Annotated in this window: 40 protein-coding genes and 11 pseudogenes (1 of these 51 running past the window's edge); 26 read left to right on the top strand and 25 right to left on the bottom strand. The window is 69.9% G+C overall.

Annotation, left to right across the window (positions count from 1 at the left end):
- From ACZ5VD_RS37950 to ACZ5VD_RS37940, 3 genes and pseudogenes are all read left to right on the top strand, one after another.
- Positions 1 to 957, top strand: the 3' portion of a protein-coding gene (locus ACZ5VD_RS37950) for an amidohydrolase family protein (RefSeq protein WP_468685018.1). 180 nt of this gene lie to the left of the window's left edge; the window shows 957 of its 1,137 coding nt (coding positions 181–1,137); the start codon falls outside the window, past its left edge; its stop codon occupies positions 955 to 957.
- Positions 958 to 1,261: 304 nt separating this feature from the next.
- Positions 1,262 to 1,360: pseudogene (locus ACZ5VD_RS37945) on the top strand (IS5/IS1182 family transposase); the annotation flags it as partial.
- A 52-nt stretch (positions 1,361 to 1,412) separates the two neighbouring features.
- Positions 1,413 to 2,267: a hypothetical protein gene (locus ACZ5VD_RS37940; RefSeq protein ID WP_468685016.1), complete on the top strand. Its 855-nt coding sequence runs from the start codon at positions 1,413 to 1,415 to the stop codon at positions 2,265 to 2,267.
- Positions 2,268 to 2,415: 148 nt separating this feature from the next.
- Here ACZ5VD_RS37940 and ACZ5VD_RS37935 read toward each other — a convergent pair.
- Positions 2,416 to 2,652: pseudogene (locus ACZ5VD_RS37935) on the bottom strand (helix-turn-helix domain-containing protein); the annotation flags it as partial.
- A 270-nt stretch (positions 2,653 to 2,922) separates the two neighbouring features.
- Complete coding sequence (locus ACZ5VD_RS37930; RefSeq protein WP_468554884.1) at positions 2,923 to 3,864, bottom strand: LysR family transcriptional regulator; 942 nt, start codon at positions 3,862 to 3,864, stop codon at positions 2,923 to 2,925.
- A gap of 283 nt (positions 3,865 to 4,147) precedes the next feature.
- Here ACZ5VD_RS37930 and ACZ5VD_RS37925 point away from each other — a divergent pair, with 283 nt between their 5' ends.
- Both ACZ5VD_RS37925 and ACZ5VD_RS37920 read left to right on the top strand, forming a co-directional pair.
- Positions 4,148 to 4,270: a hypothetical protein gene (locus ACZ5VD_RS37925; RefSeq protein WP_468554883.1), complete on the top strand. Its 123-nt coding sequence runs from the start codon at positions 4,148 to 4,150 to the stop codon at positions 4,268 to 4,270.
- A 461-nt stretch (positions 4,271 to 4,731) separates the two neighbouring features.
- Complete coding sequence (locus tag ACZ5VD_RS37920; protein ID WP_468685015.1) at positions 4,732 to 5,439, top strand: hypothetical protein; 708 nt, start codon at positions 4,732 to 4,734, stop codon at positions 5,437 to 5,439.
- A 22-nt stretch (positions 5,440 to 5,461) separates the two neighbouring features.
- Here the strand turns inward: ACZ5VD_RS37920 and ACZ5VD_RS37915 are convergent.
- Positions 5,462 to 6,040, bottom strand: a pseudogene (locus ACZ5VD_RS37915) (transposase); the annotation flags it as partial.
- Between ACZ5VD_RS37915 and ACZ5VD_RS37910 the strand changes: the two are divergent.
- Genes ACZ5VD_RS37910 through ACZ5VD_RS37900 form a run of 3 tightly spaced genes read left to right on the top strand, consistent with a single transcriptional unit; the run spans position 5,964 to position 8,026 of the window.
- The gene (locus ACZ5VD_RS37910) at positions 5,964 to 6,473 is read left to right on the top strand and encodes a hypothetical protein (protein ID WP_468554970.1); all 510 of its coding nucleotides are present in this window, start codon (positions 5,964 to 5,966) and stop codon (positions 6,471 to 6,473) included. The pseudogene ACZ5VD_RS37915 and the gene ACZ5VD_RS37910 sit on opposite strands and share 77 nt — an antisense overlap.
- Positions 6,436 to 6,843: a DUF6545 domain-containing protein gene (locus ACZ5VD_RS37905; RefSeq protein ID WP_468685014.1), complete on the top strand. Its 408-nt coding sequence runs from the start codon at positions 6,436 to 6,438 to the stop codon at positions 6,841 to 6,843. Before ACZ5VD_RS37910 ends, ACZ5VD_RS37905 begins: the two co-directional genes overlap by 38 nt.
- 4 nt (positions 6,844 to 6,847) lie before the next feature.
- The gene (locus ACZ5VD_RS37900) at positions 6,848 to 8,026 is read left to right on the top strand and encodes a cytochrome P450 family protein (RefSeq protein WP_468554964.1); all 1,179 of its coding nucleotides are present in this window, start codon (positions 6,848 to 6,850) and stop codon (positions 8,024 to 8,026) included.
- A 58-nt stretch (positions 8,027 to 8,084) separates the two neighbouring features.
- Here the strand turns inward: ACZ5VD_RS37900 and ACZ5VD_RS37895 are convergent, their stop codons facing one another.
- The 3 genes from ACZ5VD_RS37895 to ACZ5VD_RS37885 form a co-directional block, all read right to left on the bottom strand.
- On the bottom strand, positions 8,085 to 8,846 hold the full coding sequence (locus ACZ5VD_RS37895) for a transposase family protein (protein ID WP_468554963.1): 762 nt from the start codon (positions 8,844 to 8,846) through the stop codon (positions 8,085 to 8,087).
- Positions 8,847 to 8,895: 49 nt separating this feature from the next.
- Positions 8,896 to 10,572, bottom strand: coding sequence for a RecQ family ATP-dependent DNA helicase (locus tag ACZ5VD_RS37890; RefSeq protein ID WP_468554968.1), 1,677 nt, complete (start codon positions 10,570 to 10,572; stop codon positions 8,896 to 8,898).
- A gap of 570 nt (positions 10,573 to 11,142) precedes the next feature.
- Entirely contained in the window at positions 11,143 to 11,325 is a 183-nt protein-coding gene (locus ACZ5VD_RS37885) for a hypothetical protein (protein WP_468554962.1), read from the bottom strand.
- A 58-nt stretch (positions 11,326 to 11,383) separates the two neighbouring features.
- On the opposite strand from ACZ5VD_RS37885, the pseudogene ACZ5VD_RS37880 reads away from it, so the two are divergent.
- A pseudogene (locus ACZ5VD_RS37880) lies at positions 11,384 to 11,633 on the top strand (transposase); the annotation flags it as partial.
- A gap of 347 nt (positions 11,634 to 11,980) precedes the next feature.
- Here the strand turns inward: ACZ5VD_RS37880 and ACZ5VD_RS37875 are convergent.
- A pseudogene (locus tag ACZ5VD_RS37875) lies at positions 11,981 to 12,576 on the bottom strand (transposase); the annotation flags it as partial.
- Positions 12,577 to 12,868: 292 nt separating this feature from the next.
- Between ACZ5VD_RS37875 and ACZ5VD_RS37870 the strand changes: the two are divergent.
- The gene (locus ACZ5VD_RS37870) at positions 12,869 to 13,402 is read left to right on the top strand and encodes a hypothetical protein (RefSeq protein WP_468554961.1); all 534 of its coding nucleotides are present in this window, start codon (positions 12,869 to 12,871) and stop codon (positions 13,400 to 13,402) included.
- Between the two features lie 68 nt (positions 13,403 to 13,470).
- Here ACZ5VD_RS37870 and ACZ5VD_RS37865 read toward each other — a convergent pair whose 3' ends face one another.
- The gene (locus tag ACZ5VD_RS37865; RefSeq protein WP_468685012.1) at positions 13,471 to 14,985 is read right to left on the bottom strand and encodes a helix-turn-helix domain-containing protein; all 1,515 of its coding nucleotides are present in this window, start codon (positions 14,983 to 14,985) and stop codon (positions 13,471 to 13,473) included.
- 194 nt (positions 14,986 to 15,179) lie between these two features.
- Here ACZ5VD_RS37865 and ACZ5VD_RS37860 point away from each other — a divergent pair, with 194 nt between their 5' ends.
- Together ACZ5VD_RS37860 and ACZ5VD_RS37855 are read left to right on the top strand one after the other, a co-directional pair.
- Positions 15,180 to 18,059: an ATP-binding protein gene (locus ACZ5VD_RS37860; RefSeq protein WP_468554959.1), complete on the top strand. Its 2,880-nt coding sequence runs from the start codon at positions 15,180 to 15,182 to the stop codon at positions 18,057 to 18,059.
- 274 nt (positions 18,060 to 18,333) lie between these two features.
- Positions 18,334 to 18,849 (top strand): transposase family protein, encoded by a 516-nt coding sequence (locus ACZ5VD_RS37855; RefSeq protein WP_468554958.1) that lies wholly within the window; start codon positions 18,334 to 18,336, stop codon positions 18,847 to 18,849.
- Between the two features lie 82 nt (positions 18,850 to 18,931).
- Here ACZ5VD_RS37855 and ACZ5VD_RS37850 read toward each other — a convergent pair whose 3' ends face one another.
- Together ACZ5VD_RS37850 and ACZ5VD_RS37845 are read right to left on the bottom strand one after the other, a co-directional pair.
- Positions 18,932 to 21,754, bottom strand: coding sequence for a cation-translocating P-type ATPase (locus tag ACZ5VD_RS37850; protein WP_468554957.1), 2,823 nt, complete (start codon positions 21,752 to 21,754; stop codon positions 18,932 to 18,934).
- A 147-nt stretch (positions 21,755 to 21,901) separates the two neighbouring features.
- On the bottom strand, positions 21,902 to 22,360 hold the full coding sequence (locus ACZ5VD_RS37845) for a universal stress protein (protein WP_468554956.1): 459 nt from the start codon (positions 22,358 to 22,360) through the stop codon (positions 21,902 to 21,904).
- A gap of 361 nt (positions 22,361 to 22,721) precedes the next feature.
- Here ACZ5VD_RS37845 and ACZ5VD_RS37840 point away from each other — a divergent pair, with 361 nt between their 5' ends.
- Positions 22,722 to 23,576, top strand: a complete 855-nt coding sequence (locus tag ACZ5VD_RS37840) for a slipin family protein (protein ID WP_468554955.1) — start codon at positions 22,722 to 22,724, stop codon at positions 23,574 to 23,576.
- 427 nt (positions 23,577 to 24,003) lie between these two features.
- On the opposite strand, the gene ACZ5VD_RS37835 is transcribed toward ACZ5VD_RS37840, so the two are convergent.
- A complete protein-coding gene (locus tag ACZ5VD_RS37835; protein ID WP_468685010.1) occupies positions 24,004 to 26,703 on the bottom strand; it encodes a bifunctional acetate--CoA ligase family protein/GNAT family N-acetyltransferase in 2,700 nt (899 codons plus the stop codon).
- Between the two features lie 332 nt (positions 26,704 to 27,035).
- Here ACZ5VD_RS37835 and pflB point away from each other — a divergent pair, with 332 nt between their 5' ends.
- From pflB to pspAB, 6 genes and pseudogenes are all read left to right on the top strand, one after another.
- Positions 27,036 to 29,297: a formate C-acetyltransferase gene (pflB, locus tag ACZ5VD_RS37830; protein ID WP_468685008.1), complete on the top strand. Its 2,262-nt coding sequence runs from the start codon at positions 27,036 to 27,038 to the stop codon at positions 29,295 to 29,297.
- Positions 29,294 to 30,028: a pyruvate formate-lyase-activating protein gene (pflA, locus tag ACZ5VD_RS37825; protein WP_468685006.1), complete on the top strand. Its 735-nt coding sequence runs from the start codon at positions 29,294 to 29,296 to the stop codon at positions 30,026 to 30,028. The genes pflB and pflA overlap by 4 nt, the downstream gene beginning before the upstream one ends.
- 199 nt (positions 30,029 to 30,227) lie before the next feature.
- A complete protein-coding gene (gap, locus tag ACZ5VD_RS37820) occupies positions 30,228 to 31,244 on the top strand; it encodes a type I glyceraldehyde-3-phosphate dehydrogenase (protein ID WP_468685005.1) in 1,017 nt (338 codons plus the stop codon).
- Positions 31,245 to 31,288: 44 nt separating this feature from the next.
- The gene (ppdK, locus tag ACZ5VD_RS37815; protein WP_468554950.1) at positions 31,289 to 33,940 is read left to right on the top strand and encodes a pyruvate, phosphate dikinase; all 2,652 of its coding nucleotides are present in this window, start codon (positions 31,289 to 31,291) and stop codon (positions 33,938 to 33,940) included.
- Positions 33,941 to 33,946: 6 nt separating this feature from the next.
- Positions 33,947 to 34,348 (top strand): annotated as a pseudogene (locus ACZ5VD_RS37810) (M48 family metalloprotease); the annotation flags it as partial.
- A 20-nt stretch (positions 34,349 to 34,368) separates the two neighbouring features.
- Positions 34,369 to 34,521: pseudogene (gene pspAB, locus ACZ5VD_RS37805) on the top strand (PspA-associated protein PspAB); the annotation flags it as partial.
- Positions 34,522 to 34,539: 18 nt separating this feature from the next.
- Here pspAB and ACZ5VD_RS37800 read toward each other — a convergent pair.
- From ACZ5VD_RS37800 to ACZ5VD_RS37780, 5 genes and pseudogenes are all read right to left on the bottom strand, one after another.
- Positions 34,540 to 34,710, bottom strand: a complete 171-nt coding sequence (locus ACZ5VD_RS37800) for a hypothetical protein (RefSeq protein ID WP_468554969.1) — start codon at positions 34,708 to 34,710, stop codon at positions 34,540 to 34,542.
- A gap of 175 nt (positions 34,711 to 34,885) precedes the next feature.
- Positions 34,886 to 35,243, bottom strand: a pseudogene (locus tag ACZ5VD_RS37795) (universal stress protein); the annotation flags it as partial.
- A gap of 51 nt (positions 35,244 to 35,294) precedes the next feature.
- Positions 35,295 to 37,709, bottom strand: a complete 2,415-nt coding sequence (locus ACZ5VD_RS37790) for a glycoside hydrolase family 65 protein (protein WP_468685035.1) — start codon at positions 37,707 to 37,709, stop codon at positions 35,295 to 35,297.
- On the bottom strand, positions 37,709 to 38,479 hold the full coding sequence (locus ACZ5VD_RS37785; protein ID WP_468685003.1) for an HAD family hydrolase: 771 nt from the start codon (positions 38,477 to 38,479) through the stop codon (positions 37,709 to 37,711). Before ACZ5VD_RS37785 ends, ACZ5VD_RS37790 begins: the two co-directional genes overlap by 1 nt.
- A 151-nt stretch (positions 38,480 to 38,630) precedes the next feature.
- On the bottom strand, positions 38,631 to 39,275 hold the full coding sequence (locus tag ACZ5VD_RS37780) for a hypothetical protein (protein WP_468685002.1): 645 nt from the start codon (positions 39,273 to 39,275) through the stop codon (positions 38,631 to 38,633).
- Positions 39,276 to 39,568: 293 nt separating this feature from the next.
- Between ACZ5VD_RS37780 and ACZ5VD_RS37775 the strand changes: the two are divergent.
- Positions 39,569 to 40,072, top strand: a pseudogene (locus ACZ5VD_RS37775) (LuxR C-terminal-related transcriptional regulator); the annotation flags it as partial.
- Between the two features lie 54 nt (positions 40,073 to 40,126).
- Here ACZ5VD_RS37775 and ACZ5VD_RS37770 read toward each other — a convergent pair.
- The gene (locus ACZ5VD_RS37770) at positions 40,127 to 40,306 is read right to left on the bottom strand and encodes a hypothetical protein (RefSeq protein ID WP_468685000.1); all 180 of its coding nucleotides are present in this window, start codon (positions 40,304 to 40,306) and stop codon (positions 40,127 to 40,129) included.
- A 206-nt stretch (positions 40,307 to 40,512) separates the two neighbouring features.
- On the opposite strand from ACZ5VD_RS37770, the gene ACZ5VD_RS37765 reads away from it, so the two are divergent.
- Complete coding sequence (locus tag ACZ5VD_RS37765) at positions 40,513 to 41,391, top strand: universal stress protein (RefSeq protein ID WP_468684998.1); 879 nt, start codon at positions 40,513 to 40,515, stop codon at positions 41,389 to 41,391.
- Between the two features lie 2 nt (positions 41,392 to 41,393).
- Complete coding sequence (locus tag ACZ5VD_RS37760) at positions 41,394 to 44,126, top strand: cation-translocating P-type ATPase (protein ID WP_468684997.1); 2,733 nt, start codon at positions 41,394 to 41,396, stop codon at positions 44,124 to 44,126.
- An 884-nt stretch (positions 44,127 to 45,010) separates the two neighbouring features.
- Here the strand turns inward: ACZ5VD_RS37760 and ACZ5VD_RS37755 are convergent.
- Positions 45,011 to 46,603, bottom strand: coding sequence for an ABC-F family ATP-binding cassette domain-containing protein (locus ACZ5VD_RS37755; protein ID WP_468685034.1), 1,593 nt, complete (start codon positions 46,601 to 46,603; stop codon positions 45,011 to 45,013).
- Between the two features lie 1,160 nt (positions 46,604 to 47,763).
- Between ACZ5VD_RS37755 and ACZ5VD_RS37750 the strand changes: the two are divergent.
- Together ACZ5VD_RS37750 and ACZ5VD_RS37745 are read left to right on the top strand one after the other, a co-directional pair.
- A pseudogene (locus tag ACZ5VD_RS37750) lies at positions 47,764 to 48,984 on the top strand (glycosyltransferase); the annotation flags it as partial.
- 18 nt (positions 48,985 to 49,002) lie between these two features.
- Positions 49,003 to 49,947 carry a GNAT family N-acetyltransferase gene (locus ACZ5VD_RS37745; protein WP_468685032.1) on the top strand — a complete coding sequence of 315 codons (945 nt, stop codon included), beginning with the start codon at positions 49,003 to 49,005 and terminating at the stop codon, positions 49,945 to 49,947.
- A gap of 181 nt (positions 49,948 to 50,128) precedes the next feature.
- Here ACZ5VD_RS37745 and ACZ5VD_RS37740 read toward each other — a convergent pair whose 3' ends face one another.
- Together ACZ5VD_RS37740 and ACZ5VD_RS37735 are read right to left on the bottom strand one after the other, a co-directional pair.
- Positions 50,129 to 50,536 carry an ISAs1 family transposase gene (locus ACZ5VD_RS37740; RefSeq protein ID WP_468684995.1) on the bottom strand — a complete coding sequence of 136 codons (408 nt, stop codon included), beginning with the start codon at positions 50,534 to 50,536 and terminating at the stop codon, positions 50,129 to 50,131.
- Between the two features lie 493 nt (positions 50,537 to 51,029).
- The gene (locus ACZ5VD_RS37735) at positions 51,030 to 52,487 is read right to left on the bottom strand and encodes a serine hydrolase domain-containing protein (protein ID WP_468684993.1); all 1,458 of its coding nucleotides are present in this window, start codon (positions 52,485 to 52,487) and stop codon (positions 51,030 to 51,032) included.
- Positions 52,488 to 52,558: 71 nt separating this feature from the next.
- Between ACZ5VD_RS37735 and ACZ5VD_RS37730 the strand changes: the two are divergent.
- Both ACZ5VD_RS37730 and ACZ5VD_RS37725 read left to right on the top strand, forming a co-directional pair.
- Positions 52,559 to 53,080, top strand: a pseudogene (locus tag ACZ5VD_RS37730) (TetR/AcrR family transcriptional regulator); the annotation flags it as partial.
- A gap of 76 nt (positions 53,081 to 53,156) precedes the next feature.
- Positions 53,157 to 53,345 (top strand): hypothetical protein, encoded by a 189-nt coding sequence (locus ACZ5VD_RS37725; RefSeq protein WP_468685040.1) that lies wholly within the window; start codon positions 53,157 to 53,159, stop codon positions 53,343 to 53,345.
- A 6-nt stretch (positions 53,346 to 53,351) separates the two neighbouring features.
- On the opposite strand, the gene ACZ5VD_RS37720 is transcribed toward ACZ5VD_RS37725, so the two are convergent.
- From ACZ5VD_RS37720 to ACZ5VD_RS37700, 5 genes are all read right to left on the bottom strand, one after another.
- Complete coding sequence (locus ACZ5VD_RS37720; protein ID WP_468685039.1) at positions 53,352 to 53,672, bottom strand: hypothetical protein; 321 nt, start codon at positions 53,670 to 53,672, stop codon at positions 53,352 to 53,354.
- A gap of 487 nt (positions 53,673 to 54,159) precedes the next feature.
- Entirely contained in the window at positions 54,160 to 55,128 is a 969-nt protein-coding gene (locus tag ACZ5VD_RS37715) for a CU044_5270 family protein (RefSeq protein ID WP_468684991.1), read from the bottom strand.
- Entirely contained in the window at positions 55,125 to 55,721 is a 597-nt protein-coding gene (locus tag ACZ5VD_RS37710; RefSeq protein WP_468555130.1) for an RNA polymerase sigma factor, read from the bottom strand. The genes ACZ5VD_RS37715 and ACZ5VD_RS37710 overlap by 4 nt, the downstream gene beginning before the upstream one ends.
- A gap of 410 nt (positions 55,722 to 56,131) precedes the next feature.
- Positions 56,132 to 57,010, bottom strand: coding sequence for an ATP/GTP-binding protein (locus tag ACZ5VD_RS37705; RefSeq protein ID WP_468684989.1), 879 nt, complete (start codon positions 57,008 to 57,010; stop codon positions 56,132 to 56,134).
- On the bottom strand, positions 57,004 to 57,438 hold the full coding sequence (locus ACZ5VD_RS37700) for a secreted protein/lipoprotein (RefSeq protein ID WP_468684987.1): 435 nt from the start codon (positions 57,436 to 57,438) through the stop codon (positions 57,004 to 57,006). The genes ACZ5VD_RS37705 and ACZ5VD_RS37700 overlap by 7 nt, the downstream gene beginning before the upstream one ends.
- Positions 57,439 to 57,671: the final 233 nt, after the last annotated feature.

Genomic DNA, 57,671 nt, shown 5'->3' with positions numbered 1-57,671 from the left:
ACTCCCTCGTTGTTGAAGCTGAACTCCATCAATCAGGATCACATAGCGTTCCTTGAGGAAATTGGTCTTTCGGATCTAGGCCAACGCCGCATCGGCGATATGGATGCGGGGGGACTCAACGTTCAAATCCTCTCTGCTCATACACCCTCCGTGCAAAATGTCCCTGGGCGAAAGGGTATCGACCTTGCCCATCGTCTTAACCGGCAACTTGTAGACGGGCCAATCGCCAAATATCCGGGCCGCTTCAAGGCTTTCGCCACCTTACCCTTGCAGAGCCCGGAGGCGGCGGCGGACGAACTGGAACGCTCGGTTCGGGAAGATGGCTTCTTGGGCACACTGACCAACGGACACATCGCGAAGAAGTATCTCGATCATCCCGATTTCGAGCCTGTGCTGGCACGTGCCGTTGCTCTCGATGTGCCGATCTACCTGCATCCCGGCTATCCAGCTGACGAGGTCTTCAAGATCTACTACAGCACCACACGATCTGAATACACGGAAGAGTACCAAGACTACATTTTCAGTGGGTCTGGATATGGCTGGCACCAGGAGGTGCTGACCCAATGCATTCGGATGATCACGTACGGGGTTTTCGACAGATTCCCCCAACTGAAAATCATCATCGGCCACATGGGCGAAGGCCTTCCCTTCTACTACGAGCGGATCGTCAATGACATGGGCGAGCCGACCAAAGACTCGCTCGACAAGCCCATCGGGCAATACTTCCAGGACAACTTCTGGGTCACAACCAGCGCATTCCCCCAGACCGAACTGCTCGATCTCCTGCTGAAGTACATAAGCGTGGATCGAGTGATGTTCGCAACCGACTACCCGTTCGCGGACATGAAGGAGCAGACCGACTGGTTCCGCGGAGTCGATTTGCCACGCGAAGACAAGGAAAAGATTGCGTTCCGAAATGCGGAGAAACTGTTCAGAATGAAAGTGCCCGTGAAGTGATACGCCAGCGTCGGCCATCACGCGCTACCTTCCTGCGCCGCCCACTCCAGACCGAGGCCGGCCAACTGCGCACGGCGCTCCGGACTCAACCTCCCGGCTCTTTCCGGGTGTTGTCCAAAAAAGGCCCCGAGTTTGAGCAACTCCCCGTTCACGCGTTCCACGTGCTTGCGTGCCGGGCACAAATGGCTGCGATGTGCCGGGGTGGTGTCGGTGGGTGGGTGTCAGTGAGCGTTTTCAGAGTGGCCACCGATGGGGTGACAGCGGCGAGGGCGCAACGCACGAGGTACCCGTGCCGTTGAGCATGGCACTGTTGAAGTCCTGGCGGATCTTTTGAAGGTCCCGGATCAGTCCCAGCCGCATGACGTCCATCGCCAAGGCCGTCCTCACCCTGGAGAGGCAGCGCCGAAAACGCTCATCGAAGATCAACTTCTGGCGCAGCACATTAGAATCCCGCCATGGCGGAACCCTCAAGTCCACAACAGGGCAGTGTCGGCAGCGTGTTCACCGCCAGGCTGAGACGACCGTACACACGCGGGCGAAGACGGCTCGTCATCGGCACGGGAGCCGCTCTGGCCGCGGTTGCCACGACGCTCGCCCTCTGTTCCGGGCCCGAACCCGGTGACCACGCACCGACCGTGGTGTGCTCCGACACCGACAACACCAGCCTGACCGCCGACGTGGACGCGGACGGGCAGCTGGACGAGATACACGACCCCGACCGCTCGGGAAAGGGTTCCGTCCTCTTCAGCCGGGCCGATGACCGTATCGAGGTCGGTGTCGGCGAGGCTCTCGGCGTATGGCAGAAGGCCCGTGGCCTGCTGACGTCGGACCTGGAGACCAGGGGCACGTTCGGCGACTTCGACGGCGACGGCTATCTCGATCTGGCGTTGTTCCGCAGCCAAGAGGACATCGGGGACAGCCCCCGCTCCAACCTGCTCGTGCATGAGGTGCGCTACGGACCGCTCGCCCGGGACCTAAGTGGCAGCCGGAGCGGCACCATCCGCGTTGAGGTCTCGTTTTTCGTCGCCGCGGTGCGTGCGACCGACGAGGATCAGGACGGGCGCGCCGAGCTGCACGTGTTCCAGTCTGCCGGCGACGGAGGATACGCGGAGTACATCGGCCGTCACAAGGACGGCGGCGTGACCCTGAGCAAAGCCGACACCGGCTACTACGGCAAGGGTGACTGGGATGAGCTCCAGCCGGGGTGGAGCGACTTCGGTACCTGCGTGTACACCAGCCCCGAGAGCACGCCGTCGGTCCGGAGAGAGCCTTCGGATGTCACGCCCGCATCAAGAGCGAGGCGAGGGTGACGGGTACGACGCAGAGCCCCTTCTTGAGGCGAAGCCGCTGGTGGCGGCAGACGAGTCGGGCTGTACGCCGGGGTCTGCTCCGCTCAGGGAGTGATCACCCTCTGACCTGCACGTTTTGGGCATCAGGCGGCTGTTGCAACCCCAGGGACAGCAGGACGTACTCCGGTCCGTGCTCGCGCAGGACCTTGAGCAGACCGGGCGCCCGGGTGGCCAGGAGATCGATCACCGCAGCGGTGTAGGCGTGGGCGGTGCCGACCGAGATGCCGAAGCCGGCGGAGATCTGGGCCAGGGTGTCGTGCTTGCGCAGGTACACCAGACCGACGAGCGCGCATTGGTGCGGCGGGAGCTGGCAACGGCGGTCACCCTCGCGGGTGACGATGAGCATGGTGACCCACTCGACCAGCGCATGGGGCAGGTCGAGTGCGGCAGGATAGGAGAGACCAACGAGGCACCTGCGCTGATGAGTTGAGAATTCGAACACCTCCCTCAACGGCACGGGTGCCTCGTGCGTTGCGCCCTCGCCGCTGTCACCCCATCGGTGGCCACTCTGAAAACGCTCAGTGACGGCATATCAGGTCAGGGTGTTTGTGTTGGTCGGGTGTTCATGAAGGGCAGTGTCACTGCTGTGGAGCGGTATCGGTGGCGGGTGTGGCTGTCATGGGGTGGTAGACCCGGTGGCTTCGCTGTAACCCCGGCTTGTGGCTTCTTGGGCAGCGTGCCGGATGGCTCTGATAGTGGATTCGGCACGTCTTCGCCGCAGCCAGGCGAGAGCGGATGTGGAGGGGGTGAGATCGACCACGTCGATGTATCTGATGCCGGCGCGTGGAAAGTACTCACGGGCCGCCTTCGGCAGGAAGCACATTGCCTCTCCGGAGGCCACCGTGTGCAGCAACGATTCCATGTCGGTGACTACCGGCCCATAGCGGACGCGACTGCCGTCGGGGCGGGGATCGACCGCCCAGAAGTCCCACCACAGCCGCGGAACCTGCTCAGGCATGTCGACCACCGGAACGCCGGAGAGCTGAGCCAGGGTGAGCCGGGGCAGGATCGCCAGGGGATGCCCGGTGGAGAGGCAGGCCACGCGTGGCTCGGTGGCTAGGTGGTGCAGTTCGATGTCGTCCGTCACCGGAGGACGGACGAAAACCACGTCGGCCTCCTGCTGTGCCAGCGCGGCCAGGTGGTCGCCGAACGCGAGGTTGACCAGCCGCACGGTTGTCCCCGGGTGGCGGTCTTGCAGGAGGCTGAGTACGGCACGGGTGTGCGTCATGGATGCCTCGGCTCCCATGGTTCCCACGACGAGTCGTCCGGAGACCTGTCGCAACTGCGCGTCGGCTACGCGCCGCAGCCGGTCGACCGCCGCGACCGCCGCGCGGGCTTCGGGGAGCAGGACTTGCCCTGCCTCGGTGAGCGTGATCCGGCTCGTGCGCTCCACCACGCGTACCCCCAAGCGTTTCTCCAGCTCCCTGATCTGCTGACTCAGCGCCGGCTGAGTGATGAACAAGCGCGCGGCAGCACGCCCGAAGTGGAGTTCCTCGCTCAGTGTGAGAAAGAGCCGAAGCTGATGAACGCTCGGTTCCTTCGATACAGATACCCCCACAAGGAAGCCCTCCTCTCACTCTCCAACCTGCTGTGATAATGAGCATGTTATCGATGACCAGGCATCCTGTACCCCTGGTCCGATGACACTCCTGTGCTGACCATGTGATAGTCAACGGCGTCACTGATCAGCCTGACGGTCCACCAGCTCGGAGCAGGGCTGGTGACCGGTACCTCCGGCAACGCCCGGGGACTGTCACCGGCTGGTGGCACGGGCGCTTCTAACAAAGGGCCCTCGCCAGCCGAAGCGCTGAACAACATTCCCCCTCAACAAGGAGAAGCAGATGCGCAAAGCCGTACTCGGCCTCTTCGTGGCACTGGCCGCAGTGCTCGCGGTAGCACCCTTCGCCAGCGCCGACCAGACCCAGACCGTCGCCTGCTGCGGCGGCGGGCCGGGCGCCCCGTAACGGGGCCCTCGCCAGCGGAAGTGCTGGATCAAGTCTCCCTCTCTCAAAGAGAAGCAAATGCGCAAAGCCCTCCTCGGATGTTGGAGTAGTAGCGGATCGCCTTGACGGGCAAACCGGTCATTTCGGCAGGCTCGCCAATGCTCCATGTGTTCTGAGTCGCAGCCTCTTGAACCTCCAGCGCAGGGGAGCTCCTAACGTACGAGACACCGATGAACGGGAGGTGAGCGAGGAACTGACGGGCCTACTCGGGCCCCCAAGACGAGTCCGTCCGGCGTCCGCGGACATACTGCTGCGGGACTGCTGCGGGACGCGCATACAGCCCTGCGAGCAGACGCGACCCCGTCGTGCCACGCCGAGGACCAACCGCCTACGCGGGCTGCAAGCACCGGAAGGCACCCGCCCCACACGTGATTACCGCCTTGTCGGGGTCGGCAACCCGGCAGAAGACGAGAGGAACAACCATGCGAACAGCAAGACCTGTTTCCGTTCTCATCGCCGTCACCGCGGTCGTGGCGCTTACCGCCACTGCTGCGCCAGCTGCCAGCAGCCCGCAGACGCCCACCAGCAGGGACATGGCCAGGACCTCGGCAGCAGCGGTGCCTGTGACCCAGCACGCGGCGAACGCGCCGCGATCGACAGCGGGAGTCCTCGGTGTCGGCAAGTCGGTCCACCCCGGGGTCGACACGGGCATGTATTCCGGTCCCGGCCTGAGCACTGGGCGGATCGGGACCGCGTGGGCCGGCGACAATGTCGCCGGCATCTGCCACGTCCAGGACAATCAGGGGGCGTGGATGGTGCTGGGCATCGAGCGCCCGGGACGCAACGGGGTTCAGTGGGCCAACACCGTCGGCTACATCTGGGACAACGACATACGCGAGCCCACCGGCGACCTCCCGAACTGCGGCGGTTACGGCCGATCGGTCCACCCCAGGGTCGACACCGGCATGTATTCCGGTCCCGGCCTGAGCACTCCGCGGATCGGGACCGCATGGACCGGAGACGATGTTGCCGGGCTCTGCAAAATCAACGACAGCAGCGGCAGGCGGATGGTGCTGGGCATCGAGCGCCCGGGACGCAACGGGGTTCAGTGGGCCAACACCGTCGGCTACATCTGGGACAACGACATACGCGAGCCCACCGGCGACCTCCAGGACTGCGGCGTCTCGTAAGAGGTCGTTTTCCCCCGTTGTTTCATCCCGGGATACAAATGTGCTCCGGTGATGTCGGGTCACGCCAGGAGACGGTGTTCTCGCCGGTGAGGCGGCGGACCATGAGGTCGGTCATGGCGAGGTGGATCATGGCTTCGGAACGGTGCGGGTGGGTTTCGTAGTCGCGTGCCAGGCGCCGGTGGAGCATCAACCAGCCGTAGGTCCGCTCGACCGCCCACCGTTTCGGAATCGGGGTGAATCCCCTGCTCTCAGGAGCGCGTTGGGTGATTTCGAGGTCGATGCCGAGAGCGGCGGCATGCTCGACGAAGTGCTTGCGGTAGCCGCAGTCGACCCAGACCTTGCGCAGGGTGGGGTGATCGGCTGCGGTCTGCTCCAGGAGGGTGCGGCCGGCGGTGGAGTCCTGGACGCTGGCCGCGGTGACGAGCACGGCGAGCAGCATGCCGAGGGTGTCGGTGATGATGTTGCGCTTGCGGCCCACGATCTTCTTGCCCGCGTCGATGCCCTGCGTCCTGGCGGTGACGGAGGTGGAGGTCTTCACGCTCTGGGAGTCGATCACGCAGGCCGAGGGGTGGCGGGTCTTGTTCTCCTGCTGGCGCACCAACTCGCTCTTCATCTCCTACCTGGGCTTCGCCATCGTCGACTTCCTGCGGCAAGCCCTGCGGCAGTCGAAGTCGACCCGCAGAAACAGCGTTCGGATTGGCCTGCAGCTATCAGCCACCGGCTGCGTGTTCGCGCTGGTCTACGCGGCGTACAAGGTCACGGTCCTCTTCTCTCTCGGTCTGGGCCTTCAGCTCGTACCCGACCACGCGCGGTGCTCCTCTCTGGTCTCCGGACCGTGCGTCTTCAGCGTGAATTCCCCGGCGATCGTGGTCCTGCTGATCTGCCTCGGCCTCACGCTGCCCGCAGTGGTCTATCCGATCGGTCAAGCCCGTCGCCATCGCTGGGACGTGCGGTCCTTCGACGTGCTCGGCCCTCTGTGGCAGGCTGTCGGCCGTGATGCCGGAGATCGTCCTGCCGGCCGCAGACCTCGATGAGGACACAGCGAGCGACTCCGACTTCCTCCTCCAGCGGCGTGTCATCGAGATCAGCGACGGCATACTCGCCCTGCGCCCGTACCGCTCCCGCAGCTTGCACGAAACCGTCCAGCGGGCTGTCGACGCCGGGACAGAACAGGGCGCCGCGATCGTCGAAGCTACGGCCGTCAAGGCGGCACTGACCGCTTTGCAGACCGGCCATCCCGCCGCCGAGGTCGCCGTGCCCTCGGCGACAGACACCGCTTCCCGTGCGAGAGACCTCCGTGCGGAGACGCACCGGCTTCTCCTAATCGCCGACGCCGACGCCTACGCGCACCACGAGACTGTGCGTGTCGCCGGCGGCGGTCAACCGGAAGCAGCTGGAGCCTGACAGCATGAACGACCCCACCGAGGAACCTCGATTTCTGCACGACCCCTACCCGGCCTACGCGGTCATGCGGTCCGCGTGCCCGGTGCAAACCGTTCCCACCGGCTCAGGTGGACACAGCAGTTACCTGGTCACCGGGTACGCGGAGGCCCGGCAGGCACTCGGCGACCCACGGCTCTCGAAGAACACGGCTGCCTTCTTCGCCGGCAAGGAGTCGCGACGCCGCTTGCACCCTGCGGTGGCGCACAACATGCTGGCCAGCGATCCACCTCAGCACACCCGCCTGCGCAGACTGGTGACCAGGGCGTTCACGACGGCCGCCGTCGCAGAGCTGCGCCCATTCATTGCCCAGGCCACCGACGCGCTGTTGGATCAGTGGCCTGTCGGCGGGCAGGTGGACCTCATCGCTGCTCTGGCGGTACCGCTGCCGGTCATCGTTATCTGCGAGTTGCTGGGGGTACCGCAGGCCGACCGGCCCGATGTCCAGCGCTGGTCCGGAGAGCTGTTCGCCGCCGGGAAGCCCAGCCTCATCGACGCGGCCTCGCACGCCATGGCCGAGTACGTGACCAGCCTCATCGCTTCCAAGCGACTACAGCCCGGTGACTCACTCCTCGACCGCCTGATCTCCGCACGCGACGGAAGCGACCACCTCAGCGAGGAGGAGCTGATCTCCCTGGCGGTGCTGCTGCTCATCGCCGGGCACGAGACCACCACCAACTTTCTCGGCAACGCCATTCTGGCCCTGCTCCAACACCCTGCCGAGCTGGAGCGCCTGCGCAGCAACCCCGAGAACGTCCCATCCGCGCTGGACGAGCTGCTTCGTTTCGACTCACCCGTCAGCACGGCCACCTTTCGGTACGCCACGGAAGCCGTCACGCTCGGCGGCACCGAGATCCCTGCCGGAGTCCCTGTACTGGTCGCTCTTGGAGCGGCCAACCGCGATCCGGAGCGGTTCCCGTCGCCGGACCAGCTCGACCCGGATCGGGATGCCGCCGGCCATCTCAGCTTCGGCCACGGCATCCACCGCTGCGTTGGTGCTCCGCTGGCCAAGGCCGAAGCCGACATCGCCCTACGTGCGATTCTGAGCCGCTGCCCCGGCCTCCGGCTTGCGGTCCCACCTGATCAATTGCGGTGGCGGCATACTCGCCTGGTGCGTGGGCTGACCGCGCTTCCCATTCTTACCTAAAGGGTGTTGCACAAGGCCGTGTTCGTGCAGGCCAGAGTGTGTGAGCACAGTCTTCTGGTCATGATGCGAGGGCGAGGTTGTGCATGTGGGCGACGGCTTGGACCGCGTGATGGAGGCCGTCGCCGTGCTGTCGGCAGTCGCGGAGGATCTTGTAGTTCTTCAGGCGGCCGATGACGTGTTCGACGCGGGCGCGGACCTTGCGGTGGGCGGCGTTGTCGTCCTCCTCGCCCGGGAGCAGAGCCCGTCCGGGCCGTTTGCGGTGCGGTACCGCCATGCCGCAGTTGAGGTAGGCGCCGTCGCCGAGCACTGTCACGCCCTCACAGTGTCGGCTCAGCCCGGACGCACGCCAGGCGTGGGCGTCCGCCGTCGTGCCCGGCACCGGTCGTGCTGCCGCGATCACCAGCCGCGTGTCCGCGTCCACGACGGCCTGCACGTTCGCCGAGAACCGGTAGTTGCGGCTGGATGCGGCCACCGACCGGTCGCGGAGCGGGATCAGCGTGCCGTCCACGATCCACATGCGTTCCGGGGCCTCGGCCGGGCGGGAGACGGGCTCGATCGCGAGCAGCGGTCCCAGTCGTTGGATGACCCGGCACACGGTGGAGGAGGAGACACCGAACAGCGGGCCCGGCTGCCGCATCGTCAGATTGGTGCGGTAGTACACCGCGACCACCAGCACCCGCTCGGCCAGCGGCAGCGACCATGGCCGGTCCCGCAGGGTGCCGTTGCCGCCCCGCTCCCGCACCACTTTCAACAGACGCGCGAACTGCGTCACGCGCAGCCCGGTGAATGTCTCCACCCACACCCGTTCGGCCCTCAACACCCCTGCCGTACACCGGAGATGCCCAGTTCACGGCCTTGTGCAACACCCTTTAAGTAGTGGCTGTGAGCAGGTTCTTCTCCAGGATCACTGGCAGTGACAGGGTTCGGTAGCCGACCGAGGTGAACAGGACGGTGATCCGGTTCTCCTCCTCGCTGAGGACCTCGCCGTCCCCCCACTGTGGGTGGTGGACCGTGGTGCCGGGCGTAAACGGGTGGTCGTGGCGTGTGGGTGAGGCGGTCTGGGGGCGGGACAGTCCGGGGGCGGCGCTGTCTGCGGCTTCGGCGCCGGTGGGCCGCTGTTCGCATCGGTCGCAGTTGCCGCAGGGGGAGTTGAGGCGCTCGCCGAAGTAGCCGAGCAGGAAACGCCGTCGGCAGCCGGTGGTCTCGGCCAGGCCGCGCATCATGTCAACCCGGGAGCGTTCCATGCTCTCGTGTGCGAGGCCCAACTCCACTGCCCGCGTGGCGGTTTCCTCCGCATCGGCCCCGGGGACCGGGGCCACCTTTCCGTGTTCCGTGGTGAGGGCTCCGGCACTCTCCAGGAGGTTGAGGACGGCGGTCAGCCGGCCGGCTGACAGGCCGGTCTCCTCCTGGAGTTCCGTGGGTGTCACCGGGGTCGCACGCTCTCGTACGAGGCGGGAGACGTCGGCGATGGTGTCCGCGTCCGGGCGGCCGGTGGAGAAGAACTTCTGCAGGCCCAGGTCCTCGACGCGGTAGTGCAGGATGGCCCGGGACGGCTCGCCGTCCCTGCCCGCCCGGCCTATCTCCTGGTAGTAGGCGTCGAGGGACCCGGGCACGGAGGCGTGCAGCACGAACCGTACGTCGGGCTTGTCGATGCCCATGCCGAATGCCGAGGTGGCTACCACCACGTCCAGCTCGCCGCCGAGGAAGTGGTCGTGGACCGCGCTGCGGTCGGCCGACCGGCTGCCCGCGTGGTAGGCGGCGGCGCTCAGGCCGAGTTCGCTCAGCTCGGCGGCGTACGCATCGGCGTCCTTGCGGGTGGCGACGTAGACGATGCCCGGCTTGGGCTCGGCCGCAGCTCGCTCTACCACGGCGCGCCGCTTGGCCGCGTTGTCCAGGAAGTGGGTGACCTCCAGGCGGATGTTGGGCCGGTCGAACCCGGCCACCACTTCGTGGGCCTTGTGCATGCCGAGCTGTTCGACGATGTCGGCTCGTACCGGTGCGGCGGCGCTGGCGGTGAGGGCGAGGATGGGAGGGCGCCCGATGCTCTCGGCGGCCTGCCGGAGCCTGAGGTAGTCCGGCCGGAAGTCGTGGCCCCAGGAGGACACGCACTGCGCCTCGTCCACGACGAAGAGAGATGGCCTCAGCGCGGCCAGTCGCTCCAGCACGTCCTGCTTGGCGAGCTGTTCTGGGGCGAGGAAGAGAAACCGGGCCGTCTGGTCGCTCACGCTCTCCCATGCCTGCTCGTTCTGCGCCCTGGACATCGACGAGTTGACGGCGACGGCTCTCTGGCCGCTGCTTCGCAGCAGTCCGGCGATCTGGTCCCGCTGGAGAGCGATCAACGGTGACACGACGAGCGTCGGACCGGGGAGCAGCATGCCCGGCACCTGGTACACCGCCGATTTGCCCGAGCCGGTCGGCATCACGACCATGGCGTCCCTGCGGCGCATGACCGCTTTCATCGCGGTGAGCTGGCCGGGACGCAACTCGTCCCATCCGAAGGCCACCCGCGCGGCTCTGCGGAGACGGCGGGCGGCGAACAGGCTGATCGGCAAAGGGACTCCCGAAGCGGTTGCGCGCGACCGGGGCGGAACCGGACGGGCGGTGGTGGGTCTAGTGCCCGCCCCGGCCCGAAGCAGTCCGGTCGCCAGGCGCGGACTGCGACGGCACGGTCGCGGTAGGCCCGCGAGCGTCACGACTGCCTTGAGGGGCTTTTGCCTCGACCGTGTTGCCGGGCACGGCCAGCACGTCCTTGCCCATCTGCGCGACGCAAGGAGGCCCGTCTGCGGCTTGCGGAGACCGCCCGGGAACGGCTTGTCGCCCTGGCGCGGGGCTGGTAGGAGAGGCGGGGCTCGTGCGAGAGGGGCGCGGTCGAGGAGTTGCGGCGCAGGACGGGCGCGCCGGGCCCGGCGGTGTGTGAGGGTGGCAGGTATCCCTCGCACACTGTGCCGCACGGGTTCTAGCTGCAGGTCCGGAGGCCAGCGTGTACAGGTGTGTTTCGTCCCGGGGTGCTGCTCGCGGTGATGTATTGGTCGAGTGAGGGTGTGAGGTCCCGCGAGATCTTGGACGATCTGGTTCCACGGGATGCTGGACGTCACCGGTGCATATTGGACAGGCTGTCACTTCTTTGTGCGGGCGACCGCTTTGAAGCGAGTGATCGGTTTGTCGCTGGTCCGGGCGTGCGTGGACAGTTCGACGTCGCTGTCCAGGACGCGGAAGACGGTGTCCTCGATGAGGACGGCGACGGTCTTCTCAAAGTGGCTGCGGCCGATTCGTAGCCGCTGGCCACCGACCATCACCACGCCGTCGGCGGGGACCCTCCGCTGGGCGCGCAGTCCCTGGGCGGATGGTGGGAGGGCGGTGGTGCGCGGGCTGCCGGCGGTCCTGCCGCGGAAGGACTGCTGGACGGACGATCGCCGAGTGGGTGGGGGAGGCGAGTCCTGATGGCATGCAGCATCTGCTGGGCCGGGCCAAGTGGGATGCCGATGCGGTACGCGATGACGTACGGGAGTGCGTGGTGGAGCATCTGCACGGCCCAGATGCGGTCCTGGTCGTCGACGAGACCGGGGACGTGAAGAAGGGCACGCACACCGTCGGGGTGCGGCGCCAGTAGACCGGCACCGTCGGGGTCCGTATTTCAATGAGTGCTCGGCAGAGGGGTGTTGGTGGGAGTCCGAGACATGACCCCGTGTCTGTCGGGCCGCGTTGCCGCTCGTGCTCTGCGGAGGCCGTCACGCCAGCCTTCACCGCCTTGGTCCGAGCCTTGGCCCGAGGCATCCGCCGCCAGTGCCTGGAGTGGCAGGCCGCCTTGCAGAACACCGCCGCCGGCTTCGCCGTCGGCATCAACGGCCCACCGCACTCCCGACACAACCTCGGCCCGCCCCCGTCGACCGAGACGACGACCAGACGCAGTCTGGGCACTGCATCCTTGCCCACAGCACCACCCTAGCTTGATCTTTAACCAGTGCGGCGTGGTCGTGGGGTAGTTGACTTCTTCGTCCGCTGTTTCGCAGGTTGTGTCCTGCGGGGTGTGTGCACGTCGTGGCGGGGAGTGGGCCGGGTGTTCTCTTGGCCCGGCGGCCGTCCGGGCCCGGACGGGGAGGTTTCGGTGCTTGGGCTGGGCAGACCGCTTGTGGGCGGATGCGCCGGAAGTCGCGGCGGACTCGGGCGGGGGTGAGCCTGTCCGGGGAACTGGGTTTCTCCCAAGGGCGGCGCCGGTCGGCTGTGAGTGGGCGGGCGAGCCGAAGCGGGGTGTAGGCAGCGAGGATCAGCCAGGTCCATCGGTCGGCTGCCTCGGGAGTGCGGATCTTCGGGGAGGTCCAGCCCAGGGTCTGCTTGAACAGGCGGAAGGTGTGCTCGATGTCGAAGCGTCGCAGGTATGTCTGCCAGAGACGGTCGGCGTCCGCCGGGGTGGCATCGGTGTCTGACCACCACAACCAGACCGGCTTCGGTGTTGCTCCGCTGGGCAGGTGGTCGATGTCCAGGCGGATCACCGTTCCCTCGACGATCGGGAGGGTGCCGTCGGCGGCTGCCCAGGAGGAGCGGTCTGTCAGCGCCCGGCACCGGTGACACCACCCCCAGATCATGATCAACAGGGGGGAGCAGTCATGCCGGGCCCGGAGGCCGGGAACCCCATTGCGGGGCCGAGGAAGACGGCATTGGGGGGGCGGTACTACTTCCGCAGGGGTCTTTCGTGCCGTGCGTGTGTCGACTGTCTCGCAGTGTCGGGCAGGAGGTTGTCCACACCAATCGGCAGGGGATAGCTGGACAATTGCTCGGATGTGAGGATTTGCCGTAAGCCGCCGAACACGGCGGAACGGCAAGTGAAAAGAGAGTCCGATCAGCATGAAGAAACTCGTTGTCAAGAGCAGGCGTGCGTTCGCCGTGGGCTTCGTCGCCTCCACGCTCGCCCTGGGAATAGGTGTCGCCGCCCCGGGTGTCGCCTCCGCGCAGCCGGCGCCGGTCTCGGGTAGTTCCCAGCACACCCAGAATCCGCCGAGCAACATGGATTTGGGCATCGACTTCTGGGAGAATATGGGATGGCCGAACTGGCGCAACCTCGGTGACCGGGAGTGGATCGAGGCGGCCCACTGGACTGACAGCAACGGGGTTACCCACTCCGACTTCATCTTCACCGGCGGCCGGTTCTTCGACCGCGACCAGGGCCTCATCAACTTCATGAACAGCCCGGCGGCCCCCAGCACCAGCCATGGGTACACAGGGACCTTCCAGGAGTACAACACGACCATCTACGACCGTCAGCGGGACGACCAGGTTCCCCGGCGTGACGCCAACCGGATCGTCAGGGCGATCGGTACCGGCGACCTGTTCTGGACCGACGACCACTACTCGACGTTCCACTACGCGGGACGGAGCTAGCACGTCCGAAGGGGGTGTGACCGCCGCACGGCGGTCACACCCCCTTCAGCTGCGTCTACGCGTTGTGGTCACGCGGCGTGGCGGTGCCCCTGAGCGTGGCGGGAAGCGGTGAGGAACTCGCGTTCCAGACCGGTCAGCTCGTCGGGTTCCTGACAGCTGAGGAAAAGGCTTTCCGCGATGGCGAGGCGCTTGCCGCGATAGAGGTCGCACTCGTCGTGACCGAGCTCCTGCCAGGCTCCCGCCGCCTCGGTCAGATACCGGTGGTGCAGCAGGCGCTCGCGGTCCTCCTCCAGCCACCGACGCAGCCTGGGAGACTCGCTGATCACGGCGTCGTGGGTGAGCTCCGCGGAGTTCTCGCCGAGTGTGACGAGCCGGGCGCCGACCAGCGTGTTCAGCACCGGCCGCGTCTCCCGGTCCTCGAACGCGCGCAGCTCGGACGGCCGCACCGGCCGGCGCACGTAGGAGCGGTTCTCGTCGGGGGCGACAAAACGGCGCAGCACCCTGCGCGCGGTGAGCCGCTGCCGGGCGCACAGCCGGTCGAGCACTTCCTCCGCGGTGGTGGCGAGGGCGCCCCGCACCCCGCCCGTCTCCTCGTAGTCGGCCAGGGTGAGCACCCGGCCGCGTCGGCGGCACCAGACGCGCAGTAACGCGTTCGAGAGCATGGGCAGCATGGTGGGCTGCCCGAGGAAGTCGTCGATCAGCCGGGCCGTGAGATCACGTTCCACGGCGAGCCCGGCCGCCGCCGCCGGGCGGACGATCGCCTCGCGCAGCTCGGCCGACGTCATCCCCGGCATCCGCACGGTGCAGTCGGTCAGTGCGTCGAGCCAGGGTGTCCGACGCGGGCACCACCACAGGAAGTCCGGCCTGACGTTGAGGACCACCCTCAGCCGCGATTCCGGTCGCCGCGCGGCCACCAGCAGCTCGACGAACCGCAGCCGCTCGTCCAGGTCCGGCACCGGCGTGCCCAGCTCGTGGGACTCGTCGACGACGATCCAGCGTTCCGGGTCGTCGGCGCCGGGCGACAGCAGCTGCTCGTACGTGGTCGCCGGCCGTGGTCCCGGCGTGATCAGGTGGACGGTGACCGGGTGTCCGGCGCACCGCGCGGCATCTCGCAGGACCGGCAGCAGGCCGGCGCGCAGCAGCGAGGACTTCCCGCTGCCCGACGGTCCGGACAGCGCGGCGAACCGCTTCGTGCGTATGAGGTCGAGCAGGCTGTCCACCACACGGTCGCGCCCGAAGAACAGGTGCCGCTGCTCACTCTCGAACCGCTCCAGCCCCCGGTAGGGCGACAGGGCGACGTCGTCGTCCCGGAACGCGGCCGACTCCTCGGCGGCCCGCGACCACCGTTGCTGCCATTCGTCCGGATTCCCGCCACAGGCCCGGGCGAAGGCCACGACCACGGCCAGGGACGGCAGCCGGTCGCCCGCGGCGGCCTGGGCCAGCGCGGTGGGGGAGTAGTGGGCACGGCACGCCATCGAACGGTAGGTGGGGCTGCCGGCGTCGCTCCGCAGCGCACGCAGTTCGCTCGCGAAGCGCTGAACGGGACCTTCGCCGGGATCCAGCGGTTTCTCGGGACGACCCATCTTTCCTTCCCTGCCTGGGCACGCGCCCTGCACGGGGATGCGCCTCGGCCGGGACGCACGTTGCCCGGGGGCGCATGTCCGACGCTGCCGGTACCGGCCGGACGGAACAATGGGGGCCGCTTAGAGTGGGTATGTACGGCCGCCAGGATGGGTATTGGCGCACGGCAGCAGTGTCCGTGGAGGACGGTGACGGGATGGCCGGGACGGCTGACCAGTGTGGTGCTGCGGGCTTCGGACGAGGTTTCGCGTTCGTCGGACGCCGCCACGAACTCGATCGGCTGCTCAACGCCGTTCGGCGGCCACCAGCTGTGGTGATGGTGGAGGGCGACGCCGGCATGGGGAAGTCCCGGCTGGTGAAGGAGGCCACCGCGATCCTGCGGTCGGAGGGCTGGCGGGTGGTCACCGGTTTCTGTCACCCGCTGCGCGAGCCCCTGCCCTACGGGCCGGTGGTGGACGCGCTCGGCAAGGTCGGTCCGTGGCTGCCGGACACCGGTCTTCCGCCCACGGCCGGCGCGCTGGCTCCGCTGCTGCCGGACCTGGCCGACCGCCTGCCACCGGCACCGCCCGAACCGGGTGACCCGCGTGCGGCACGCCACCAGTTGATCCGGGCCGTGCGCACGGTGCTCGCCTCGATCGGGCGGGTGGTGATGGTGGTCGAAGACCTCCACTGGGCCGACGACGCGACCCGCGAGCTGCTTCTGCTGCTCGCCCGGGACCTGCCCGAGCACTTCGCGCTGGTGGTGACCTATCGGGCCGAGGACCTGCCGCCCGGGACCCCCGTCCTGGGCGCGGCCTACCGGCCTCCGCCGGGTGCGGACGGCACCGTGATCCGGCTGTCGCCGCTCACCGGGACGGACATCGCCGACCTGGCCGGCATCGCGCTCGGCGCACAGGCCACGCCCGAGCTGTGCGCGGTGCTCCACCGCCGCAGTGAGGGCCTGCCGCTGGTCGCCGAGGAAGACCTGCTCACGCTCCGGGACCAGGCCCGCCGCGATGTCGGGGAGCTGGAGCGGGCCGCGGTGCCCAGCGGTCTGCGGGAAGCGGTCACCGAGCGTCTGACATCGCTGTCACAGGCCGGGGCGGCGGTGGTGGTCGCGGCGGCCGTACTGGCGGTGCCCGCCACCGAGGCGCTGCTCGCCCAGGTCGCGGGACTGGACGGCGACACGGCCGCGGAAGCGCTGATCGAGGCGCTGCGGGCGGCGGTGCTGCGCGAGACCGACACCGGCCGGTACGCCTTCCGCCACGTGCTGGCCCAGCAGGTCGCCTACCGGCAGATCCTCGGGCCGCGCCGGGTCCGCCTGCACCGGCGTGCCATCGACGAACTCCAGACGCACGACCCGCTGCCGCTGGTGCAGATCGCGCACCACACGCTCGCCGCCGGCGACCGGCAGGGCTGGCTCGATCGCACCGAGCAGGCCGCCGAACAGGCCGTCGCACTGGGCGACACCGGCACCGCGGGCACGCTCCTGCAACAGATCCTGGCCCAGTCCGGGGCGGACACCGAGCGACGTTCCCGGGCCGCGCTCGCGCTCGCCCGGATCGTCAACTTCGGCATCGACTACGCGGCGACCGTCCGCGAGCTGCGCGCCGTACTGGCCGATCCGCGGCTGCCTGCGGCCACCCGGGGTGAGATCCGCATGGAACTCGGTCTGACCATGCTCAACATCGACCGCGACCCTGCCGGCTTCCGCGAGCTCGAACACGCCATCGACGAGCTGGCCACCCTCCCGCACAAGGCGGTGAAGGCGATGATCGCGCTGGCCCTGCACGACCTGGACGGCGCCGCCGTGAACGGGTGGAAATGGCTCGGCCGGGCCGAGCAGGCCGTGGCGGACGGTACCGACGAGGCGAGCCGGGCGGCGGTCAGGAACGTCCGACTGCTGTTGATGGCCAGGGACGGTGATCCCGCCGTCTGGCCCTTGGTGGACCGGCTGCCGCGGCGCGGCGCTGACGGCGTGGTGCTGAGACAGGCCATTTTCGCCCTGTACAACCTCACCATCGCGGCCATCCAGCTCGGCCACGACCGGCGGGCCCGCGCCCTGCTGCTCGAGGTGAGAGACCTGGCCGACGGCGTGGACGGTCGGCCGTTCGAGTGCCTCGTCCGCTCCCAGGAGCTGCGCGTCGACCATTTGGTCTGCCGCTGGGCCGGCCTGGACGGCGAGTACGCCGCCCTGGAACGCGCTCACCCCGATATGAGACAGGTCGAGGTCGACCGACTGCTTTACCAGGGACACCGGGCCCTCGCCCAGGGCCGGCACTCCCGGGCCCTCGACCACTTCATCGCCGCCGCGGAGCACGGAGGCACCTCGGCGGACAGCACCATGGGGATCGCCGCCGCCCTCACGGCTGTCCGGCTCGCCCAGCACGACCCGCGGGCGGCCTGGGCGGCCGCCGAACCGGCGTTGTCGACGTTGCGTGGACTCGGTTCCTGGACACGGACCTTCGGCCTGCTTCCCGTCGCGGTCGAGGCCGCGCTGGGCTGCGGGCATCACACGGCGGCCGAACAACTCGTGACGGAGGCCGAGTCCGGTGTCCGCGACCGGGACGCGCCGGCTTCCCTGGCAGAACTGGCACTGGCCCGGGGGCTGCTGCTGCTCCGCGCCACCGGACCGACGGCGACCACCGAGCGGGTGAAAGCCGCCAAGCACTTCGCCGAGTCGCAGCGGAGGTGGCAGGAGATCGGCCGCCCCTACGAGGTGGCCAAGGCCGCCGAACACCGTGGCGACGCCCTGACATACGCCGAACCGGAGGACGCGGCCGGACACCTGGCCGAGGCCCTGCGGGGCTACACCGACCTGGGTGCGACCGGTGACGCCGCGCGCTGCCAGCACCGCCTGCGTGAACTCGGCGTGGCGCCGGTGGGGCGCCGTGGCCGGCGCGGCTACGGGAGCGAGCTGTCGCCCCGGGAAGTGGAGGTCGCCGAGTTGCTGTCCGGCGGCGCCACCAACCAGGACATCGCCGAGACCCTGTTCCTGTCCCCGCGCACCGTCGAGAAACACGTGGCCCGGGTGCTGACCAAGCTCGGCAGGTCAAGGAAGGACGTCCACACCGCCCCGCCGGACTCCCACGTCTGACGCTTGGAGGGGGGCTTGTTGGTGTGCAGACGTGCGTGCGGTGTGCGTGTCCGAGATGCTTGGCGCATCAGTGACGTACTGCCCGGAGTGATGCCGACCCGAGGCTGACGGCCGACCTCATACGGATGCCGACGACGACGGCCGGGGTGGGCCGCCCGTCAGCCCTGACCTTGCCGGAAACCTCATCCGGCCTGGTCACGCAGCAGGCTGGTACTCGTGAAGGAGGCCGCCGAGTCGGTCGCTTATGTAGGTCGAGGCGGGCGACTATGTCGCGGTGCCAACGCAGCACGGTGTCGGGCCGCACCAGAAGCCGCATCCGACGCAGCACCTCGGGCGGCAGACCCTGGAGCAGCGCCGCCAGGCCCCCCAACAGCACGACACCGGCCGCCTGCGCGCCCACCTCCAGCGCGTACCCGACCCGCGTTCGCGTCGCGGGCGGTGGTATCCCCTGGTCGGCCTGCTGCTGATCTGCGCCTGCGCAGTCGTCTCCGGCGCCCGGACCATCACCGAAATCACCGAGTGGGGACAGCGCGCCAGCAACGGGGTACGGGAAGAACTCGGCATCCGCCGCCACCTGCCCGCACGTCGCCGCGCCCCGTCAAAGGCCACCCTCACCCGCCTCCTGGCCGCCCTCGACGGCAGGACCTCCAATCGACCTGTACGGTGCCGACGGCCGGGTCTGAGCGCGCCCGCGAGCCGAAGCGACAAAGAAACAAAAGGTGACGGCCGTGCCGTCGGTGTCGTGTCGGAGGCCGGTCCGCTGCCCGAGGAGGAGTTCCCGCGACAGTGACCCCGGCCTCCGGCACGCGGCGCCGGCACGTGTCCGACCTGGCGAGGGCCGACGCGAGTCAGACCTTCACTGGTGCCGTTGCTCACCCTGCCTGTTCTGCCGTACGCCCCTCTGTGAGAAGTGAGGTCACGGACGTGTCGGGCGTCGCGTCCTTGCTTGCGTCGCGATGGCGGCGGGCCCGGCGGAGGACTTCGTCGGCTCCCCAGACGATGAGCGGGAACGGGGCGACGATCGCGAGCTGAGCGGGGCTGAGGGCTGCTGTGCCGAAGATGTGCTGGAGGGGCGGCGCGTAGACGACTGCCGTGGTGAAGGCCAGCTCGAAGGCGATGCCCCACAGGAGCAGGCGGTTGGTCCAGATGCCGACGGTGAACAGGGAGGCGCGGTCGGTGCGGGCGGCGAACGCGGTGCCGATCTGGCAGGCGACGATGCCGACGAACGTGATGGTCGTCGCTTCCAGATATGCCTGGTGCAGAGGGGTGCCGCTGCCTGTGGGGTCTCCTGGGCTCCAGCCGGCGTGCCAGAGGGTGTAGAGGAAGCCGCCCATGACCAGGGCCGCCGAGATGGTGCCCAGGAACGCCCATGCGCGGAAGAGGAGGGCCCGGTTGATGACTCCCGTCTTGCGTGATCGAGGCGGGCAAGACATGAGTCCGGGCTCGGCGGGCTCGCGTCCCAGTGCGAGCGCGGGCAGCGTTTCGGTGCCGAGGTCGATCGCCAGGATCTGCAGGACGGTCAGCGGCAGCGGGATGTGACCGCCGGAGAGTGCGAAGACGAGGAAGGGGACGACCTCGGGCACCGCGTGGGCGAAGATGTAGAGCACGAACTTGCGGACGTTGTCGAAGACGCGTCGCCCCGCGTCGACCGCGGAGACGATGGTGGCGAAGTTGTCGTCGGTGAGCACCATCGTGGCTGCCTCGCGGGCCACGTCCGTTCCCGATCTGCCCATGGCGACACCGATGTCGGCGTGGCGCAGGGCGGGAGCGTCGTTGACGCCGTCCCCGGTCATCGCCACCACCTCGCCCCGCGCCCGCAGGGCTTCGCAGATACGCAGTTTGGCCTCTGGTGAGGTGCGGGCGAAGACGATCTCCTGGCGTCGCGAGAGCAGCTCGTCGAGGTCCTTGTCGCTCATCCGGTCCAGTACGTCGCCTGCGAGGACCGGGCTGCCGACGTGGCCGATGCCGACCTGGCGGGCTATTTCCGCTGCGGTGAGTCCGTAGTCGCCGGTGATGACGTGGATACGGATTCCGGCCAGGTGCGCGTCCCTGACGGCTTCGGCGACGCCGTCACGTGCGGGGTCCGCCATGGCGACCAGGCCGATCAGGGCGAGGTCGGATTCCGCTGCCGACCGCTCTGCCGGCGCCTGCTGCCCGTCGTCCAGGACATGGTGGGCGATGGCGAGCACCCGTAGTCCGGAAGCCGCGTAGCCGTCGATGGTGGTGCTCAGCGCTGCACGCACGGCGGCGTCGAGCTCGACGCTCTTTCCCTGCGGGTCAAGGAGGTGGGTGCAGTAGGGCAGGACGGCTTCGGGGGCGCCGTTGGTGTGGACCGTGGTGGCGCCCGCTTCGTCGTTCACGGTGGACATGCGCTTCAGGTGGGCGTCGAAGGGGAAGATCGTGCGGCGGTCGGCCTTGCGCCGGGAGGGCTCGACGGCGACGCCGAGGTCCTCGGCGAGGCGGAGCATCGCGAGTTCGGTGGGATCGCCGCTGCCCTGAGGCTGTGCCGGTGTGGGTGCCTCCGCGGTGGTGCAGGCGGCGGCGCTCGCCGCGAGGAGCGCCGCCCGCGGCTCGTGAACGGCCCGGTCCGCGTCCATCTCTCCGCCCGCCAGCCACAGCCGGGTGACCCGCATCCTGTTCTCGGTGAGGGTGCCGGTCTTGTCCGTGCAGATCACGGTCGTCGATCCCAGGGTCTCGACTCCCGAGAGGCGTTTGACGACGGCTCCGCCGGCCGCGAGTTCCCGTACTCCCGCGGCGAGGGCCAGGGTGATGGTCGGCAGCAGCCCTTCGGGGACGTTGGCGACGATCAGTCCGATGGAGAAGCCGATGGCCGCGCTCCAGCCCAGCCCTGCGGCGACTCCGATGGGAAGGAAGGCCGCGCCGATCGCGACGGCGACGACGGCGATGATCCAGGTGGCCCGCCGCACCTGCGTCTCCAGGGGGCTGCGTTCCGTATGCACGCGCTGGGACAACGCGGCGATGCGGCCCAGCTCGGTGTGCATGCCCGTCCGGGTCACTACCGCTTCTGCCTCGCCGCCGATGCAGGTGGTGCCGCTGAAGACGAGTTCGTGTGCCTCCAGCAGGGAGCCGGTCTCGTCGGACGGATCGGGGGAGCGGGTCACGGGAAGCGATTCGCCGGTCAGTGAGGACAGGTCCAGCGTGAGAGTGCCCTCGATGATCCGTGCGTCGGCGCAGACCCGGTCGCCCTCGGAGACGACGAGGATGTCGCCGGGTACGAGGTCCTTGGCCGCGATCTCGCACCGCACCTCGTCGCGTACGACCCTGGCGGTGGGTGGCAGGAACGCGGCCAGTGCCTCCACGGCCCGCTCGGCCTGCATCTCCTGGACGAAGGCGAATCCGGCGTTCAGGAGGATCACGGCCACAACGGCGACCGAGAGTGCCGGTGTTCCTCCGGCCCATGCCAGGACGGCGGCGAGGGCCAGCAGGATGGCCAGGGGCTGGGTGAACTGGGAGAGCAGTTCGCCCGGCCAGCGCCTGCCGCCGGACCGGGTCAGCACGTTCGGGCCGTAGACCAGTTGCCTGCGGGAAGCCTCCCGGCTGGTGAGGCCCGAGGGGGAGGTGCGCAGGTCACGGAAGAGTTCCGCCGGCTGCCGCCGCTCGTCGGCCTCCTCCGCATTGTCGGGCTCACCGGGCGGGTGGGCTTCTCGCTCATCGGTGTGCGATGACCGGGTCATGAAGGGCCCTTCCCGGAAGGAACATGCGGGGGATGGTGCGGAGACGCCTTGAAGTCGTTGCCTGTCAGGGCCAACGCGCCACGAGCGGTGGGTTGTTGTCCTGGTCTTCGTCCTGGTCCTCGGCCGGCGGACTTCGCGCCGCGCGGGTCACGGTTGGGGGACGACGACGACCGGGCAGGGTGCGTGCTGCACGCAGTGCTGGCTGACCGAGCCGAGGAGGATGCCGGTGAAGGTGCCGTGGCCCCGGCTGCCCAGGACCAGAAGCTGCGCGTTGCGGCCCGCGTCCATCAGTACCTCCACGGGATGGCCCTCGGCCACGCGGATCGCCACCTCGGCCGGGTCGTCCAGCTGGTCGCGCACCGTGGCCACGGTTTCCTCCACGGCTCGTTCGGCGGCCTTGGCGAACTCGCCTCCGTCGGGCATCGACGGGACCCAGCCGTAGCTGTAGCCGTACACCTCCGGGTTCTGCCAGGCGGCGACCGCCTCAACGGCGCTGCCGGTCGACCTGGCCTGCGCCAGTGCCCACCTCAGTGCTGTCTGTGAGCAGGGCGAGCCGTCGACCCCCACAACGATCGGCCAGGGCTTCTCATCGGTGTGCTGGGACATGGGGCGCTCTCCTGCCGGTCGGTTCCGAACAGAGCCGGCGTGCGCGACGGGCAGCGCGGGCTCGCCCCCGGATTTCGATGGAGGTACGGATGCGTACGCGCCGGCCGTCACCGGGACACCGGACGGACAGCTTCACGCTACGCACCCTCGCCGCACCCGTGGCCGGCCAACCGGCCCCACCTCCAGGGCCGCATGGCCCTCCCCGTACGGCCCACCCGCATCCAGGCCGAGGCGAACACGATCGGGGACCGGTTGGCCTCTGGCTGCGCCGCAGGCAGCCAGCCACGCTCGGAGCTCGGCATGAACTGCGGAGCCCGGCCGGGCCCGCCACCGCAGGCCATTCGCTCTGAGGAGCAGCACCATGGAACTACTCGTTTTCCTGATCGTCATAGTGGCCCTGTCGGTCGTCGTGACGATCGCCATGGCCATCAAGGTCGTCAAGCAGTACGAGCAAGGGGTGCTGTTCAGGTTCGGGCGGCTCGTCGGATCACGGGAACCGGGGCTGCGGTTCATCATTCCGTTCGTCGATGTCCTGCACCGGGTCTCACTGCGGATCGTCACGATGCCCATCCAGTCTCAGGGCATCATCACGCGCGACAACGTGAGTGTCGACGTGTCGGCGGTCGCCTACTTCCGCGTCGTGGACGCCGTGAAGTCGGTCATCGCGATCGAGAACGTGCACGCGGCGATCAACCAGATCGCCCAGACCACCCTGCGCAAGGTCGTCGGCCAGCACACCCTCGACGAGACGCTCTCGGAGACCGACCGCATCAACCTGGACATCCGCGAGATCCTCGACGTCGCCACCGTCGAGTGGGGCGTCGAGGTCACCCTGGTCGAGCTCAAGGACATCCAGCTGCCCGACAGCATGAAGCGGGCGATGGCCCGTCAGGCCGAGGCGGAGCGCGAGAAGCGGGCGAAGATCATCAACGCCGAGGGCGAGTCGCTGGCCGCAGCGGCCCTCGGAGACGCGTCGGACATCATGATGAACCACCCCCTCGCACTCCAACTCCGCAACCTCCAGAGCCTGGTGGAGATCGGCGTGGACAAGAACACCACCGTGGTCTTCCCCGCCCCGCTGATGAGCACCATCGGCGAACTCGGCTCCTTCCTCGCCCGCGAGACGGCGGCAGCTGGCTCCGCGACACCGCCGCCCGCCGACGGCGTGACGGCCAGCCCGGACCCGGAACTGAACGGGGCAACCGCGGCCGTCTGATCATCCGCGTCACCGTGGTGGTGGGACCTTGTGCCTGGGCTGAATGGGGCTACGCTGGTGATCAGACGTCCTGGACCCCGGCGCTTACTGCCAGTTGATATGAATGCACCAGGGTGGTCTGCCTCTGCACGGTCGCCCGGTGTTTCCCCCCGCGGCTGCGGGCTCGATCCCCAACTCTTCTGCCGTACGGCCACATTCGGGGAAATCCTCGCGCGAGGACACGCACGTCCTGCCCCGCTCGCCGACGTCGTGCCGACCGCTTCCGGACGGAGCGCCATGCCTAACTCCCAGGTGCTGCCAGCCCATTGGCACGGCACTGATGGCCGAGCCCTGTTCACCGGGGCAGGCGAACCCGGCCGCGGTCCGGTGCCGCGTACGGGGCCTCCCGGGAAGCCCTGGTCGGCGAACCCGGGCCCCGGGACCGGCGTCAGCGGAGCCGACGCAGGTACGGATCGTCGGTGGGGTGGGGCAGCAGGCGGATGCGGACGTCGAGGGTGGTGATGCCGTCGGGCCGGGCCAGGACCGGGTTGAGGTCGGCCTCGGTGAGCTGCGGCAGGTCGGTCGCCATCGCCGACAGACGCAGCAGCAACTGCTCCAGGCCTTTCAGGTCGACCGGTCCGGCGCCGCGGTGACCGAAGAGCAGCGGGGCGCAGCGGGGTGCGGTGATCAGGTCGTGGACGTCGCGGTCGGTGAGTGGGGCGAGGCGGGCGGCGTGGTCGGCGAGGAGTTCGGTGGCGGTGCCGCCGTGGCCGAACAGGACCAGCGGTCCGAAGACCTCGTCCCGGACGACACCGGCGAACAGTTCGGTGCCGCGCCCCGCGACGGGCTGGACGAGGACGCCGGTCATGACCTCGCCGAAGCGGGCGGCGAGGTCGCGGTAGGCCTCCCGGACCTGGGCTTCGCCGTCGAGGTCGAGCAGGACCGCGGCCTGGTCGCTCTTGTGCAGCAGCCCGGGCCAGTACGCCTTGAGGGCGATCCGGCCGCCGGGCCCGATGAGGCGCGCTGCCGCGTCGACGGCTTCCTGTTCGTTGCCGGCGATGGCCTGCGGAAGGTGCGGGATTCCGTAGTGGTCGAGGAGGGCGGCGCACTCGTGCGGGTCCAGCCAGCCGCCTTCGGGATGCCCCGCGAGGAACCCCTCGGCGACCGCTCGCGCCCCTTCGGTGTCCGTTCCGGTCAACTCCGCTACGGTGCCGGGCGGTTGGGCGAGCCAGCGGGCCCGTTCGGCGGCGTGGGCCAGGGCGCGGGCGGCGTCCTGCGGGTCGGCGTACGCGGGCACGGCGCCGTTGTCGGTGTGCAGCAGGCGTACGGACTCCGCCTGGTCCAGCAGGACGGCGGCGACGGTTCGACGGTGTTGCCCGGGTCCGGTGGTGGGGTGGGTGAGTGCCTGTACGGGGCGGTCGCCGGTCGCGTCGGCCAGTGCGGTGGGCACGAGGGCGACCAGGACCGCGTCGACGGCGCCGTGGGCGGTGAGCAGGTCCAGGCAGTCGGTCAGGGCCTGTTCGCCGACCGCCTCGGTGGCGTCGACGGGGTTGGCCGCGCCGGCGCCCGCGGGCAGTGCTTCGAGGAGCGCGGTGACCAGGTCGGCGGGGAGTTCCGGGACGGTGAGCCCTGCGTCGGCGCAGGCGTCGGCGGCCAGCAGGCCCGCGCCGCGAGCGTTGGTCAGCACGGCGACCCGGGACCCGGCGGGCAGCGGCTGGGAGTGCAACAGGGCGGCGGTGTCGAGGAGTTCGCCGACGCTGCGGGTCGCGATGACACCGGCCTGGGTGAACAGTGCCTGCCGGGTCATGGTCGGCGTGGCCGCCGCTGCGGTGTGCGAGGCCGCGGCGCGGCGCCCGGCCTGCGAGCGGCCCGCGTCCACTGTGAGCACCGGCATCCGCCGGGCGATCCGGCGGGCGGTACGGGAGAAGGCGCGCGGGTTGCCGAACGACTCCAGGTGCAGCAGGGCCAGATCGGTGCGGCCGTCGTCCTCCCACCACTGGAGCAGGTCGTTGCCGCTGACGTCGTACTTGTCGCCGAGCGAGACGAAGGACGACATCCCGATGCCGAGGCGGGCGAGGCCGCCGAGCAGCGCGATGCCGATCCCGCCGGACTGCACGGCGACTCCGGCGGTGCCCGGCAGGGGCCGGTGCGCGGCGAACGTGGCGTCCAGTCGGACCGGTTCCTCGGTGTTGGCAATGCCCAGGCAGTTCGGGCCCACCAGGCGCATTCCGTGGTGGCGGCAGGTGGCCAGCAGCGCTTCGGCCTGCCCGTGGTCGAGCCCGGAGGCCAGCACGACCAGGGCGCGGACGCCGGTCTTCCCGCACTGCTCGGCGGTCTCCGGTACGGCGGATGCGGGCACCGCCAGTACCGCCAGCTCGGGGACGTACGGCAAGGCGGTGACCGACGGGTAGCAGGGGGTGTGCTCGATGGCGGGGGCGTGTGGGTTCACGGCGAACAAGCGGCCGGGGAAGCCGGCGCGGTGGATGTTCTTCAGCACCGCCCGGCCTACTGATCCGGGCCTGGTGCCCGCGCCGACCACCACGATCGAGTCCGGCCGCAGCAGCGGGCGCAGGCTGGCCGTGTCGGCCGTGCGACCGCGCTCGTCGACCGCCGCACGGTAGTGCTCGTCGGCGTCCAGCGTCACGGTGCAGTGCACTTCGGTGCCCTGGAAGCGGCGGGCGGTGCGCAGCCCGAGGTCGGCGAAGACCTTGAGCATGAGGTGGTTGTCGGCGAGCGCGTCGGCGGTGAAGGCGGTGACGCCGTCGGCACGGGCCGCATGGACCAGGTGCTCAAGCAGCAGGGTGCCCACGCCGTGGTGGTGCAGGCCGTCGTCGACCGCCAGCGCGAGTTCCGCCGCGGCGGGGTCGTCCACGCTCTCGTACTCGGCGACGCCCACGATCCGCCCGTCGAGGACGGCGACCAGCGCACGGTGGCCGTCCCTGGCTGGTCCGCAGAGCCGGTCGGCGGCCTGCCGACCTGACAGGCGGCTCACCCCGAAGAACCGCAGGCGCAGGTTCTCCGCCGACATTCCCCCGTACAGGTGCAGCACCTGTCCGTGGTCCTCCGGCCGGGCAGGCCGTATCTCCACGGTTCGCCCGTCGGCCAGCAGCGCGTGGGTCTCCCGTACGCCGTCTGCGGTGTTCGTCATCGCCATCCCCTTTCTCCTGCGGATTCCGTCTCCACGATCCGATGGGAGGGCAGCGGCCCACATGGGCTGTCCGGGGCCGGGAAGGGGGCCGTTCGGCCCCGATCTTGGTCGCCGGTGCAAAGCCCCGGCGGCAGATGGGGCGGGTACAGGGGCCGAACGGCCCGGCGGTGGAGGACATACGGCCCCCGGACGTCACCGGAAAGGGCTGGACGGCACGGACACCGGGCTCCCGTCGGCCCTGCCCCCAAGTCCCATGAGCGACAAGCATGGTGAAGGAGAAGACGACCACGCGATCACCCGTGGCCGACGCGGGGAACGATTCGGAGGCAGCGATGACGGTAACGGCACCGACAGAGGCGGACGCACCCGCTGCGGCATGGCACGGTTTCGCCGGACGGCAATGGCGCGAGAAGATCGACGTGCGCGGCTTCATCCAGGCCAACTACACGCCCTACGAGGGTGATTCGGCCTTCCTGTCCGGCCCGACCGGGCGGACCCGTGCGGTGTGGGGCAAGGTCTCCGCGCTCTTCCCCGAGGAACGCCGTCGGGGCATTCTCGACGTCGACGCCGCCACCCCGTCCACGATCACCTCGCATGCGCCCGGGTTCATCGACCGCGACCGCGAGCTGATCGTCGGCCTCCAGACCGACGCGCCGCTGAAGCGAGCGATCATGCCGGGCGGCGGTCTGCGGATGGTGGAGAACGGCCTGCGCGCCTACGGCTACGAACCCGACCCGTTCGTCACCCGGGTCTTCGGCACCTACCGCAAGACCCACAACGACGGGGTCTTCGACGCCTACACCCCCGCCATGAAGGCCGCCCGCAAGGCCGGGATCATCACCGGGCTGCCCGACGCCTACGGCCGCGGCCGGATCATCGGCGACTACCGCCGCGTCGCCCTCTACGGCACCACCCGCCTGATCGGGGCCAAGCACGCCGAACGCGCCCTGCTGGACGCCCGCCCCTCTACCACCGACGTCATCCGCGACCGCGAGGAACTTGCCGAACAGACTCGCGCCCTGGGCGAGTTGGAGACGATGGCCGCCTCGTACGGCTGCGACGTCACCCGCCCCGCCGCCACCGCCCGCGAAGCCGTGCAGTGGCTCTACCTCGGCTACCTCGCCGCGGTGAAGGAGCAGAACGGCGCCGCGATGTCGCTGGGCCGCACCTCCACCTTCCTCGATATCTACCTTGCCCGCGACCTCGCCGAAGGCATGATCGACGAGCCCCGAGCGCAGGAGCTGATCGACGACTTCGTGATCAAGCTGCGGATCGTACGGTTCCTGCGCACCCCTGAGTACGACGCCCTGTTCTCCGGCGACCCCACCTGGGTGACGGAGTCCATCGGCGGCATCGGCGACGACGGACGCACGCTGGTCACCCGCACCTCCTTCCGCTTCCTGCAGACCCTCTACAACCTCGGCCCGGCCCCCGAACCCAACCTCACCGTCCTCTGGTCACCCCAACTGCCCACCGGCTTCAAGCACTTCTGCGCCCAGGCCTCCATCGACACCAGTTCCATCCAGTACGAGTCCGACGACCTACTGCGCCCGGCCACCGGCGACGACACTGCGATCGCCTGCTGCGTCTCGGCCATGGCGGTCGGGAAGCAGATGCAGTTCTTCGGCGCCCGGGTCAACCTCGCCAAGGCCCTGCTCTACGCGATCAACGGTGGCCGCGACGAAATGACCGGTGATCAGATCACTCCGGCCGCAGCGCCGCTGACCGGCGAGTATCTCGACCCGGCCGAGCTGGCCGCCGCCTACGACCAGATGCTGGACTGGCTCGCGGAGACCTACGTCAACGCCCTCAACGTCATCCACTACATGCACGACAAGTACGCCTACGAGCGCATCGAGATGGCCCTGCACGACCACCCGGTCCACCGCACGATGGCCTGCGGCATCGCCGGTCTCTCGGTGGCCGCCGACAGCATCTCGGCCGCCAAGTACGCCCGGGTGAAGGTCATCCGGGACGCCGAGGGCCTGGCCGTCGACTACGAGATCGAGGGCGACTACCCCGCGTACGGCAACAACGACGACCGCGCCGACGCCATCGCCGTGGACCTGGTCCGCGCCTTCATGGCCAAGATCAGCCGGCACTCCACGTTCCGGGACGCCGAGCACACCCAGTCGGTGCTCACCATCACCTCCAACGTGGTCTACGGCCACCACACCGGCAACACCCCCGACGGCCGCCGCACCGGTACCCCGTTCGCCCCCGGCGCCAACCCCATGAACGGCCGCGACCACCACGGCCTGGCCGCCTCCGCCCTGTCCGTCGCCAAGATCCCCTACGACCAGGCCCGCGACGGCATCTCCCTGACCTCCACCATCACCCCCGAGGGCCTCGGCCACGACCCTGCCGAACGGGCGGGGCACCTGGCCGGAATCCTCGACGCCTACACCGCCGCGGGCGGCTTCCACATGAACGTCAACGTCCTGGACCGCACCACCCTCCAGGACGCCATGGAACACCCTGAGAAGTACCCGGACCTGACCATCCGGGTCTCCGGATACGCGGTCAACTTCGTCCGCCTCACCCGCGAACAGCAGCTCGACGTGATCAGCCGTACCTTCCACGGTGCGATGTGACCGCGACCACCGGCCGGGTGCACTCCTGGGACCTGTCGACCGGCGTGGACGGCCCCGGGACCCGTTTCGTGCTGTTCACCAGCGGCTGCCCGCTGCGCTGCCTGTACTGCGCCAACCCCGACACCTGGCACATGCGCGACGGCAAGGAGATGACCGCCGACGACGTGATGGACGAGATCGAGAAGTACCGTCCCTTCATCACCACCGCGGGCGGCGGCGTCACCCTCACCGGCGGCGAACCGCTGCTCCAGCAGGCCTTCGCCGCCGAGATCCTGCGCCGCTGCAAGGAACTCGGCCTGCACACCGCACTGGACACCTCCGGCTTCCTCGGCGCCCGCGCCACCGACACCCTGCTTGCCGACATCGACCTGGTGCTCCTGGACATCAAGTCCTTCGACATCGCCGCCTACCGGCGCCTCACCGGCGGCGAACTGGCCCCCACCCTCACCTTGGCCACCCGCCTCGACCAACTCGGGAAGCCGGTCTGGCTCCGCTACGTCCTCGTCCCGGGCTGGACAGATGACCCGGCCGCCGTCGACGGCCTGGCCGCCTTCGCGGCCGGCCTGGGCAACATCGAACGCGTCGACATCCTGCCCTTCCACAAGCTCGGCGCCCCCAAGTACGACACCCTCGGCATCCCCTTCCCACTGGACGACACCCCCACGCCGACCCCCGCACTGGTGGAGCGGGTACGCGAGCAGTTCCGGGAACACGGCCTGCGGGCGTACTGACACAGCTCTCCCGCCGATCAACTCGCCAACAGGGACCGGCAACCAGCCCCTTCGGCCCGGTCGTCATCGACCGCGTCCCGGGCCCGCCTCAACAGGTGCGCCAAGCAGTGCCGTTCGGCCCCATGGGTGCGGACCATCAGCCCCCAGCGGGATCCCCCGTGCGGCGGGACAGTGATTGAAGCAACGAGAGGAACCCGCCATGACCGTACGTGTAGGCATCAACGGCTTCGGCCGCATCGGCCGCAACTACCTGCGGAGCGTCCTGGCCCGCGACGGCCAGGACACTCCGCAGATCGAGGTGGTGGCCGTCAACGACATCGCCCCCGCCACGACCCTGGCCCACCTCCTTGAGTACGACTCCACCTACGGCCCGCTGGGCCGCCCCGTCAGCCACGACGACCGGTCGATCACCGTCGGCGGGCACCGCATCGCCGTCGGCGCCGAACGCGACCCGGCCGCCCTGCCCTGGGGCAAGCTCGGGGTGGACATCGTCATCGAGTCCACCGGACGCTTCCGTACCCGCGACGACGCGGCCCTGCACCTGAAGGCCGGCGCCCGCAAGGTGCTGATCTCCTCGCCGGGCAAGGACGTCGACGCCACCGTCGTCATGGGCGTCAACCAGGCCGACTACGACCCGGACCGGCACCACATCGTGTCCAATGCCTCCTGCACCACCAACTGCGTCGTCCCGATGGTGCACGTCCTGCACGAGCAATTCGGCATCGTCAAGGGCCTGATGACCACCATCCACGGCTACACCAACGACCAGGCCCTCCTCGACAGCCCCCACAAGGACCTGCGCCGCGCCCGCTCGGCCGCCGTCAGCATCATCCCGACCAGCACCGGTGCCGCCCGCGCCGTCGGCCTGGTCATCCCCGCACTCGACGGAGCCCTGGACGGCATCGCCGTCCGCGTCCCCGTCCCGGACGGATCTCTCACCGACCTCACCCTGGTGCTGCGGCAGGAGGTCACCACGGAAGAGATCAACACCGCGTTCACCGAAGCCGCCGAGGGACCGTTGCTCGGCATCCTGCGCGTGAACACCGCCCCGATCGTCTCCCGCGACATCATCGGCGACCCGGCCTCCTGCATCATCGACGCACCCCTCACCCAGGCCCACGGCGACCTCGTGAAGGTCTTCGGCTGGTACGACAACGAGTGGGGCTACAGCAACCGCCTCCTCGACCTGACCGAACACGTCGCCACTCGCCTGTGACCGCAGCCGGTCCATCACGACGAACCGCGAGGAGAAGACCCGTCATGCCGAAGTACGTGTACGGATTCGCCGAGGGCGACCGCGAGATGGCCGGCCTGCTCGGCGGCAAGGGCGCCAACCTGGCCGAAATGACCCGGATGGGCCTGCCGGTGCCGCCGGGCTTCACCGTCACTACCGAGGCGTGCCGGGCCTTCCTCGCCGATGGCGCCGAGCCGGCGGGACTGGGCGAGGAGGTGGCCGCCCACCTGGCCGCACTCGAACAACGCACCGGCCGGCGCCTGGGAGACCCCGACGATCCGCTGCTGGTCTCGGTCCGCTCCGGGGGCCGGTTCTCCATGCCGGGCATGATGGAGACGGTCCTCGACGTCGGACTGAACGACCTCTCCGTGCTCGGTCTCGCCAAGTCCTCCGGGCGCGAGCGCTTTGCCTGGGACTCCTACCGGCGCCTCATCCAGATGTTCGGCAGCACGGTGATGGGCGTCGAGGGCGACCTGTTCGAGGACGCCCTCGCCCGCCGCCCCGCCCCGGACGAACTGCCGCTGCTGGTCGAGGAGTTCAAGGCCATCGTCCGCAACGCGGCCGGCGCGGACTTCCCGCAGGAGCCCGCCGAGCAGTTGCAACGGGCCGTGCACGCCGTCTTCACCTCCTGGAACGGCGAACGCGCCCGCCTCTACCGCAGGCGCGAGCACATCCCCGACGACCTGGGCACCGCCGTCACCATCCAGACAATGGTGTACGGCAACCTCGGCCCCGACTCCGTCAGCGGCGTCGCCTTCACCCGCGACCCGGCCACCGGACGCCCCGGCGTGTACGGCGACTACCTCCCCGAGGCCCAGGGCGAGGACGTCGTCGCGGGCGTCCGCAACGCCGTCCCGCTCCAAGAGCTGGAGCGGCTCGACCCTCTCTCGTACAACCGGCTCCGGGACTACATGCGCATCCTGGAAGAGCGCTACCGCGACCTGTGCGACATCGAGTTCACCATCGAACGCGGCACCCTGTGGATGCTCCAGACCCGGGTCGGCAAGCGCACCGCCGAGGCCGCCTTCCGGATCGCCGTACAGCTCCTGGACGACGGGATCCTCACCGAGGACGAGGCCCTGGAACGCGTCAGCGGCGAGCAGTTGGCCCGCCTGATGTTCCCCCGCTTCGACGAGGCCGCCGCCGGGACCCCGCTGGCCCACGGCATCCCCGCCTCACCCGGCGCGGCCGTCGGCGCCGCGGTCTTCACCTCCGCCGAGGCGGTCCGCCGCGCCGCCGCCGGGGAACAGGTCGTGCTCGTACGCCGTGAGACCACCCCCGACGACCTGCCCGGCATGATCGCCGCCCAGGCCGTCCTGACCAGCCGGGGCGGCAAGACCAGCCACGCGGCCGTCGTCGCCCGGGGCATGGGCAAGACCTGCGTCTGCGGCGCCGAGGAACTCACCGTCGACCCCGCCGCCCGGCACTTCACCACCCGCGACGGGACCGTGGTCGCCGAGGGCAGCGTGCTGTCCGTCGACGGCTCGGCCGGGACCGTCCACCTGGGCGCCCAGCCACTCGTCCGCTCGCCGGTGATGCGGTACTTCGAGACCGGCGAAAGCCTCGCGTCCGGCCCCGCCGAGGCCGTGGCCCGGCTCGTCCGGCACGCCGACACGACCCGCCGCCTGGAGGTCCGGGCCAACGCCGACACACCCGAGGACGCCGTCCGCGCCCGGCGGTTCGGGGCGCAGGGCATCGGCCTGTGCCGCACCGAGCACATGTTCCTCGGCGACCGCCGCCCGCTGGTCGAGGCCATGATCCTGGCCCGTACCGACGAGGAGCGCGAGCGCGCCCTGAACGCGCTGCTGCCCCTCCAGCGCGAGGACTTCACCGGGATCCTGGCCGCCATGGACGGCCTGCCGGTCACCATCCGCCTCCTGGACCCGCCGCTGCACGAGTTCCTCCCCGACCGCACCGAGCTGGCCGTCCACCTCGCCACCGTCACCGCGACGGGCGGCACCCCGGACGCCCGCGACGTACAGCTGCTGGAGGCCGTCGAGCGCACCCACGAGGAGAACCCGATGCTGGGCCTGCGCGGCGTGCGCCTCGGCCTGGTGGTGCCGGGCCTGGTCGCCATGCAGGTACGTGCCATCGGCGAGGCCGTCGTGGCCCGCAGGCTGGCCGGCGGCGACCCCCGCGCGGAGATCATGGTCCCGCTGACCGCCGCCGTGGAGGAACTGCGGATCGTCCGCGAGGAGGTGGAGCAGGTACTCGCCGCGGTCTCCGAGGAAACCGGCACGGAGGTGAACTGCCCGGTCGGTACCATGATCGAACTGCCCCGGGCGGCGATGACCGCCGGCCGGATCGCCCGGGAGGCGGAGTTCTTCTCCTTCGGCACCAACGACCTGACCCAGACGACCTGGGGCTTCTCCCGCGACGACGTGGAGGCGGCCTTCTTCTCCGCCTACCTCGACAAGCGCATCTTCGCGGCCTCACCGTTCGAGACCCTCGACCGCGAAGGCGTCGGCCGCCTGGTGCGGATCGCCACCGACGAGGGCCGCGCCGCCCGTCCGGGCCTGAAGGTCGGTGTCTGCGGGGAGCACGGCGGCGACCCCGACTCCGTCCACTTCTTCCACGACACCGGACTCGACTACGTCTCCTGCTCACCCTTCAGGGTCCCCATCGCCCGCCTGGAAGCGGGCCGGGCGGCTCTCACCGTGACGGCAGCCGCAGGCTGAACCACGCTTTTCGGCGGACGTGGCCGCGACCAGAACACCGCCGCCCTGCTCGCGATCGTCATGGGGGCCTCCGCGCTCGTCCAGGGCCTCAGCTTTCTGCTGATCCGGGCGTTGTCCCGCTATCGAGAACTGGCCGCCGACCGCGCCGCGGCCGTGCTCACCGGCAAGCCCTCCGTGCTCGCGTCGGCGCTGACCAAAGTGAGCGGCGACATCGCCCGTATCCCGACCAAGGATCTGCGCACCGCTCAGGCGTTCAACGCGTTCTTCTTCGCCCCCGCCCTGGGCCCCGGCACCGCGCTGGTCGGCATGTTCTCCACCCACCCCAGCCTGGAACGCCGCATCGAGGCGCTCGCCGAGATCTCCGTCGAACTGGGCGAGGCGGGCGGGAAACCGAGGGACGACGCGTGACGAGAAGGAGCTGAGGACCCGTGGGATTCCTGGACGTCCTGCTCGGCCGGACCAAGCCGATCGAGCCCGACCTGGACCAGCTCTTCGGCCTGCCCTCGCCGGCGATCACTCTCCAGGCCGCCAGCGGCCTCACCCCGACCGGAGCGGGCTCGGTGTGCTTCGCCGCCATCGACGCCGAGCAACTTCTCCCGTCACGGACGCAACGCGTCCGTCAGCACGCCGGCCTCCTGTGCGGCCAGTTCGGCGCCCACCTCGAAGTCAACGCCGGCCGAGGAGTAACCGAAGCCGCCGTCCAGGCCGTAGTAGAACGGCGGGGTCCAGCAGTGGATGACGCGCAGCGCCGACGTTCGGCGGGCCGCCACGTCGAACGCGAACTCGATCAGCGCGTCGGCGGGCCTGCGCGGGCCGAGGCCGAGTACGACCTCGCGGTACTGGGGGCTCCTGCGGGGGACGGCCGGTGGTGTCCGGCTCCTCGGCCCGTACGAGGACCACCGGGCGGGTGGCCCGGGCCACGACCGAGAGGGCGACCGAGCCGAGGACGAATCCGCCGACTCCGCTCAGCCCTCGCGACCCGATGACCAGCAGCTCGGCGTCATCGGCGGCTGCCAGCAGCACCGGGACCGGCTGCCCGTCGACCTCGCCGGCACTGACCCGGAGCCCGGGGGCGGCGCCGCAGGTCCTCCTCCGCCTCACGCGACACCCGCTGCGCCCAGTCGCGCTGCAGGTCGGGGCCGGCCGGCGGCGGGCAGGCGGTGGGGTAGTCGTACGACTGCAGTTCCCACGCGAGGACGAGGCGCAGGGGCAGGTCGCGGAGCAGTGCCTCGCGGGCCGCCCAGTCCGCGGCGGCCAGGCTTTCGGGCGAACCGTCCAGTCCTGCGCTGATGACGCGGGCCATGATGCCGACTTCCTTCTGGAGTGGGAGTGGGGTCTGCTTCCGGCCGAGCGGTCAGCGGCCGGGGAGGTCGAGCCGGCGGGTCGTGCCGGGTGGGACCGTGATGTCGCGGCCGTCGGTGACGACGTGGGCGGGCGTTCGGTCGGAGGCCGGGACGCTGATGAGCAGGTGCCCGGCGCGCATGCTCAGGCCGATGCCCCGGTGGCCCCGGTAGCGGACGGTGAACCCGTACTCGGCCAGCTCGGGGAGGGGCGCCGGATCGAACCGCAGGGCGTCGTCGCGGGTCTCCAGGCCGGTGAGGCCGCGCTGGACGAGGTCGAGGGTGCCGGCCATCGCGCCGAGGTGGATGCCTTCGGCGGTGGTGCCGCCCTGGAGGTCGGCGATGTCGCCGGTGAGGGCTTCCTGGACGTACTTCCAGGCTCCGGCGGGCCGGGTGCGGGCCAGTACCCAGCCGTGGACCAGGCCGCTGAGGGTGGAGCCGTGGCTGGTGCGGGCCAGGTAGTGGTCGACCGTCGTGCGCCAGGTGTCGTCGTCGAGGGTGTGGCCGAGGCGGGCGAGGAGCCCGGAGAGTTCGGCGGGTGAGAAGAGGTAGCCGAGCATCAGTACGTCGGCCTGTTTGGACGCCTGGTAGCGGTTGACGGTGTCACCCTCGGCCTCCAGGATCCGGTCGAGGCGGCGGATGTCGCCGTAGCGCTCGCGGTAGCCGTCCCAGTCCAGTTCGGCGAGGTCGCCGTAGCCCTCGAACTGGCTGATGACGCCCCGGTGGAAGGGCACCTGCAGCCGGCGCGAGACGTCCTCCCAGAGATCGAGTTCCGCCGGGTCGAGCCCGATGCGCCCGAACAGTTCCCGGCGGCGCGGGGCGGGCAGCGCGGCGGCGAGGTCCAGGGCGCGGCACAGCACCCAGGTGGCGGTGACATTGGTGTACGCGTTGTCGTCGAGGCCCGGCCCCGAGGCGCCCGGGTACGCGTCGTGGTACTCGTCGGGGCCGACCACGCCCCGGATCCGGTAGCGCGCGTGGGCCGGATCCCAGACCGCGCTGCCGGCCCAGAAACGGGCGATCTGGAACAGCATCTCCGCGCCCGGCCCGTGCAGGAACTCGGTGTCGCCGCTGGCCTGGGAGTACTGCCAGATGTTGTAGGCGACAGCGGAGCCCACGTGGTGCTGGAGCCGGGAGTGGTCGGGCAGCCAGCGGCCCGAGCGGGGGTTGAGGTGGAGGGTCTGGGTCTCCTCGCGGCCGTCGCTGCCGCTCTGCCAGGGATACATGGCGCCGGTACGGCCGGCCTTGGCCGCCGCGCCGACCGCCCGGCCCAGCCGGCGGTGGCGGTACATCAGCAGTGCCCGGGAGACCTCCGGGAGGTGCAGGTTCAGAAAGGGCAGGACGAACAGCTCGTCCCAGAAGACATGCCCCCGGTACGCCTCGCCGTGCAGCCCGCGCGCCGGCACGCCCGCGTCGAGCCGGGCGGTGTGCGGTGACAGGGTCTGCAGCACATGGAAGAGGTGCAACCGCAGGATCTTGCCGGCCTCGCCCGGGACGTCCAACTCCGTGCTCTGCCACAGGTGTTCCCACGCGGCGCTGTGGGAGGCCAGCAGCCCGGCGAAGTCGGCGGCCCCCCGCACCCGGCCGATCGCGGCGTGCAGCGGGTCGCCGGACACCGGGTCGCGCGAGGTGTGCAGGGCCACCGTCTTCTCCACGGCGACGGGCCGGCCGGGCCCGATCGGCACTGTCAGCACGTGTGTGACGCCGCGCTCCCCCGGGAGGAGCCGCACCGCCGCCGGGGTGCCGGACACGGTCCGGCTGCGGGCGGCCAACGCGACACGGACGCCGGATTCGGATGTGTGGCATTCCAGCCATACGGTGTCGGGCGCGGAGGACTCTGCGGACCCGGTGCGCCACTCGGTGAGGTGACGGCGGTTCAAGTCGCGGTAGCGGTCCACGCCCGCGTTGGTGATGTCGCCGTCGAGCGCGGACTCCACCTCCACCTCACCCGTCCAGCCCTCGGCGGTGAACTCCGTTCGCAGCGCAGCCAGATGGGGATCGCCCATGTGCACCAGCCGGACCTGGTCGACTGTCAGCAGGCGGCCTTGGGTGTCCCGCAGCCGCATCCGCCGGGTGAGTGTGCCGCGGCGCAGGTCCAGGGTCTGCCGGTACTCGAGCAGCGAGCCGTCGTCCGGGGAGAACCAGGGTCCTGGCCGGTCGCCGCCGGTGTCCCGGGTGCGGAAGCGCAGCGGCAGCCAGTTCGGGAGGTTGACGATGTCCTCGTTCTCGACCTGCCGTCCGGCGACCGTCGAGGTCAGGCGGTTGTAGCAGCCCGCGGCGTAGGTACCGGGATAGTGGGACGGGCCTGCCGCCGTCTCCGGGGCGGCGCCCCGGGTGGCGAAGTAGCCGTTGCCCAGTGTGCACAACGCCTCGCGCAGCCGCTCGTCCGCCGGGTCGTAGCCCTCGTAGGTCAGGGTCCAGTCGTCCGGCATCATTGCGCCTCCGCGGCGGTCAGCAACTCGGCGAGGTCCGCGACCACCAGGTCGGCCCCGTGCTCGCTCAGATCGTCGGCGCTGGTCGGCCCGGCGGTCCGGTCCACCCCGACCACCAGGCCGAAGCCGCCGCGCCGGCCGGCCTCGACACCGGCCAGCGCGTCCTCGACGACGGCGGCCTCCCCGGCCGGTACGCCCAGTCGCCGGGCCGCCTCCAGGAAGATCGCCGGGTCGGGCTTGCCGGCCAGCGCGAGGCGGGCCGCCTCGTTGCCGTCCACCACGGTCTCGAACAGGTCCCGTACCCCCGCGCCCATCAGCAGTTCCGGCGCGTGTCTGGAAGCCGAGATCGCGGCGCACGGCACGCCCTCGGCGCGCAGCGCGTGCAGCAGCCGTACGGTGCCGGGCCAGGCGGGGATCGAATCCGCGGCCAGCCGTCGTGCGAACAGTTGCTCCTTGCGGGCGGCGACGGCCTGCACGGTTCGGGTGCCGGGCGGGTCGTCAGGGGTGCCGGGCGGCAGACGCAGGCCGCGTGCGGTGAGGAAGGCGGCGGCGCCGTCCAGCCGGGCCCTGCCGTCGACGTAGCGGCGGTAGTCCTCCACCGGGTCGAACGGGCGCCGCTCACCCGCCGTCTCCAGGCAGGCGTCGAAAGCCTCCTGCCACGCGGCGGCGTGCAGCCGGGCCGAGTCGGTGATCACCCCGTCGGTGTCGAACACCACGGCCCGAACGGCCCGTAGGCGCGGCACCAGCGTCTGTCCGGCGGTGGCGGTCACCGGCGGGTGGCCACGGGTTTGGTGATGCCGAGGAGGTTGAGGAGGCGGCTGTCGCGGTCCGTGGAGCCGAAGTCGTTGACGCCTGCACGTACGGTCATGGAGGTGCCTCTGCTTGCCGTCGAGGGCGGGGTCCCGGGTGTGCGGGTTGGGCTCAGCGGAGCCAGGCGTGGTCACGGACAGCGGGGAGGCGGGCCCAGGTCCTGCCGAGTCCCCAGGTGGTGCCGGCCGAGGCGACCGCGAGGGCGATCAGGACGGCCGCGTACAGGACGTGGTAGTCGATGAGCGGGTTGGTGGACATGCTCGGGGTGCCGTCAGCCAGGTGCTTGGCGGGCGGCCACTCGGCGATCCACATGAACGCCATCAGAGCGGTGCCGGCGACCGCGGCGAGCCGCAGTGCGATGCCGCTGACCAGGGCGAGGCCGACGCCGAGCAGGCCGAGCATGAACAGCCAGTCCGCCCAGCCCGCGCCGGCCCAGGAGTGGAAGGTGGACTCCATGGGTCCGGCGGCGACGCCGCTGAGGAAGCCCTTGGTGGGTGAGCCGCCGTCGGCCCAGCCCTTGCCGGAGGCGGTGGCGTAGCCCCAGCCGAAGGTCTTGTCGAGGAAGGCCCACAGGAAGACGGACCCGGTCACGATCCGCAGCCCCGCGAAGACCTGGGCACGGGTCGCCGTGGCCGTCGTGTCAGTCGTATCGGCTGTGTCGGTCGTGGTCTCGCCGGACCTGCGGGTCGTCCCGGCCCGGTGTCGCGAGGGGAGGTGGAAACCCGAGTGCCGGCCGGAGGTCTCGTGAACCGCCATGATGCTCATCCCTGTCTGGGGTCTGGGGGCTGGTAGTCGTGGCGCGATGTCTGTCCGCGTGCCGTCGTCGTCCTGCGTTCAATGTCCCGCCCGGGGCTGTCGGACCGTCAGGGGCCGACAAGCACCGCCACGGGGGCCGAACGTCCCTGTTCGGAAGCGGACGGGCAAGAGCTCGTGACCGAGCATGTCCGTCATGTCTCGTCCACTCTCGGCGAATGCGTATAAGTACATGTGCACGTATGTGCGCCGGGCCAACTTGCCCATTCCTCAGGCGTGTTCAGGCGCGTTCAGGTGTGCGGGACGACGGTGACGGGATCGGTGTCTGCCGCGAGCTGCGCAGCCGGATGCCGGAGCTGGCCTGTCTGATGCTGACGTCCTTCGACGAGGAGGAGGCCCTGCTCGATGCGATCATGGCCGGGGCGGCGGGCTATGTGCTCAAACAGATCCGGGGGTCCGACCTGGTCGCGGCGGTCCGTACCGTCGCTTCCGGGCAGTCGATGCTGGATCCGGCGACGACCGCCCGCCTGATGCGCTCCCTGCGCGCGGACCCCACCGAGCAACCGGCACCCGCACCCGAGCTCGCCGGCCTGTCACCCCGCGAACGGGACATCCTCGCGCTGATCGGGGAGGGGCTCACCAACCGTGAGATCGGCAAGAAGCTCTATCTGTCCGAGAAGACGGTGAAGAACCACATCTCCCGGCTGCTGGCCAAGCTCGGCGTCCAGCGCCGCGTCCAGGCGGCGGTCCTGGCCAGCCATCTCGAACAGCCCGCCTCACCCGACCGCCCGACGCGCTGAGTCCGCCCTGCCCGGTCTCGTCATCCGGGCCGACGGTGCGGCGGCCTTCTGCCGTCAGACTCCGTCCGCGCCACCGTCCGTACGCACGGGGACCCGCCACACCAGTCGCGTGCCGCCGCCCTGCGGCCATTCCCCCAGTGTCAGGGATCCGCCGAGGGTGACGGCCCGCTCACCGATGTTCTTCAGCCCGCTGCGTCCGACACCACCCGGCACCCCGCAGCCGTCGTCCGTCACGTGAGAGTCAACTCGCCCCCGGCGCACCGAAGTCGGACGTCCACCGCCTGTGCTCCAGAGTGCCGGACCGCGTTGCTTCGGCCACGTTGTCATCGTGGAAAAGGGCCGGTCGGCCCTGATTGTGGCCGCCAAGCCCCATGGCAACGGGGTGTGAGGGAGGCGAATCTGGGGGCGGAAGGCAATGGCATCCAAAACATGGAGACACGATGAGTGGTCTGGTGGTCGTAGGCGTGGACGGGTCGGCTTCGGGTCTCGTGGCGGTCGAGGCGGCGGCCCGGGAGGCGAGGTTGCGCGGGGCGGGCCTGCGGGTGGTCCATGCGTTCATCTGGCCCGTGACGCATGTGCCCTTGGGCCCCTCGCCGCTCGGCCCGCTCGAGGGCGGGATCCGGGACATGGTGGAACGTCTGCTGGCCGAGGCGGTGGAGCGGGCGCGCGCCGTGGCACCGGAGGTCGATGTCAGTCATGCCGTGGTGACCGGTGGGCCTCTGACGGTCCTGGAGGCGCAGTCGCGTTCGGCCGAGCTGGTGGTGATCGGGTCCCGTGGCATGGGTGGGTTCGTCGGGTTGTTGGTGGGGTCGACGGCGGCGCATCTTGCGGCGCACGGCCGGTGTCCGGTGCTGGTGGTGCGCGAGCAGCCCGCCGCCGACGGCCCGATTGTGCTGGGCGCCGACGGTTCGGCCGCGGGCGAACGGGCGGTGGACTTCGCCTTCGCCGAGGCCGAGCTGCGCAAGGCCCCCTTGCTGGCGTTGCACGCCTGGACCACGTGGAACGCGCCGATGCCCGCACCGCAGGACGCGTCAGCCCCGTACGCGAACCCTCCCGGCGCGCTCGCCGACGAGGAGGAGCGGCTGCTGCACGAGGCACTCTCCGGCCACCGGGAGCAGTACCCGGATGTGGTGGTGGAGCACCAGGCGGTGCACGGCAGGACGCGGGAGGCGTTGATCGAGGCGAGCCGGTCCGCCCAGTTGATGGTGGTCGGTGCCCGGGGCCGGGGCGGGTTCACCGGACTGCTGCTCGGGTCGGTCAGTCACGCCCTGCTGCACCACGCGCACTGCCCCGTCGCAGTCGTCCGCGGCAAGGAGTGACCGTGCCTCAGCAGACCCCCGTCGCGGCCGGGCCGCACGCCCCGCCCGTCAAGACGCCTCCGCAACTGGTGGCGGACGCCTGTCAACGCGATGCCGCCGAGGTGGCGGACCTGCTCGGCGTGGTCCCGGCCACGGGCCTGAGCACGGCGGACGCCGGGCAGCGGGCCGACGCCTGGGGAGCCAACGAACTGGCCGAACCGGCTCGCCGACCGCAGTGGTTACGCCTGCTGGACCAGTTCCGCAGCTGGCTGATCGGCATCCTGCTCGCCGCCGCCGTCGTCGCCGGAATCATCGGCGAGATCAAGGACGCCGTCGTCATCGCCGCCGTCCTCGTCATCAACGCCACCATCGGCTACCTGCAGGAACGCCGCGCCGAGCACAGCCTGGAAGCGTTGCGCCAGATGCTGGTCCCCACCGCGCGCGTGCGCCGGGACGGCCGGGTGAGCGAGATCCCGGCCGGCATCCTGGTGCCCGGCGACGTCGTTCTTCTGGAAGCCGGCGACCGCGTACCGGCCGACGGGCGCCTGGTGGTCGCCGAGTCGGTCGAGGCCGCCGAGGCCGCGCTGACCGGTGAGTCCCAGCCCGTCGTCAAGACGACCGCGCTCACAGCGGCCGACGGCGACGAGCCCGTGCCCGTCGCCGAGCGCACCGGCATGCTCTTCATGAACACCGCGCTGACCCGGGGCCGCGCCGAGATGATCGTCACGGCCACCGGCATGGGCACCGAGGTCGGCGCGATCGCCGAGGCGCTGCGCACCGGTACGGACCCGCCCAGCCCGCTCCAGATCCAGATGGACAGCCTGGGCCGGCGCCTGGCCCTGATCAGCGGCATCGCCGTGGCCGCCTACGCGCTCGTCGGCCTCGTCCGCGGCGAGGAACTGGCCGATCTCACGCTGCGCGCGGTGGCCCTGGCGGTCGCCGCGATCCCCGAGGGTCTCCCCGCCGTTCTCGCGCTCACCCTGGCCATGGGCGTCTACCGCATGGCCCAGCGCGGCGCCATCGTCAAACGCCTGGCCTCCGTCGAGGCACTCGGCTCCGCGACCGTGGTGTGCAGCGACAAGACCGGCACCCTGACCCTGAACGAGATGACCACCCGCGCCCTGTGGGCCGCCGGCCGCAGCTACGACGTGACCGGCGAGGGCTACGACACCACCGGCACCGTGCGCCTCACCGACGGGCAGCACACCGCGGACCGCCCCGAGGCGAACCTCCACGAGGCGGTGCTGCCGTTCGCGCTGTGCAACGACGCCCGCCTCACCCCGGACGGCGTCATCGGAGACCCCACCGAGGCCGCCCTGATCGTGCTCACCGCCAAAGCGGGTCTCGACGCCGAACTGCGCACCCAGACGCCGCGTACCGGTGAGATCCCCTTCGATCCGGCCGACAAGTACATGGCCACCTTCCACACCGACGCCGACGGCCGCGCCCGCACCCACGCCAAAGGAGGCGTCGACGTCCTCCTGGACCGCTGCACCCACGTCCTGACCGAGAACGGACCCGCACTCCTCGACGCGGAGCACCGCCGGGAGGTCACCGACGCCGCCCGGCGGATGGCCGGCCAGGGCCTGCGTGTCCTCGGGGCGGCAACCGCCACGACCGACCGGCCGAACCCGCGAGAGGCGACAGGGCTGACCCTGACCGCGATCGCCGGGATCGCCGATCCGCCCCGCCCCCAGGCCCGTGATGCCGTCGCTCTCGCCCGGGCCGCCGGTGTCACCGTCAAAATGGTCACCGGGGACCATGCCGACACCGCCGCCGCCATCGCCCGCGAACTCGGCATCACCGGCGAGGTCGTCACCGGCACCGAACTGGCCCGGATGAGCGAACAGGACCTCGCGGACCGCATCGAGAACGTCGGCGTCTTCGCCCGGGTCGCCCCCGAACACAAGGTGACCATCGTCCGCGCGCTCTCCCAAAAGGGCCACATCGTGGCCATGACCGGTGACGGCGTCAACGACGCCGCGGCCCTGCGCGCCGCCCACATTGGCGTCGCCATGGGCATCACCGGCACCGACGTGGCCAAAGAGGCCGCCGACATGGTCCTCACCGACGACGACTTCTCCACCATCGTCCGCGCGGTGCGCGAAGGCCGCTCCATCTACGACAACATCGTCACGTTCGTCCGCTTCCAGCTGTCGACCAACATCGGCGCGATCCTCACCCTGCTCGCCACCGTGCTGGCCGGGCTGCCGGCGCCCATGTCCGCGGTCCAGCTGCTGTGGGTCAACATCATCATGGACGGACCTCCCGCCATGGCCCTGGGCGTCGACCCTCCGCAGGACAATGTGATGCACCGCCCTCCGCGCTCTCCCAGTGAGCGCATCCTGAACGTCCACCGCCTGGCCGCCGTCACCCGCTCCGGCCTCGTCATGGCCGCCGGCACCCTGGCCGTCTTCGCCACCGCCCGCAACCTCACCGACGCCGAGACCGCGGCCACCATGGCCTTCACCACCTTCGTCCTCTTCCAGTTGTTCAACGCCCTGGCGGCGCGCAGCGAGGACGGCCCTGTCCTCGGCCGCCACCAGCTGCACAACCGCACCCTGTGGATCTGTCTGGCCGCCGTCCTCGTCCTCCAGGTCGTCGCCGTACAGGTGCCCGCCGCCCAGGGAGTCTTCGACACCGTTTCCCTGAGTCCCGCCCAGTGGGCGACCTGTCTCGCCACCGCCTCCACCGTGCTGCTGATCGAGCACGTTTGGCGCGCCGGGCGTGCACGGCTGGGTCGCGTGGCCGCGTGAGCCATGGGGAACGACTGTCCGCGGCCCCACCAGGCGCCCATTGGCAGGACCGCACAGCCTGGGGATGACACCGTGGCCCCATGGACGGCTCCTGGTGCACTCTGCGCTGTGGGGCCAGGTTCGTCGGCAGACCTGTCAGGCCGGCGTGGCAGGGCGAGGAGCGCCGTGGAAGACCTGACCGGAGTGGCAGGCGAGGGGATTGGGCGACAGGGCGTACGCCCGGCTGCGGGTCGATGAGCGAACGGTTCGAGAGTGCGATGACATGCGGCCGGCGCAAGCGTGATGAACAGGCCGGACATCCGCCGAGTGGTGCTGCCGGCGTGGCTCCCGCGAACGGCGCCAGGGCGGACTCCACGAAACAGGGTGCAGCTCAGTGGCCCACCCCTGGGTCTTGCGGTGGGACAGTGGATGGCGGTCCGCCGAGGGTGGGTGCTGCCGATGCTGTCGCCTCGCTGATACGCGTTGCTCAGCCGCCCGGTCCGGTCAACGTGAGCGGGCGTACCGCCGGTTCGAGCAGTGACAACGTGCGCTGCTGCGCGTCGAGGGCGACGCGGATGCCGATCGGCATCGGCAGATTCGGTCCGGCGTGTCCCAACTCGACGTTGCCCAGCGTCGTCCATCCATGTGGTGGCCCAGCACAGCTCGAAGCCGAGCTGGAGCGCGATTCGTCCGTGCTCTGGGTTGAGCCAGACGCGTAGGGGGCGTCGTCGGGACGACAGGCCCCTGTCGTCCGCTCATGCGGCGATCAGTCCCCCGATCGAGCGATCACGAACCGAGGAAGATCGGACTTGACGCCCTCTCAAATCCTCAGGATTCAGTGTCTCGTGTGTCCAGGATCAGGGGTCAAGGCCCCGGCGCGGACGGTTGGGCGGGGGGCAAGGCCGTCAGTTCTGGCGCGTCTTCTCGGCGGCCATGGGGAGTTCCAGGCGGGGCCCGTGGAAGCGTTCGCGCAGGAGCCGGTCGTGCGTCACCACGACCAGCGTGCCGGTGTAGCGGGCCAGGGCTGCCTCGATCTCTTCCACCAAGGCGGGGGCCAGGTGGTTCGTCGGCTCGTCGAGCAGTAGCAGATCGAATGGCCCGGCCGTCACGAGCCGGGCCAGTTCGAGCTTGCGGCGCTGCCCGACGGACAGGTTCCGTACAGGAACAGCGAGGTCGGGAGGGTGGAACAGGCCGAGCGCAAGGAGTGCGTCGGCGTGCTCGTCGGGCTGCCCGGCCCTGTCGGCTGCGAATGCCGCGAGCAGCGGTCGGGCATCGATGGCGTCGTCGGGCGCGCTTTGCTGACGTAGGAATCCAACCCGGCGCGGTCGGCGCACTATGCCGGCGTCAGGCGTCAGTTCCCCTGCCAGCAGTTGGAGAAGGGTGCTTTTGCCGACACCGTTGGGGCCGGTGACGAGGAGTCGGTCACCAGGGGCGAGTTTCAGGGACGGAACATACAACCGCCCTTTGACCAGGACGCCTTCCAGGTGCGCTGCTGTTGATGTTTCCTCGGCGGTCGGCGTGCCTTCGACGCGGCCGGTGAACCGCAGTGGCTGCGGAGGTGGCGGCACGGGGTGCTCCGTGAGTCGTTGCAACCGCTCGCGTGCGTTCCGGATCCGGCTTTGTGCGCCGTGTGACCGCGAGCGCGCTCGAAAAGCGCCGGCGCCGCTGAATGCCCACGGTCCCTTGCGGGGGATCTCTGCCAGCAGCCCGATACTGGAGTTGGCGAGGTGTTTCTGCCGGGCGACCTCATTGCGCCATTGCTCGTGATCCCACACCCACCGGGTCCGAGCTGCCGCCTTGGCGGCGAGAAAGCCGGTGTATCCATTGCCGTAGCGCCGTACCGTGCGCTGATGGTGGTCCACTTCCAGGATGGTGTCGGTGACGCGTTCCAGGAACGCCCGATCGTGCGTGGCCACGATGACCGTGCCCCGATGACGGTGCAGATGTCCTTCGAGCCAGGCCACGGCCTCGTCGTCCAGATCGTTGGTCGGCTCGTCGAGCAGCAGCAGTTCGGGGGCCAGGGCCAGGGTCGCGGCGAGCGCGAGCCGGGAGCGCTGCCCTCCGGAGAGGGTGCTCAGCGCACGCTCCCGGTCCAGTGGCGCGTGCTCGCCGAGTCCGTGCAGGGTCACCTCGACCCGGCGATCGGCTCCGTGCCCGCCCCGCGCATCGAACTCGGCCACCAGCGAGGCGTAGCGCTCGAACTCAGCAGTGCCGACTGTGCCCAGTGTGGCCTCGGCGACACGAATGCGGTGCTCCAGGGCGCGCAGTTCGTCCAGTACGTGATCCACGGCATCGCCCACGCGGGCCGAGCCGGGCAGGTCGAGCGTCTGACGAAGGTGGCCGATCCCGCCCGGTGCTATGACGGTCAGGCTGCCGTTGTCGACAGGCTCCTGTCCTGCCAGCAGCCGCAGGAGCGTGGACTTCCCAGAGCCATTTTCCCCGACGATCCCGACCTTTTCGCCCGGCCGGATGGTGAGAGACACGCGGTCCAGCACCATTTGTTCGCCGTAGCGCTTGGTCACCTCGGCAAGAGCGATCTGAGACGTGGTGAGAGGAGAGGCAGTGACGGTGGTGCCGACGGAAGCACAGTGCAAGAGCAGTCCTTTGCTGGGTGAACAGGAGTGTGTGGCGAGCAGAAGGAGGACCAGCTGCCGACCGACGAACAGAAAAGTAGACGATACGGTCCGTCTCGTCAAGGGGGAGTGACTCGCCAAGGTGCGGATCAGCGACCATGTTGCAGGTTTGCCGAGCTCACGCACCTGCTGGCCGAGCATGGCGATAGCGAGGCCGCCCGGATTCCCGTGGCGGTCGAACATCAGGCGGACTCCTCGTCGCCTGCATGCGGGCCAGCCACGAGTCGGCCGGTCTTCGCGATCAATCCGCTGGCCGTTGCCCCCCTACCGGGACCGCCACGCGCAAGAAGCCGGACGCCGTCGACGCCGCGGCCCTGGCCAGCATCCTGCGGACCGACATGGCCTCCACCGGCCGCTGCAACGGGAGCGGGGCATCACCTGATCGCCGACGCCACCGACATCTCTCTCGCCGCCGCACTGACCGGCGGCAACCGCAACGACGTCACTCAGCTGATCCCACGGCTCCAAGCCGTTCCCCCCGGGTGCGGGGCAGGTGCGGCCAGCCCGTCGCCGCCCGGACATGGTGCTCGGTGACGGCGGCTGTGACCCACGACAAGCACCGCCGTCTCGTCCGCGTACTCGGTGTGAAGCCTGTGATCGCCCGCCGCGGCACCGAACATGGTCCGTCCTGGGTGCCCAACTCCGGGTGGGGGAGGCGGTGTTCGCTCACCTGCACTGGTTCCGCCGCCTGCCGATCCGCTGAGCGAGACGCGACGACGTCCACGAAGCGTTCCTCTCCCTGGGATGCGCACTGATCTGCCGGCGACGCCTCAACTCACTGCAATAGGCGTTCTTGAGCCGGCGTGTGCGCATGAAAGGTCCTCCTGGGCCGACGGACCGCCGTACACGGTGCGCCGCGGCTTCGCGGGGAGGCCGTCCGTCCACTGCGGACGGCGAAGGAAAAGGGGAGTGTCCACTCCTTTCCGTGATCACGATATAGCGCACCGGGGGGCTTGCCGCAAGGCCCGGGTCGTACCGCAGAATCAGCCACCGAAACCAGGATCTACAGAATCGAGAGTCGCTAGATGCGTGTGGTGTTGTCGGGGTATGACTCGCGCGGAGGAATTGAACCGCTGGTGGGACTCGCGGTGCGGTTGCGGGAATTGGGCGCGGAGGTGCGGGTGTGCGCGCCGCCGGACGAGGAGTTCGCGAAGCGGCTGGCTGGGGTCGGCGTGGAGATGGTGCCGACCGGCCAGTCGGTGCGCGAGTTAGTTACCGGGAAGACGCCGCCATCGGCGGCAGGAGTGCCCCAGCGCGCGGCCGATTTGGTCGCCGCGTTTTATGACAACGTCACCGCAGCAGCCGAGGGGTGCGACGTGCTGGTGGCAACCGGCCTCGTGCCGGCCGTAGCGGGTGTGAGGTCGGTTGCCGAGAAACTGGGCATCCGCTACGTGTACGCGAGTTACCAGCCGGTCAGTCTACCGTCGCCGCACCACCCGCCGATTCCGCGGCCGGGCCGGCCGCTCCCGCCTGACGTGACCGACAATCAAGTGTTGTGGGACCGGGACGCCCAGGACGCACAGGCGCTGTTCGGCGAGGTGATCAACACCCACCGGGCGTCGATCGGCTTGCCGAAGGTGGACAACGTCCGCGACCACGTCTTCACCGACCAGCCGTGGCTGGCCACGGACCCGGTCCTGTCCCCGTGGCAGCAGCCGGCGGACCTCGACGTGATACAGACCGGCGCGTGGGTCCTGCCCGACGAACGCCCGCTGCCCGCCGAGTTGGTGGCGTTCCTGGACGCCGGCACACCACCGGTGTACGTGGGCTTCGGCAGCGTTCCCATGCGCGATCCGCAGGACGTCGCGCGGGCGGTCGTCGAGGCGATCCGCGCGCAGGGCCGCCGGGCGGTCGTCTCCCGCGGCTGGGCCGACCTGGCGCTGATCGACGACCAGGACGACTGCTTCGTCATCGGCGAGGCCAACCATCAGACACTGTTCCGCCGGGCAGCCGCCGTCGTGCACCACGGCGGCGCGGGCACCACGACGACGGCCACCTGGGCTGGCACGCCTCAGGTCGTGGTACCCCAAGGGGGGGACCAGCCATATTTCGCCAGCCGAGTGGCTGACCTGGGCATCGGCGCGGCACATGAGGGTCCGATGCCGACCTTCGAGTCCCTGTCGGCGGTGCTCAAGAAGGCCCTGGCCCCCGAGATCGGCGCGCGGGCAAGGGCCGTGGCCGGCAGGTTCCGCACCGACGGGGCGACGGTGGCCGCGAAGCTGCTGTTCGACGCGGTCAGCCGAGAGGGGCAACCCACCTTGACCGTGGAACAGAACGACCTGACCATACGTCCGATCAGCGGGCGCGACGAACTCGACCTCTTCTGCCGACTTCCCTACGCCTTCAACGAGGAATTGGCGGACGATCTCGCAGCCGGCCGTCGTCGGCCGGAATGGATGTGGGTTGCCCTGCGCGGCGACCACCTGCTGGCCAGGGTCGCCTGGTGGGGCCGGGCTGGAGAGGACACACCGCTTCTCCTGGACATCCTCGACCTCGACGACAGTGCCGCAGCTTTCGACCGCGTGGACATCGGCGGACGACTGCTGTACACCGCCATGGCCAAGACCCTTCCCCCGGAAACCAGCCCGCCCGACTACAGCCGCCTCGTCCCGTCCAACTGGCGTGACAGCGAGGCGACCGAGCTCGCCGTCAAGGACCGAATGACGATACTGGAACGGACCGGTGCCCGACTGTTCGTGGAACGGTTGCGTCTGGAGTGGCGTCCAGGGACACCCGTTCCCGAGCCCAGCGGACGCCTGGCGTTCCGGCCGGTCCGCGACTCCGAGGAACTCCTTGCCCTGATGACCCGGGCCATGGACGGGACGCTGGACGCCCACGGCCGGCGCGAACTGACCCGGATGCCCGCTCGCGAAGCGGCGCTGAGCCACTACGAGGAAGAGCTCGCGCGCTACACGAGCCCTCGGGAGTGGTGGCGGATCGCGGTGCTCCCCGGCGGTGATCCGGTGGGGTTCGTCATCCCCGCCCGCAATGACTACAACTCGATCATTGCCTACCTGGCCGTTCTGCCCGCGCACCGCGGCAACGGCTACATCGACGAGATCCTCGCCGAAGGCACCCGCGTCCTCGCCGAGCAAAAGGTCCCGCGCATCCGGGCGGCCACGGATCTCAGCAACACTCCCATGGTTAACGCCTTCCTGCGCGCCGGATACGTCGACTTCGAACGTGCGATCAACATGACCTGGAACTGATCCGGACATCGGTCGGTGAGGGCGCAAACGGCTTCTCCGCTCACCTCGGCCGCATCCGGAGCAGGCTCTTCAGGCGGGCCCTGCACTGCCACCCAGGCACACTGGCCAACGCCCCTGTTGCTCTGATCCTGCCCTGACCGCACTGTCAACCGAGCGCAGAGTGGGGCCAACCCAGCTCGCGCTAGGTGTGCATCGCGTCGCTGGTGACTACGACGCCGGCCAGGTCGGCGAGGGTGTCCAGCAGCGGCTGGAAGCACGTGATCTCGTTGGTCTTCTCGCCGGCGTCCAGCTGGGCCAGGACCAGGCCGGTGGCGTGCTCCAGTGCGGTGAGCAGGCGGATCCTGCGGCCCTTGGCTCTGGCCGCGCTCCGCAGGCTCTTGCCGTCCACTGCGAGGCCACGCTGCCCGGTCGTCTTCGGGCGGCGGTCGGGGAGCCAGCTCCCGACAGCCAGGTCCAGCGCATCGCCGTCGATGCGGGCCAGCAGTCGGCGGACCGTGGCCCAGGCGGGCAGGACCCGCCTGGGCAGTAGCGGATCGAGTCCGGCTGCGCAGAAGCGGATCGGGGTCGGCCCCGACCTGTTCCAGCACATACCCCGGTGCGTCGGCGATCGATTCGCCGACCTTCGGCAGCGAGGTCGCTCCGGCCAGCTCCGCGCACGCGGTGAGAGCGAGCGCGATGGCCAGGCGGTGGGGCACCCCGCGCGGGTCGCGCGGGTCCGACATCGCGGCAAGCCGCTCCGGCAGGCCCGGGACCTCCTCGGGCCGGACCTGCGGATTCTCGTGCAGTTGGTCAAGGGCAGGCGGGATCAGTGACGATGCGTCGCCAGGCACGGTCTTCCACTTGGATCACGGGGCATAGAGAAATCCATGATCTTGGAAGCGGTGCCTGTCACGTTCCGAGACCACCGCTGAGCTAGCAGTTCGCCACGAACCGGGCGTCACGCGACTTCACCGAAGTGCTGGCCTGTCGATGCGCGCTCTGGAGCGTGGGTGCGGGGTGACGTGGCGGACGATCTGCAAGGCATTGGATTTCAGCGGGCCGGAGTTGAGGAGGGAGACCGGGCTCCGCGCGGCGCAGCCGTGTTACGCGGTCTTGGGGCCGCAGCGCATGCCGATGTAGACGCAGCCTGTGCCGTCCTGCAGCGTGGAGAAGACTACGGGCATGTAGTCCTCGCTGAACGCCGCGCCCACTCCCGTACCGGCGAAGACCGTCTCCGTCACCGGCACCAGATCGATCTCCAGGGGTTCGGAGAAGTCCTTCATGCCGTCGACGAACTCGTACACCGCGTGCCCCGCGCCGTCCTGCTCGGTCACGGTGATGACCACGCCCTCGCGCCGGTACGTGCCGACGAGCGGCGCGAAGTCGACCACGGGTGGCTGGGCCGGCGGGGCGAAGGGTTCCGGCATCGTCACCCCGGCCAGCTCGGCGAGGAGTTCCCGGTAGAGCGCCGCATACAGTTCACGTGCACCGCCGCCGTTGGTGAGGAGTGCAACCGCGACGCCCGCTGACGGCACGACGCGCAGGTAGCCGTACTGCCCGATGGAGGCGCCGTCGTGGCCGTAGCCGTGGATGCCGTTCCAGTCGTACAGCGTCCAGCCCAGGCCCCAACCGTCCGCGCTGACCGTCCACTTGTCGGGGGAGTCCACCACCCGGCGCTGCATCAGCGCGACCGTCTCCTCGGAGAGCACACGTGTGCCGTCCTGCGCCACACCGCCGGTGAGGTGCATCCGCGCGAGCCGCGCGACGTCTCCGGCCGTGGCGATGACCCTGCCGTACGGGCCCGCCGAGCGCGGCATCAGGTCCCAGGACGGTGCCGGGTCCGGGTCCTGGCCCGCCTCGCCCAGGTGCCCCATCGCCGCTCGGAACCGCAGCGCTTCCTCGGGCAGCGTCATGGTGTGCGTGACGCCGAGCGGGGCCAGGAGCAGGTCCTTCAGCGCCTCGTCCCAGACCTTGCCGGTGACCACCTCGACGATGCGGCCGAGCACGTTGTAGCCGACGCTGCTGTACGAGATCGCGGTGCCGGGCGGGCAGTCGAGTGCCACGTCCTTCGCGGCCTCGACGTATTTGGCGAGGCAGTCGTCACCGCGTCCGCTGTCGTGGCTGAAGTCGCACGTGAGGCCGCTTGTGTGGCTGAGCAGTTGGCGCGTGGTGATCGCCCTGGTCGCCTCGGGGTCGGCGACCGAGAACTCCGGCAGTACGTCCACGACCGGCGCGTCCAGGTCCAGTTGGCCTGATTCGGCGAGCCGCATGATCAGGGTGGCGGTGTAGACCTTCGCTATCGAGCCCATCTGGAAGACCGAGTCGGTCGTCGCCTCCACGCCGGTTCCGCGGTGCAGTATGCCGCTGGCCAGTTCGTGGACGGTCCCCTCGACGAGGACTGCCAGCGACGCGGCCGGGACGTGGTGCTTGGCGCGCAGCTCGTCGAGGCGGGCCTGCCAGTGGGCGAGGTCCAGCTTCCGGCCCGTCGAGTTCCGCGTCCCCCACTCGCCGTTGGCGTCCCAGTCGCCCTGCTCGTCCCAGCTCACCACGTTCTTCGGCATACCCGCTCCCACCTGATGCGTACGGCGTTCTTCGTTGCGCACACTGTACGCATAGGGGGACGGCGTACGCAATGTGTGTACGGTGTTCGCTATCGTGGGGGAGGGGCAGCGGGGCGAGCAGGGATGAGGGCCGTATGCCAGCCGACGTGAAGCCGGCCGCATCGGTGTGGAGCCGTCCGCGCCGCACGCAGCGGGAGCAGTTGACCCGCGAGCAGATCGTGGCCGCGGCGATCGAGCTGTTGGACGCGGAGGGCATCAAGGCGCTCAGCATGCGCAGGCTCGGCACCCCTCTGGATGCTGCGGCCACGCCCCTCTACCGGCACGTGGCCCACAAGGGCGAGCTGATCGAGCTGGTCGTGGACGACGTCTACGCAGAGCCGGAGGCACCGGCCGCTGCGGGCCGCACCCAGTGGCGCGCGGCCCTCGCCCGCACCCCCACCGGTCTGCGGGCGATGAGCCTGCGCCACCCCTGGATCGCCCCTGAGCTCGGCCAGGCCGGCCTCGTCCGCATCGGCCCGAACGCCATGCGGACGGCATCGGGGCTGCGCGCGCAGTTCGACGCGGCGGGCTTCCCCGCGGACGAGACGAACCAGGCCGCCGGGACGCTCACGGCATACGTCATCGGGACCGCGACCTCCGAGGCCGCGTACCTCTCGCTGATCGCACGCAGTGCCAATACCGAGCAGGGACGGTGGCGGCCTGCACCCGGCCTTCGACGCAGCGGCGCAGCAACACCCGCGGCTGCGCGAGGGAAGCTCCGCCCAGCAGGATGTGCACCCGCAGCAGATCCGCGACGACGACTTCGCGTACGGACTCGACCGGGTCCTCGACGGCCTGACGGCCCGGCTCGATGCCTGAGTGACGTCAGGTTTCACCTACAAAGCCATGGCGTCCGTGGACGGCGTCGACATCCCGCTGGGCGGTATCGGGTCGCAGTCCGAAGACCGCCGCGATGTGCAGGGGGTCGCGGACATCTACGGCCTCGACTTCTTCGAGGATCCGATCCTGCCGCAGGAGATCGAGGCTGGTCTCCTGGCCACGCAGGGCAGTCGTGAGCCACCACCGGCTGGCTGGCCTGTCGTGGTGCGCCGTCTGCTGGGTGATCAGCAGGTGGGGGTTGGTCCAGCTTGGCCACCTGCTGCGTCGCTGCGGCCAGGCCGCCCGCACCCGCGTCCTCAGGCTCACGCTGCGATTCGTCGGCACTGGCAGCTGGGAGAAGACCCGCCGCCTGGTCGAGCGGTCCGCGTACGAGGACGATCTGCGTATCCTCGCCAGCCAGCTGCTGGAGGCCGTCGGCCTCCAGCGTGGCCGCCTGACCGCCCTCGTGCTCAAGGGTGAGGGCCTCATCGGTGCCGACCGGATCGCCACCCAGGTCAGCTTCGATGAGGCCCGCGAAACCCGCCTGGTTGCCGAAGCGGCCGTCGGCCGCGTCCTCACCAAGTACGGCTCCGGCATCATCGGCCCGGCCGCATTTTTCCGGAGCGTCTCATGCCCCGAACTCGCTGTCGGAGTGAGATGCGTGCGGCTTGATCCGCCCGGACCTGCCGCGCCTCTGGGGCTGTTGTGCTGGTCGTGGGTGTGTTTGCCGGTGGGGCTGTGGACGTGGTGGCTTGGTGTGGTCGGTGTGACGGGGAGAGGTGCCTGGTGTCGCGCAGGGTGTTTCTGGTGGTGCTCAGGGGTGGGCGCCGGGTTTGTTGACGATGCCCCAGGCGGCGCGGGCGTTGACCATCTGCCCGTCGTTGCGGGTCTGTCCCAGGTAGGCGTAGCTTTCGGGATCGAAGAAAATTTCTTGTTTGCCCTGCCAGCCTGCGGGTGTCTTGTCGGTGTAGTTCACGCTTACGCTGATTGCCGTGCGGCCGAGGGGGTCCTTGGTGCCGGTCGTCACCCGGGCGCCGGGGATTTTCGCGAGAGCCCGGAACAGGCCTGCCTGGACGTTCGGCGGGATGAGTACCGACCGGTACAGGACGTCGATCTCCCGCCAGTCGCGCTGTGCGCGTGGCTCCCCGTTGACGGAGTCGATGGCGTGCTCTTCACGGATGCGTTTCATCATGCGGTCGGGGTCGCTCGGCAGGGTGGCGAGGAAGCGGTAGTACTGCCGCTGGGAGCGGTCGTCGTACCCCTGCTGCTTCCACTTCTCTTCCTGGTTGGGGCCGTACCAGACCTGGAGCTCGTCCGGGTCGAAGTCCGAGACGTCACCGGCCGGGGGGATGCCGGGCAGATGGGCCTGTCCGGTGCCGTCCCAGCGGGTCCACTCCTGGCTGCTTCGCGGCTTGCCCTGGCCGAAGACGGTGCTCTTCTCGTACACCCACTGCTTGGGGCCGGGTTCGGTGCCGTCGCGCTTCTCGACGGTCGCGGCAGCCAGTTCGAGGGCGTCGGCGGAGGCGCCCGCCGACAGCACCTGGGGGCGCTTCCCGGCAAAGGCGCCGGGGCCGTCCTCGGGCAGCGTCGCGACGATCCCGGCGAGGGCCCCTGCGGTGGCGGCGCCGGCCAGGATCATCCGGCGCCTGGGAAGAGCGGGGCGCCCGCGGTGGGTCTCCTGCCGGAACGCCGCGGTGAGCCGGGCCCGCGGCGCGGCGAGCCGGTCGGCGTCGGGAAGGGGAACGCCGGCGCGCAGGCGACGGGTTTGGGAGAGCTCGTTCATGCGGGGTCACCTTCGTGTATGCGAGCTTCGATGAGGGGACCGCCGGCCGCGCCGGTTGCGGTGCGCAGCTTGCGGCGGGCGCGGTTGAGGCGGGAGCGGACGGTGCCGAGGGGAATGTCGAGGGCTTGGGCGATCTCCTGGTAGCTGAGGTCGGCCCAGGCGAAGAGCAGCAGGACGTGCCGGTCACCCGCGGAAAGCTGGGCCAGCGCCCCGGCCAGCGGGCGTGCGGCGGCCTCCGCGGCCAGGCGGTCGTCGGCGGAATCGGTCCAGCTGTCGGCGACCGGGTCATGGCCGGTGCGGGCGAGCAGCTTCAGCGCCCTGACCTCCTCCCGGCGCTGCCGGCCGATCTGTTTGGCGGCGATGCCGTACAGCCAGGGCCGCACGCCGGCGCGGGCCGGGTCGAACCGGGCCCGTATCCGAAAGGCCGTCAAAAACGTTTCGGCGGTGACGTCGTCGGCTGCGTCCCGGCCCAGCCGTCGGGCGACGTACTGGTGGATCGCCGGGGCGTGACGCTCGAAGAGCACCGCGAAACGCTCGGGTTCGGCCAGTGAGGCCGCGATGAGCTCGGCGTCGCCGCCGGCCGAGTCGGTCATGGACTGTCCGTCCGTTGGTGGGGTCGGTGGGTGTCGCGATGGCGGGTGTTCACACCCTGTACTTGCCGATCCGCGGCGAACGGGTTCACGCCTGGCCTCACAGATGGATACGGGCTCTGGCCCTACTTCGTGTACCGGGGTTGCGCCACACCGCGCCCGAGGTGTCCCGGGAGAGCATGTCCCCTCTGGCGCCGCCGGTGATGTCGCCGACGATGACGTCGTATGACGAGCCCCGGTTCGCGGCGGGCTTCGCCCGCGCCTTGAAGTCGCCGGTGCCGTGACATCTGTGGTGACCAGGTCCGGGGCCAGGGCGGCTTTGAGATCCCGGCGGGTGGAGGCAGGCGCCGGCAGCCTATCCGTGGCGGGCTCAGGCCCGCCACGGAAAAGCCTCACGTATCAGGTGCCTGACGTCAGTTGACGGTCTGGGTTTCGCCGATGGGGATCTGGAGCTGGCTGTGGCGGATTTCGGTGAGCTGGCCGGCTTGTCCGCCGCCGCCGGTGGTGACAGTCCAGTTGATGCTCCAGGTGGAGGTCGCTGTCACCTGGTAGCGGCCGTCGGGCTGGTGGGCGGAGGTGCGGGTGTAGGTGTGGCCGCAGGTGGGGGAGCTGGTCAGGCCTGCCGGCCGGGTGTAGGGGGTGCCGGGTCCGGTACAGGTGACGGTGGCGCCGTCGCCGGTCTGCCACACGATCTTCGACACCTGTGCGGTAGCGGTGACCGTTACCCCGCCCGCGGTGGCTGATGCCGTGGTGGGCCCGAACGTCGTGGGACTCTGGTTGACCCACAGCCACATCGGTATCCCCACGATGTATGTTCCCGCTGGCCGGGGGCTGGCGATGTCAGGGCTGGTGAGTTTCATCGAGTCGACGGCCCGCTGCGCGAGGGCGGCCGGGTCGGCTGCCGGCGCGTCCGGGGGATCGGCCCGCCATACCTGCCGCACGACCGTGTTCCCGCTGTCCAGGTAGTGGCACGTCTCCTGATAGACGGCCCCCTCTCCTGGCTGGTGCCCTTCCCAGTCCAGGGAGCTCGCCGGCGGCGGAGGCTCGACCAGGTCGTAGGTACACGTCCACGGACTGCTGCCCTGACTGGCCCCGCCGCTGCTGTGGGGCTCGCTGCCGTCTCCCGTGGCGGGGCTGCCTGTTCCGGGATCGGCGGCCACGACTTCGCAGATGTAGATGTCGCACTCCACGCCCCCGCCGGGGGTGTCCGCGGCGAGGGCGCCGGGTGCGGCACCGACGACGGCCAGGACGGCCGCGCCGGCACCCGCGGCGATCCGGGCCCGGGTCAGCACTTCTTTCCCTGTGGCTCGTCCCGGATGACCCGCCATCCTTCGGGCCACTTCTCCAAGATGGTCGCGACGGTGTACTGCGTGAGCCGGCCGGCGGGCAGCTCGACGGGTGTGTGGGTGTCGGCGTCGACGGGCTGCCACTGGGAGACGTCCAGGCAGCTGGATAGCCGGATGTTGGGGACTTTGCGGTCCAGGTCGGTGTCGGTGACCGACGTCTTGGAGAAGCTGACCGTGCCGGTGTAGATCCGTCCCCGGGCGTGCGCGCGCTGTGCGGCGCTGGTGGCCTTCGCCAGGGCATCGGAGGCGGCGTACTGCTGCAGGCGTTGCGTGGTGCCGTCACGGTCGGCGTACAGGGCCTGCATCTGGCGCCAGTACCCCGTATAGACCCTCAGCGCGGTCTCTTTCGCGGTGGCGTCCGGGTCGGCCGGCACCGACGGCGACGGAGATGCGGTCCGGGACGGTACAGGGGCGGTGGATTTCGCCGACGCCGTCCCCCCGTCCCCGTTGCACCCGGCTGCTGCCGCACAGGCCAGCCCCAGGACGGCTAACTGCTGACGAGTGCGAAGCGATAAGAACTCCTAACAAAGTGCGAGGTTCTTCAGTCGGCGCCAGCAGATGATGCCGCAGGCCAGGCTGAGGAAGGCTTCGTGGATGTCGTCGCGGA

Source organism: Streptomyces sp. NPDC032822, from assembly GCF_055578825.1.
This window is presented reverse-complemented; position numbering and strand designations above follow the sequence as displayed.

What these genes read in the sequence shown, in the direction of transcription:
- ACZ5VD_RS37755 (WP_468685034.1), bottom strand. Translation starts at nt 46,603, where the DNA reads ATGGTGCTGGACCGCGTGTCTCTCACCATCCGGCCGGGCGAAAAGGTC.
- ACZ5VD_RS37740 (WP_468684995.1), bottom strand. Translation starts at nt 50,536, where the DNA reads ATGTGCTGGAACAGGTCGGGGCCGACCCCGATCCGCTTCTGCGCAGCC.
- ACZ5VD_RS37845 (WP_468554956.1), bottom strand. Translation starts at nt 22,360, where the DNA reads ATGTCCCAGCACACCGATGAGAAGCCCTGGCCGATCGTTGTGGGGGTC.
- ACZ5VD_RS37780 (WP_468685002.1), bottom strand. Translation starts at nt 39,275, where the DNA reads ATGGCGGTTCACGAGACCTCCGGCCGGCACTCGGGTTTCCACCTCCCC.
- gap (WP_468685005.1), top strand. Translation starts at nt 30,228, where the DNA reads ATGACCGTACGTGTAGGCATCAACGGCTTCGGCCGCATCGGCCGCAAC.
- pflB (WP_468685008.1), top strand. Translation starts at nt 27,036, where the DNA reads ATGACGGTAACGGCACCGACAGAGGCGGACGCACCCGCTGCGGCATGG.
- ACZ5VD_RS37835 (WP_468685010.1), bottom strand. Translation starts at nt 26,703, where the DNA reads ATGACGAACACCGCAGACGGCGTACGGGAGACCCACGCGCTGCTGGCC.
- ACZ5VD_RS37905 (WP_468685014.1), top strand. Translation starts at nt 6,436, where the DNA reads ATGCCGGAGATCGTCCTGCCGGCCGCAGACCTCGATGAGGACACAGCG.
- ACZ5VD_RS37865 (WP_468685012.1), bottom strand. Translation starts at nt 14,985, where the DNA reads ATGGGTCGTCCCGAGAAACCGCTGGATCCCGGCGAAGGTCCCGTTCAG.
- ppdK (WP_468554950.1), top strand. Translation starts at nt 31,289, where the DNA reads ATGCCGAAGTACGTGTACGGATTCGCCGAGGGCGACCGCGAGATGGCC.
- ACZ5VD_RS37735 (WP_468684993.1), bottom strand. Translation starts at nt 52,487, where the DNA reads ATGCCGAAGAACGTGGTGAGCTGGGACGAGCAGGGCGACTGGGACGCC.
- ACZ5VD_RS37765 (WP_468684998.1), top strand. Translation starts at nt 40,513, where the DNA reads ATGAGTGGTCTGGTGGTCGTAGGCGTGGACGGGTCGGCTTCGGGTCTC.
- ACZ5VD_RS37920 (WP_468685015.1), top strand. Translation starts at nt 4,732, where the DNA reads ATGCGAACAGCAAGACCTGTTTCCGTTCTCATCGCCGTCACCGCGGTC.
- ACZ5VD_RS37940 (WP_468685016.1), top strand. Translation starts at nt 1,413, where the DNA reads ATGGCGGAACCCTCAAGTCCACAACAGGGCAGTGTCGGCAGCGTGTTC.
- ACZ5VD_RS37850 (WP_468554957.1), bottom strand. Translation starts at nt 21,754, where the DNA reads ATGACCCGGTCATCGCACACCGATGAGCGAGAAGCCCACCCGCCCGGT.
- ACZ5VD_RS37710 (WP_468555130.1), bottom strand. Translation starts at nt 55,721, where the DNA reads ATGACCGACTCGGCCGGCGGCGACGCCGAGCTCATCGCGGCCTCACTG.
- ACZ5VD_RS37925 (WP_468554883.1), top strand. Translation starts at nt 4,148, where the DNA reads ATGCGCAAAGCCGTACTCGGCCTCTTCGTGGCACTGGCCGCAGTGCTC.
- ACZ5VD_RS37790 (WP_468685035.1), bottom strand. Translation starts at nt 37,709, where the DNA reads ATGCCGGACGACTGGACCCTGACCTACGAGGGCTACGACCCGGCGGAC.
- ACZ5VD_RS37870 (WP_468554961.1), top strand. Translation starts at nt 12,869, where the DNA reads ATGAAGAAACTCGTTGTCAAGAGCAGGCGTGCGTTCGCCGTGGGCTTC.
- ACZ5VD_RS37860 (WP_468554959.1), top strand. Translation starts at nt 15,180, where the DNA reads ATGGCCGGGACGGCTGACCAGTGTGGTGCTGCGGGCTTCGGACGAGGT.
- ACZ5VD_RS37715 (WP_468684991.1), bottom strand. Translation starts at nt 55,128, where the DNA reads ATGAACGAGCTCTCCCAAACCCGTCGCCTGCGCGCCGGCGTTCCCCTT.
- ACZ5VD_RS37840 (WP_468554955.1), top strand. Translation starts at nt 22,722, where the DNA reads ATGGAACTACTCGTTTTCCTGATCGTCATAGTGGCCCTGTCGGTCGTC.
- ACZ5VD_RS37900 (WP_468554964.1), top strand. Translation starts at nt 6,848, where the DNA reads ATGAACGACCCCACCGAGGAACCTCGATTTCTGCACGACCCCTACCCG.